This is a genomic window from Gordonia asplenii (genome assembly GCF_012933505.1).
In the GTDB taxonomy this organism is placed as follows: Bacteria; Actinomycetota; Actinomycetes; order Mycobacteriales; family Mycobacteriaceae; genus Gordonia; species Gordonia asplenii.
The window spans coordinates 1-55,913 of sequence record NZ_JABBNB010000010.1 but is presented as its reverse complement, the minus strand read 5'-3'; the positions used below and the strand labels follow the sequence as shown (position 1 = coordinate 55,913).

The following is a 55,913-nucleotide window of genomic DNA, read 5'->3' as shown; positions in this document are numbered from 1 at the left end:
ATCGTTGCGACACCGTTCTCCGAATTCCTCGCCAAGCGCTTCGGACATCGCATCGCCTGCCTCATCGGCGCCGGGTTTCTCACTCTCTCGCTCGTCGGTATGGCGTGGGGTGTGGATCATGGTTACCCGGTCATCGCCGTCTGCATGGTCCTGCTGACCATCGGTCTGCGCACCGTCATGACGATCTGCGCGGTCGCCCTGGTCCGTGCCGTGCCGAGCAATCGGACGTCGATCGGCACCGCTCTCAACGACACCGCGCAGGAAGTCGGCACCAGCATCGGCATCGCGCTGATCGGCACTCTCATCGCCGCATTGGTCACCACGAATCTGCCCAGCGGCATGTGGAGCAGCGAACTCGTCGAGTCGTTCTTCCGCGGTGAGCGCGTCACCTACGCGGTCTTCGCGGTGATCGTCGGAGTGATCGCCACCTGGGGCGCGTTGACGCTCACCAACTCACGGGAGACCGAGGAGCACTGACGTCACACGGAGCAGGCGCACAAGATCCGCGAGTGGCCGGGCGAAAGCCCGGCCACTCGCTGGTTGAGCAGGTACTCACCGGCGGTAGGCCCTATCCGCTGGTTGAGCGCCCGACGCTTCTCTCACGAGTCAGGGGCGATGTCTGCTATCGGTGCGCGAGGGCTTCCTCCACTTGTTCGTGCACCGTACGGCGGAGTTCGTCGTGCACGACGTCGGCCGCCTCGGCCAGCACCTTATGGTCACTCAGGACGATGTAGTAGCCGGTGGTGCCGATCGGTTCGCCTGCGTCAGCCGAGGTGTACCGGCGCATGCGTGCGACCTCGTCGGACCATTCCCAATGATCATCGTCGAACGAGTACCAGAGCTGCCCGACGTCGAACGAGTCTTGCTGAGGTACCTCAGATGTCACGATGGTGCCTCCTTGTGATCGCGGTGCGGTGTGCGCTGTTCGATTCAATCGCGGATGTCGAGCGATGCCAGCCAGATACGTCGGCGTGCAACTGAACTGATCGCATTGACGACTTCCGGCTTGATCGGCGACGGCGGATTGGTTGCCAAGTGCCACAACATGATCGAGAAGAAGCGGATCGGCTCGAGCCCCAGTTGTTCGCGGATGGTTTCGTCCGCTCCGCCGCCGAGCCGGTACCAGCGCAGCGCAAAAGTGATCAACTCGGGGAGTGGTACCGATTCCTCTGTGGCGGATCGCGCTGGGCGTCGATGACGTTCACCGGGCTGGGTGAGTTGTCGCGCAACCGCACTCACCGGGCCGCACAACCCTGCGCGGTAGGTGCGGGCACGGCGGTGAGGCGGCGTTCGCAGAAGCAGCGGAGTCGGGCCCAGGTCAATTCGTCGATGCCCGGAGTCGGTGGGCTCGATAGAAGGTAACGCAAGCCGAGAAGAAAGGTGGGTTCTGTTACTCCGAAATGCATCCTGATGTCTTCGGCGTCACCGCCGCCGTATGATGCCCATCCGAGTGCGAACGTGAGAATCTCGTCGCGGTCACTCTGCCAGTCTGCGGTCGTGCACGGCTGTTCGTCGGTGTGCTCGGTTGCGGGCTGTCCCGGGGCGGGGTGGGTGCTGGCGGTGTGCCAACTCTCGACGGTGATCATCGCTTCGTAGCCCGCCGTGCGGCACGTGGGGCCGGCACGGGCCCCGTCGACGCCCTCTCAGCGTTGAGCATCGTGCTGGTGTCGGTGGCGCGGAGTATGCGTTCAGCGATGTGCAGGGGAAGCTGGCGCCGCGGTCCGCCGAGGACCGGTTCGAGCTCGACGTAGCTGAACGGTGCTCGACGGATCGCTGCGATCCGATAGCGGACACGGCGTCCCGCGGTGAGTGTGTCGAGGTGGGTGCCAATGGTGAGCATTGGGTCTCCTTGATTTCAGAGAAAGTGAAGCCGGGATGGTTTGCAAATGCTTCGAAATAGCTGAAAAGCGGGTTTGATGTGTGAAAGTTGCTCAACCCGCAGCCGAGTTCGGTCCCGGAATCGCAGGAGCAAATCCCGCTGAAGGTAGCGCTCGGGAGCACAGTCGGAATTCTGTTTCCGACTGTCTGCAAGGCAGGCGGGCCGGGCACGATGGCGCGTCAGCCAGGAGCTAGCCGCCGTGGCCGCCGTGGGTCGTGCCGCCAAAATCTTTGTGTGACTTCATAATTGGATCCTCGCACTGTCAGCGAAGGGATCGTTGATGCCTGGCGTTCCCGGCGAGCACGAAAAAGGGGAGACGGCCGAGGCGATCAGTGAGGCTGCCTGTTCAACCACCACGATGGTATGCAGACCCAGACCTGCACGTCAATGGGCTGGCGGAATGCTGGTAGCAACGTGTGGCCACCCGTTTTCATCCGACGCAGTGGAGCCCACGTCCACGCAGCCAACGACTTGGGTCCGGCTTTCGCGTTAGCACACCGCACTTTTGTCAGGCGCCGAAATGTTAGTCGACGTTCGATGTTTGCCGATATCCACCGGCGGGTACCTGATCCTCGTGCTCGTTTTCAAGCACCCAGTATTGCGACAACAAAGGAGCGAAAATCATGGCAGATTCCAGCAATCCCGGCCAATTCGGCAATCGTGACGACACCGAAGAGCAGGCGCGCAAGGGCGGCGAAAGCAGCCCCGGTCAGTTCGGGTCCGAGCGGGGAGCCGACCCGCAGGCGGCCGGCCGTAAAGGCGCCGAGGCTGAACCCCATGAAGCAAAGGTTCGAGGCGGCGAAAACAGCCACTCCAACGGCTGACTAATTCTCTGACAGTCTGGAACGGCCAGCCCACGCCACTAGCGGACTGGCCGCTTCGGGCAGCGTTCAAAGACCGATATCGTGCAGTCTCATACGGTGCTCGACGACTCCGCGTTCATGTGTACGCGCTCGATGTACGCCGCGTCGTCCCTTCGCCGTCGGGCCAGGTCGTTGACGTGCAGGTCGGTATCTGCATACCATCGGGGTGGTTGAATAGGCAGCCTCACTGATCGCCTCACTCCTACGCTCCGGTCGGATATGCCCCGCACGCAGGCCTGGGTCGCGGGCGTCAACGACCCCCTTCGCAAGATCGCGTGGATTCAATTATGCTGCTGCACAGTGACTTCGACCATTGCCTACCGAGTGGTCCGGCGCAGATCGATATTTGCCTGCCACCTCCGTTCAGTTCACATCAGCCGATCCTTATGGTCGTTACAGGCGAAATTGATGCGTCAAATATCGATCTCATCGGCTCTGAAAGTGCGTCGCTGCTGTTAGATCCGGCAGATATTGCGCTCGACCTACGTGCGGTGACATTCATGTCTGCGGGTGGGCTGCAACTACTGATGGAACTGTCAGAGTTCGCGAATTCTCACGGGGTGGAGTGTGCCGTCATCACAAGCCCACCGATTGATCGACTGCTCAACGTCCTCGCTAGTCGACCGTCATGGGCGTTTAGCACCTTTGCCGCTCTGCAGGCACACGAGGTATTCGACAATACCGGGACTGGATAAGCGCAAGACCGCGAAAAGCGTAGTCGACATAGTTGCCCACCTCATCGAGACCAACGCCGCGCTGACGTGGCAACCGCTGTCGGACCGATGTAGTGACCTGACTCCTCCGAAGGGTGAATAATTCTGGTGTTGGACGGTCGGCGACTGCGTATGGGAGATGTGTTGTGGACGTGCATGGGGAGATCGCGCGACTCGCCCGCGTGCTTCACGGGGCAGTGGACCGGGATGTGTCACCCAACCGCGTGCTCGATGAAATCACACGCTCGGCCGTCGATGTGCTGTCGCCGGTCGACCATGCCGGCATCACGTTGGTGCGCAGGCATCATGCGGGCGGTAGAGCCACGCTGCAGACCAGCGCTACCAGCGATCACGTGGCGCGACGCTTCGATGAGCTTCAACACGAAGTCGACGACGGGCCCTGTTTCGAGGCGATCTGGCAGCACCGCACCGTGCAGATCGATGACATGGAGACTGAGGACCGGTGGCCTCGGTTGACCGCGGCGACACTGAAACAGACACCGATCCGCTCAACGCTGTCGATGCAGCTCTACATTGAGAAACTCGACCTCGGAGCGCTCAATCTGCATTCCCATGCCCCACACGCATTCGACGAAGATACCCAGGATCTGGCGCTGGTCCTGGCTACCCACGCCGCGATCGCGCTGAGCACCGCTCGCCGCGGTGAACACTTTCGCAGCGCCCTGGCCAGCCGCGACATCATCGGCCAAGCAAAGGGCATGATCATGGAACGCTTCGGAGTCGACGCCGTCGCAGCCTTCACCATGCTGAGGCAACTCTCCCAAGAATCGAATATCGCCCTCGCCGAGGTCGCCGCGCAAATGGTTAACATCGAGCACCCGCGGGTAACTCAAAGAGACACGTCTACAACCTGAGTCCGGGCCCCCTCCGGTTTCTCTCGCCAGCGAATATGGGGGCAGCCCGGAAGGAGAAACTGTGGTCGACGAGGATTCCGCGCCTCCCACCGACGAGACAGACTCGATCGTCAGAGCGTTCACTCAGGCGCCCGTCGCGGTGGTGGCGCTCTACGGTCCGCAGCATCGGGCGTGGATCGCCAACGACGCATGTCTCGCGGTGTTTCCTCGCTGGCGCATCGGGGTGCCGATCGCCTCGTTCGCACCCGAGATCGACTTCCTCATCGACCTGCTCGACCAGGTGTACGCGACCGGTGAACGCTGCGAGCTCGACGCGTGGCCAGTGCGGTACAGCGTCGGAGACGGCGACTATTACGAGGTGTTCACCGACTATGCGATCAGTGCCGTACGTGGCGACGGTGGGGAGATCCTAGGCGTCGAGGTGACCGCGACGGATGTGAGCGAGCACGTCAAAGCACGGCAGGCGGCCCAAGACGAAGCTGCCGAGCTGGCCGCCCGGTACACCTCGGCTCACGACGGCGTAAACGAAATGCAAGAGGCATTACTTCCCACCGACACCCCGGTGATGCCCGCAGTCGACGTCGCAGCCGCATACCTTGTCGCCACCGAAGACACCGCTGCCGGCGGTGACTGGTTCGACGCCATTCCCGCCAGCGATGGCCGCCTCTTCCTCGTTCTCGGCGACGTGGTCGGCCACGGCGTACGCGCCGCCGCCGTCATGGCACAACTACGTACCGCCGTGCGGATGCAGCTGACCGCCGGGGTACCACTCAGCGACGCGATAGAAGCAGTCGATCGCTTCTCGAGTCACGTTCGAGGGGCACAATCGGCTACGATGTGCATCGGTGAACTGCACTCTGCGACAGGATATTTCGAGTACTGCACCATCGGTCACCCGCCTCCGCTGTTGATCCGTGCCGATGGTCCGCCCCGCTACCTCGAACCCACCGGCAGCGGCCCTCTCAGCGGAGCCATCGACGGCGTCGTGACCAAAACCGATCACCTCGATGCTGGTGAGGCGATCGTGTTATACAGCGATGGGATCATTGAACGGCCCGGCCGGTCGACGTCGCAGAGCAGCGTGGAATTCGCCGACGTTACCGCCAGGATCCTGCACAGCGAAGGCCACCCGATCGATGACGCATACCCGGCACCAGTCGAGCGACTTTGCGCGCGCGCAGTCGAATTGCTGACCCGACAAACGGGGTTCCGCGACGACATCACCCTACTCGCCGCGCAACGCCGCACGCCTGCACCGCCACTGGCTGTGACGGTGCCGGCAGACGAGCATGCCGAACGCACGGTGCGAGAACAACTCCGCTCGTGGCTGCACGACCTTCCGCTCGCTCGATCGGGCGGCAGCCTACTCGTCGAGCATGCCATCGGCGAGTACGTCACCAACACTGTGGAGCACGCCTACGACGCCGCAACCGATCCTGGTGATGTCACCGTGACCGCCGGCCTCCACCCCGGCGGCCGACTCCACGCGGAAGTCACGGACACCGGACGCTGGCGCGACTCCGAAACCATCGACTCGGACCGTGGTCGTGGTCTCGCGATGGCGCAAACCATGATCCCCGACACTGTGATAGACCACGACGGCAACGGCACCACCATTCGACTGTCCTACCGGTTGACACGCCCAGCCCACATCCTCACCGATCCCCAAACCGAATACCAGCAGAGCCCGACCGTGAGCGAACCGCGTATCGACTTCACCGACGAACACACCCTCGTCGTCACCGGTGACATCGATACCGCAGCTGCGGCCGAACTATCCGGCGCCTTGACGAAACACAGCCGCGCCGGCACGATCGCCCTGCGCATCGACCTCACCGCGGCAACCCACATCGGCTCAGCCGCTGTCAGCGCCCTCATCCGACACATGCGTAATTCCCGCCGCCACAACAACATCCCCACCCTTATTGCTCCGCCTGGAACCACTGCCCACCACGTGCTCACCCTCGTCGGACTACCAACCCATCACGACGATAGCCCCGACACCGACCTACCGAGATGAGCCGTACGATCACGGGTGCGGCGGCAGCGCAGTCCCATTCCTGTTACGTGCGGCGGTGAATGCCGGTCGAGCTCCGTTGCGGTTGATGGCTATTTCGACGGGTAGTCGGGATAGCCTGCCCCGGCGAGCAGCTTGGCCAGGTGTGCTGCGTTGCGAGCGGCGGACTCCGTGGCCGTGGCGACCGCTGTCGGTGTGCCGTCGAGGTCGGCGTAGTCGCGGCCGCCCATCGCTTCGTCGTTCCAGTAGGTCGACCCCTGAGCGCCGATGGTGAACCCGATGTCGTTGAGTCCTTGGAAAACGTCGGCGATGATCTTGTGGGCGCCGTCCTCGTTTCCCACGACCGCGCACATCCCGACTTTGCCGACCATCGCCGGACGGTTCGCGTCGTCAGTCTGCGACAACTCGGCGTTGAGTCGTTCCAGCACTCGTTGAGCCACACTCGACATGTGGCCCAGCCACGTCGGCGTGGAGATCAGGAGAATGTCGGCCGCTTCGACGGCGTCGGCGATCCGTGGCCACTCGTCGGCGCCACCCATATCGCGTTCGACACCCGGCGCCACGTCGTGGTCGACGACGCGGATGACGTCACCTGCGACACCGTATCGGTCCAGCGCGCCGAGAACCTGTCGAGCAAGCACGTCGCTGCTCGACGGCGCGGGTGAGGGCTTCAATGTGCATACCAGTGCGAGTGCTTTGGTCATGAAGATCGGTTACCCACCCATCCGCTGGATCAAACGACGTCCGACGCGCGTACGGCGAACCACTCGACGGTGTGACGCAGTCCTTCGTCGGGATCGACCCGCGGCTGCCACCCCAGCTTCGCGCGCACGCGTTGTTTCGACATAGATTGTCGCACAATCGATTCCGGGACGACGACCGGTGAGCTCGGTGATCGGATCGAGGTCTTCGGGCCGCTGCGCGATGGTGACATCGAAGTCGAGTTCGCCTAGCCCGGCGACGTCGACTTCCACGACCTCGGCGGGCCGATCACGCCCAGCTCGTCCAGGGCCGGCTCCGTCATGCGCACCGTTTGTCGGCAATTGCGACGACCGCGGCCTGACGGCGCGTCCAACACCGACGCCGATGTTTGGGCGGGTGTCGGCGGGGGAATGCCCCTCACACGAGACCAGATCACCTGTCATCGCGCGGAAGGAGCAGTCATGCCCAAGACGACACAGAACGGAGCGGCCAAGCAGTCGGAGTTGCCGGCGACGATCGAGCGGTCGCCGGCCAAGGCGCAGCGCACTTTCGCGAAGGCCCACGATGCCGCACTCGAGGAGTACCACGAAGAGGAGCGGGCGCACCGTGTCGCGTACAGCGCACTGAAGCATTCCTTCGCAAAGGTCGGCGACCACTGGGAGCCCAAGGGGCGTGCGGGTCCCTCCGACGAACGTGCGCGCAGCGGAGGCCCGAATGCCACCGGTGAACGCGCCGAGGGCGTCGATGCCGAGGCGACCAAGGACCATCTTTACGGCATCGCTCGCCGACTCGATATCCCGGGGCGATCACGGATGACCAAGTCCGAACTGGTAACCGCCATCGAGACCGCCAACCGCCGCAGCACTGCACGCAGCCGTAGCTGAATTGTGAGAACTCGATGAAGTTTCTAGGCATCAGCCGCAATCTGCCGGGCGCCGTCAAGGCCGCACAGGAGATCGGTATCCGCGCTTGGGCACTGACCGGACCGGCCCCCAACTCGCTGGCCGGGGTCGTCGATGGATATGTGCCCGTCGAAGGAGTCGGCCCCACCGTTCACGAAGTCCATCGAGCGCTGATACATGCCTTGTGCACAGCGCTCGACCATCGATCGGGCGTGGAATGATGTCTGCCCGCGTGTACGTGATCGGCGACGTCATGCTCGACCGTGACATCGTCGGCGAGTCCGATCGCCGATGCCCGGACTCGGTCGGGCCGGTGATCGACACGACCGAAGTGTGTGAAGGGCCGGCAGGCGCCGGCCTCGCGGCGATGATCGCGACGCAGTACGGAGCCGACGTCAGCCTCATCACGGCCCTGGCCGACGATCCGCCGGGCGAGCGGCTCGCCGCGTCGCTCCGCGACCAGGGGATCGACGTCGTCGCGGTACCGCTGTGCGGTTCTACTCCAGAGAGGACGCGCATCAGGTCCGGCGGGCGAACGCTCGCCAGGGTCGACTGCGGCGACGGAATTGCCCCGCACGGGGACATCGGCATCGGCGCGCACCACTTCGACGGCGCCGATGCGATCCTGGTATCGGACTACGGCCGTGGACTCGCTCGCTGCGTGACACTGCGCAGTGCGTTGGCGCGCAGCGCCGCGGCAGGTGTCCCGGTCGTGTGGGATCCGCACCCGCGGGGCGCCGACCCCGTCGACGGAATCATGCTGATGACGCCCAATCTCGTTGAAGCACAACAACAGAACATCGACCGACGGCTCGCCGAAGGCGCTTCGCCCCGCGAGTTCGGGGTACGAGCGGTCGTGGTCACCGGAGGCGAGAACGGCGCAACACTGTTCACCGACGGGCGCGCACCGCAGCGGGTGCCGATCGCCGACAATCAGTTGGTCGAGGCCGACGACGTGGACACCTGCGGTGCAGGTGATGCATTTGCCGCTGCAGTCACCGTAGAACTCGCGCGAGGGACGCCGCTGTCCGAGGCCGTCGCGGTCGCCGTCGAGCGTGCGACGGCGATGATCTCCGAGGGACTGCGCGTCGTTGGCGCGAACCGTCGCGGTCGCGGATTCCCTTGGTGCCCAAGCATTCCCAATCGCGACCAGTGCCTCGCAACCGGATAACGTCGTGCGACGCGGCACTCTCGTCGCTACCGGGGGCTGTTTCGACCTGTTGCATCCCGGCCATCTGTCGCTATTGCAACGCGCTCGTGCACTGGGGGACTCATTGGTGGTTTGCCTGAACTCCGACGCATCCGTCGCGCGGGCGAAAGGTGCTGAACGTCCGGTGATGCCCGCGGCCGACCGGGCACAGTTGCTCAAGGCGCTGGATTGCGTCGATGACGTCGTCATCTTCGACGAGGACACACCCACGAAGGCCATCGAGCGGCTGCGGCCCGACATCTGGGTGAAAGGCTCGGATTACGCGGAGGCGGGCATGCCGGAGACCCCGACGGTCCGAGCCTGCGGCGGCAGGGTGATGATTCTGTCCACCATTGCGGGCTATTCCAGCACGAATCTGATCAAGGCCGCAAAACCCGCAGGTGGCGACGGGACGCGCCGCATCTTCGGTCGCAACCATTCCGGCGCCCACGATCGCCCCGGATCGCCCAGAACCTCCATCTCGCCGTCGATTCAGCGTCCGTCGGCCCGAACAGAACAGGAGAGCTCCTGACCACCGACGACCTCGGCACTGTACTCATCACCGACGGCGCATCGGGCTTGAGCGCCGCCGCCCTGGCCCGCGCGACCATCCCGCGACTACGCCGATGCATGTGTGGTGTTCGGCGGCCGTGCCGACCGGAGCCGACGTCGGTGCGGCGTCATGCGTGATGAGGCTCGATCCGCGGATCGGGATCATCCCTCAGCCGGCCCGGGACGGGGTGAGTAGTGCTACCGGGGCACCCGCGCTGTCGAGCATCGCGGATCATCGGCATCGCCTGCGGTGCTCGTCGTGTCGCAACTTGACGTTCCGAAGGGGCCCGTGGTGTCGGGTCGGACTGCCGGTCGGATGGCGCGGCACCGCCGATCTTTTCGACGCTGATATCGCTGTCGCGGCTACCGGGGAAGCGGGACCACAACCGCAGGAGGACGTGCCGCCGTCGTGCGGATGTTTGAGGCCCGCGCCGATCGGTTACCCCAACCGAGACGGGCAATGGTGCCCGTCGAACACACACCCCGAACTCGAAAGGAGCGGACGCTCATGGCTGACAACAACGGACCCGGCGAGACGATCAAGGGAACGGTCGAGAACGTGAAAGGCAAGGTCAAAGAAACCGTCGGAGACGTGACCGGACGGTCTGATCTCGCCAAGGAAGGTCGTGCCCAACAGGAGAAGGGGCAGGCCGCCAAGGAAGCGGGCAAGGATGAGGTCAAGGCCGACGCCGAGCGCGCCCATGCCGAAGCTGCCGAGAAGCGGCAACAGGCCCATCAGCAGTAGATCTGCCGGATTGCGGGCCCCGCCGAACCGGCGGGGCCCGCACGTTCGGCGGCGGACATCGCGAGCTGGAGACCGAACATGTGGTGGTCGGAAACCACATGTCGCAATTCGTCCGCTCCTTGTTCGAGTTGTTTCAGGTCCGGAAGTGTTCCGGGTCGGCGTTGGCCCAGTCGGTCGCCCAGCTCGCGGGAGGGGCGTCGATGAGTTGGCCGGGGCTTAACCATTCGTAGATTTCGGCGTAGGACGCTTGGGATGTCCGGCTGACTCGTTTGCGCAGCATGGCTGGCGTCAGCTCGTCGGGGTGGCTGACTCCCATCGACGCCATGAGTCGCATCGCTTCGTTCACGGTTGCGGCCTGGTAGCGGCGCACGCGTTCGGCTTTGTCGTCGACGTCGAGTGCGCGTGCTCGTCGTGTGTCTTGGGTGGCGACTCCCACCGGGCACAGGTTGGTATGGCAGCGCTGGGCTTGGATGCACCCGAGTGCCATCATCATGGCACGCGCGGAGTTGGTGAAGTCCGCGCCTTGGATCAGCCGTTTGACGATGTCGGAACCGCTTGCGATCTTGCCACTGGCGCCGACTCTGACACGCTCGCGAATGCCGGCGCCGACGAGCGCGTTGTGGACGATCATGAGACCGTCGGTGAGCGGCAGCCCCACATTGTCCTCATATTCTGGTGGGGCGGCCGCGGTGCCACCTTCGGCGCCGTCGACGATGATGAAGTCGGGGGATATGCAGGTTAAGTTGATCGCTTTGCACAGGGCCAGCACTTCGACGCGTGAGCCGACGCAGAGTTTGAGCCCCACGGGTTTGCCGCGGGCGAGTTCACGTAGTCGGGCGACGAAGTCGAGAAGTTCGGTCGGGGTGGCGAATTCCGGGTGTGCTGCGGGACTCACGCATTTCTTGCCTTGCGGGATGCCGCGGATCCGCGCGATCTCGGCGCTGACTTTCGGCGCGGGCAAGACACACCCACTCCCGGCTTGGCGCCTTGGGACAATTTGACGGATATGCACGAGACATTCTCATTATCAGCTTTGTCGGCGAATTGGCTCGGGTCGAATCGTCCCTCGGCGGTGCGGGTGCCGAAGTAGCCAGATCCGAGTTCCCATACCAGGCTCCCGCCTTGCAGGTGGTACGGAGTGAGACCGCCTTCACCAGTGTCGTGACTGAAGGCACCGTTGCGTGCACCGATGTTGAGAGCGCGGATCGCGTTCGCCGACAGCGCTCCGAAACTCATCGATGAGACGTTGAGTAGCGCCATGTCATGGTGTATTCGGCAATCGTCGCCGCCGATGCGGACTCGCGGTGGCTGGGCCGCGGGCTCGACTGGGACGATGGAGTGGACGAGATATTCGTAGCCGTTCTGGGCGAGATCACGTTCGGTACCGAAGGACAACTCGCCCGAGATGCCTTTAGCGCGTTCGTAGATGAGCGATCGCTGATCGCGGTCGAAAGGCCTGCCGTCGACGTCGCGCTCGATGAAGTATTGCTGAATTTCCGGGCGGATCGATTCCATCAGATACCGCAGATGTCCGATCAGCGGATAGTTTCGCAGTATCGAGTGGCGTCTTTGTAAGAGATCGTAAGCTCCGATGAATGCGATGACCCATAGCAGGACACCGCCGATCAGCCACGGCCACCCCCGGTGTGCAGCGACCACGAAGAGAAGCGTTCCGCAGATCGCGGCGACGCTGAACGGGAGCTGACGGAGGATCATGATCGCGCCCCATCTCGTGCTCTATTCAATTGGACCACGCTCGGTCAGTTTCCCATGTGCGGCATCGCTTCCCGTGCTTTCGCTTTGATGCCGGCTTTGATGAACGCCCACGAGTCGCTGTCACCCTTGAGGACAGCGGCGATCATGTTGGTTGCCTGGTCCATTGTCGCGTGCGGGGGGATCGGTGGCAGGTGCGGACTGGTGTGCACGTCGAGGACGAACGGCCGATCGGCGGCCAATGCGCGTCGACAGGCTTGGGCGAGGTCGTCGGTGCGGTCGACAGTAGCTGCGCCGAGTCCGAGACTTTGCGCGAATCCTGCGTAGTCGACCGCTGGAAGTGTTTGTGAGGCAGCGAATTTCGGCGAGCCACCCATTGCTCTGATCTCCCAGGTGACCTGATTGAGATCCTGGTTGTCGAGCACGACGATCACCAACCGCGGATCAGCCCATTCCTGCCAATAGCGTCGGATCGTGATCAGTTCGGCGAGGCCGTTCATCTGCATCGCGCCATCGCCGGCGAATGCGACGGCGGGCCGATCGGGGTGACCGAACTTCGCGCCGATCGCGTACGGCACGGCCGGACCCATCGTGGCCAGCGTTCCCGACAATGAGCCGCGCATGTCGTCGCGAAACCTGATATTGCGCGCATACCAGTTCGCCGAGGAGCCGGAATCGGCGGTGACGATTGCGTCGCGCGGCAATCGATCGGAGATCTCTTCGAACAACCGCATCGGGTTCACCGGGGGTATGTCGAGTTGCGCTTGCGCATGCACTGTCTGCCACCAGCGGGCGACGCCGGACTCGATGTCTTCGCGCCAGCTTCGGTCGTCCTTGCGGTGCAGGAGTGGCAGCAGCGCACGCAACGTGGATGTGGCGTCGCCGGCGAGGGTAACCTCGTAGGGATAACGCATGCCGATGAAACGTGGATCGAGGTCGACCTCGACGGCGCGCGCCTGGTCGTAGTCGGGAAGAAACTGGCTGTACGGGAAGCTGGAGCCGATGGTCAGCAACGCGTCGCAGCCCTGCATCATGTCGTAGGTCGGGCGGGTTCCGAGGAGGCCGATGGCGCCGGTTACCCATGGCAGTTCGTCGGAGAGCACGTCTTTGCCCAGCAGCGCTTTCGCAACTCCGGCGCCGAGGACGTCGGCAACTGCGGTGACGTCGGCGGCTGCGTCGCGAGCGCCCGAACCGATCAGTATCGCCACCCGTTCGCTGTTGTTGAGAAGGTCAGCGGCCCGGCGGATCTCGGCGTCGGGCGGTACGACGGCCGGGGCGCGGGTGGCTGCGATCGAAGAGGGGACCATCTTGAACTCGTGCGTCGGTGCGGAGTAATCGAGGTCTTGGACGTCGTTGGGGATGATCACCGCCGTCGGCGTCCGCTGAGACAGCGCCGTGCGTATTGCGCGGTCGAGCACATTGGGCAGCTGTTCGGGGACGGTGACCATCTGCACGTACTCGCTGGCGACATCTTTGTAGAGACTCAGCAGGTCGACCTCTTGCTGGTACGACCCGCCCATGGCGCTTCGGTCGGTCTGGCCGACGATCGCCAGCACCGACACATGATCGAGTTTGGCGTCATAGAGGCCGTTGAGAAGGTGGATGGCGCCAGGGCCGGACGTGGCTACACAGACGCCGAGCCGTCCGGTGAACTTGGCGTAGCCGACCGCCTCGAAGGCGGCCATTTCCTCGTGGCGGGCCTGGACGAACCTCGGCGTATCGTCGGCTCGGCCCCACGCGGTCAGCAAGCCGTTGATCCCGTCACCCGGATAGCCGAATGTCACCTCCACATTCCATTCACGCAGACGCTGCAGTACATAGTCGCCGACGGTGCTCTTGCTCATCGAACCTCCCAATGGGCTTGAAGCCCTCATCGCTGGATGACGGTCGCTGGTGACGCGGCGTCGGTCAACTCGTTTCGGATGCCCACGGCAACCGCGGTTCAAACGTTCGTTCTCAGCTGCTTCCCGGCGGCACCGCCGGGACGAACACGCAAAGGGCGGCGGCGAGGATGATTCGAGCCTGGGACATACCTCTCGGGCTCGTTCCTCGCTCGACGGCACAGCGGTGCATCAACCACCGCGATCCGACCCCCGTCAGCCCGGCACGATCTCTCCGCCGACCGGCGCGAGCACCTGGCCCGAGTAATAGGACGACAGCATTTCCGACGCGAAGAACACATACGACGGTGCGATCTCGTCGGGCTGGGCGCTGCGCCCGAAGGGTGCCTGCTCGCCGAATCCGTCAACCGACGCGGAAGGCATCGTCGACGGGATGAGCGGCGTCCAAACTGGTCCTGGCGCAACGCAGTTCACGCGAATGCCGGCGTCGACGAACGCTTGAGCCAGTGAATACGTGAGTGCCGTGACAGCGCCTTTCGTTGCTGAGTAGTCGATGAGCTTGGCATTGCCCCGCAACCCGTTGATCGATCCCGTGTTGATGATCGACGATCCCCGTTCCATATGTGGCACTGCCGCAGCGGTCACGTGGAAGTAGCTGTCGATGTTCACCGCGAAGGTGTGCGACCACTGCTCAGGGGTGATGTCGTCGAACTGTTCGACCGGCGACTGGAAGGCCACGTTATTGACCAGCACATCGAGGCCGCCGAGATCGTGGATCGCCTGGTTGACCGTCGCGGTGCAGTTCGTGGCCTCGGCCAGGTCGGTCCGGTACAGAAAGCACCGCCGACCGCACTCTTCGACGAGCGCCCGGGTCCGGTGGGCGTCGTCGTCTTCGCGTTCGTCGAGATACGCGATGGCGACGTCGGCGCCCTCTTTCGCGAACGCGATTGCGACAGCACGGCCGATGCCGGAGTCACCGCCGGTGACGAGGGCTCGTTTGCTCGGCAGAAGGTCGCGCCCGACGTAGTCGCGCATCTCATCGCGTGGCTGTTCGGGCATCTCCTCGGTGTTACCGGGGAAGGGGGTGATTCCTTGTTGCGGTTGGATCATGCCGTTGCTCGCTTCCGGGTCGGTGTCGATGCGCCCGTTTGATTGCGCATTGTTCTCTCGCGTACCCCCGACGCGGCGTCGCAAAACACTTCGATGATTTGGCGCCTGCTAGCGGATTGTCGCGACTATACGGTCGCAGGCGCCGTTGCCGCTCTTGTCGGGGCGCAATTGGCGAGGGATTCGCGTCTCTTGCGCACCAGTGGTATCAACGAATCGTTCTACCCTTGGCTACCAGCGTGTCGACGCGCGTCTGGACCGCGCCATCGCCGCGTTCGCCCTGCGGTAGCGCGTTCACGCGCCCCAACACTGCCATCGCATCGATCCGGAAAACCAGACGCGACACTAGCCCCAGGGACGCGATGGCATCGTCTCGGTCAATTTCACTCACGCGACTCCCTCATCGGTATGTCTTCGCGAAGTACCGATCGGGGGTCGTGACGAAACATCGTTTGCCTAGCGAACGATCCAACCGATTGCTAGCCTTGAGACACCGGTTGACACAACAGCCGTCCTGGCGGCTCGGCCGCTGCCCAACGGGAGATTTACCGTGTCAAACTTTCTCTCCGCAGAACCCGTACAAAACCGTATTCCTGAACGCGCCGTACCCATCACAGAGGTCCGTGACGGCGAGTGCGAGGCGGTGGTCGCTGATGTCGAAGGGGTCACGCAGGCGACCATTACCGGATCGGTCGATGCCGCCAGCATCGACGATTTCACCGGGCATCTTGCGGCTGCCTGCGCTGCGGGCACCGGGCGACTCGTCCTGGACATGTCCGATGTCGACTTCTTGGGCGTCGACGGTATCGCTGCTTTACACGCGGCGGCACGAACCGTTTCCAACTCCGGGGGAGCGATAGCGGTAGCCGGCGGACGAGCCGTCGCTCGTCCGCTACGACGAACCGGTATCACTCGCTTGGTGCCGGTATTCGACTGGCTGCCAATGGCTTTCGATGCCGTCGGGGGCACCGCGCCAGCCTAGTTGCGAGGTCGGGTCGCGTCGCATGTTTGGCGTGGCCCGACCGTGGCAATTCCTCCTGTGGCGGCTGCGCCGCCCAACAGTCACAGCGTCGAAGACACCCTCCGGCGCCGACGAGAAGGAGAAATGATGACCACTGCCGAGACCGGCGACCTGACCGGCACGCGCGACAAGACATACAACCTCATTCGCTACACCGAGGAGTGTTTGACCAACGCCCTGCGGATGGAAACGTTCATCGCCGATGCTCAGCGGGACGGGGACGGCGAAGTCGTCGAACTCTTCCGGCGAGCGCAATCAGATAGCCGAAAGGGTGACTGCGCGCGTTTGACAAGGGTCGGCTCGCTCGCGCCCAACTGATGGTGCTACGCGACGACATGGTGGGCAATGCGGTCACGGCCTACCTCGGGCAGGATCCTCAGCCGACGCTGGATCGACTGCGAAAGATAGCCGACGAGTGTTCGGCGCCGCGATGACCCGTACGAATCATCAGGCGCAGTCGAGGACGGCTGGACGGTCAAAGACCTGGGCACGGCACGGCTCAACGCGGTTATCCCCCTGCTTATCCTGACCGGAGCCGGGCGTTTACAAGGAAGTCCCGTATCCGGACAAGTCATCAACGGCGAGAGGAGAGTTGGACGTCGAAGTCCGTCCGTGCCGGGCTCAGCCCGGTCGCGCCGCCTGCTCGATCGCCGACATCGACATCGTCTGCGTCGGTCCGCCATCGCATGGTTCCAGTTCGACGAAATCGATGGGGAAGTGCCGGATTGCCCGCACAACGTACGCGATATCGGATCCATCGTGGTCGCTGAGTAGGAGGGTTCCTCCCTGTTCGATGATCATGGCGAGTCCTTTGCTCGTGGATGGTTAGTCCGCGCTGAATACCCGGTGACGACGCGGCCCAAACTCGCGGGCCGAATTCGATGTATGCGCGGTCGGAGGAACAGGCCGGCTGAGTCAGGGTTTTCAGCATCACCTTGACCACGCCGTCGACCTTGCGTTGGAAACGATCGTAAGCCTGCGGCGCTATGTCGAGCGAAAGCTCATGCGAGGCAAACGAATCCACGCCTAGCGGGTCGGCATCGGTGAGTAGTGGCCGGATCTGCGGTACCCATCGTTTCACGTTGGCCTGACCCATCCGCAGCTGAATCTGCTTGTCGAACAGCGTCATCATCGGCGGTGGATCCGCCGCACCGCCGTAGACACCCGAAAGAGAGACCGTTCCGCCCCGGCGGACGATGTCGATGGCCAGCCGGAGCGCCGCCAGCCGATCGACACCGGCCAGCCGGGTCAACCGTTCGGCGAGAGCGTCGGGGAGAAGTCCCGTCGCACGTTGCATCCCGCCGGCGACAGGGGAGCCGTGTGCCTCCATCCCCACGGCGTCGATCACCGCGTCCGTGCCGCGCCCGTAGGTGCGGTCCCGGATCTCCCCGGCGACGTCGCTGACCGCGGATTGATCGATGACCTCGATACCGTGGTCTGCTACTCGTTCGAGGCGCTCGGGTACCCGGTCGACGCCGATGACCCGAAGGCCATGGTGCGCAGCGATTCTCGTCGCCATGTCGCCGATCGGCCCGAGCCCCAGCACGGTGACGCTGCCACCGGGCGGTACCTGTGCGTACTCGACGGCCTGCCACGCGGTCGGCAGCGCATCGGACAGGTAGATGAATCGGCTGTCGGGCGGGCCGTCGGGAACCTTGATATGAGTGAACTGAGCCTGCGGCACGCGAAGGTACTCAGCTTGGCCGCCGGGGATCGAACCGTACAGGCTTGAATAGCCGAAGAGTGCGGCGCCAGTCCCCTGAGCGCGCACCTGAGTGGTCTCGCACTGGGTGTACAGGTGTTGATCGCACATGAAGCAATGCCCGCAGGAGATTGAAACGGCACAACCACTCGGTCGCCGACACTGAGATCGCCCGCATGCGATCCGACCTCTTCGACGAAGCCGATCGCCTCGTGCCCCAGTACATCACCGGGCGACATGAACGGAGTCAGCACCACGTACAGGTGAAGGTCGGAGCCGCAGATGTTGGTCGAGGTGACGCGCACAATCGCGTCGGATGGTTGCTCGATCTTCGGCTCGGGAACGTCGTCGACGCGTACGTCGCGGCGACGGAAGGTGCCGCATCGACAGTGAATCGCAGTAACAGACCGTCGCCCCGGAAATCCTGGAACGGACTGTGCGCCAGCGCATGCAGGTTTCGCGAGTTCGGCCGCTCGGTCACGAGCGATGATCACGACGCCGATCGCTGAGCTCTCGACACCCCGTCGGTCACGAGCTGCGTGCGTCTGTTCGCCAAGGCATCGGGATCGGGCTATCGGGTGAGGGCGACGTGATCGGCCATGATCTGCCCGCGGCCGGTGACACGATCGCGCAGCTTGTCAGTCAAAGCCACAGCTAGACCGATAGAATTCTGTGCAAATCCGCCGGGCGGCAACCAGGCGTGGGGCCGCGTCGGAGCCATGTGCGCGGCGACCCTCATCGCATCGAAGAGTGCATCGAGGTCAGGCGCGGACATCGATGCTCGCACCGCAGGCCATACGACGCTCTCCTCGTACGACATGTGTTCGACGACCGCGTCGGCGAAGCGCGCCATGGCATCGGCGAAACTCGACGTACCCGGCACGGTGTCCGCCACGAGCCCCAGAAGTGTCTTGAGTTCGGTCTCTTGGTCGACAGCGTGGCCGGCGAGAGACTTGCCATGCTCGACGAGCTGCCGAACAACCGGCCAGAACCATTGTTCCTCCACAGCTTCGTGAGCAGAGGTCACCATGACCAGGGCTGTCGCGACATCGGACCGGGTCTCGCCTCCGAACAGATCGTCGGGCAGCGTTTCGATCGTCGACACAAGCGATGAGATGGTTTTGTGCTCCTCCGCGAGCACGGCGAGTGGGTCCATGGTCTGTCCTTTCGGGATGCACAACGGGTACCTCGGCATTGCGCGCACCAAACATGCCGTTGGGGTTTCGACGGCGTTCACGGCGGGTAGTCGGCACGTATGAGTTCTCTCGGAGACAGTCGTGCCCGCACCCGTCGGGTCGACCTGCGCGCGCACCTGTTCGACCGGCAGATCGTCGATGTGGACGGCCAAGCCGTCGGCGTTGTCGATGAGGTGGAGATCGACGGGGAACGCGTCGGCGCGGTTCGACACCGGTCGAGTGGACCGACGTCGTCGACTTCGATCCAGACGCGGGATTCTGAACTTGCGCAACGGATTCCGCCGTCATGACGCCGCACTCGATGGCGCCGCAGGAAAGGAACGTACATGAAGGCACCACGATTACCGCGACCGCGCGGAAGGCTGTCCGAATACGTCGTCGAACGCCTGGCGACGACGCCCGAACGGCCATTGCGCCTTCCGACGCTCATGCCGTCCGACGATCCGTACGGCGACGATCTCCAACTCACGCTCCTGATCTGTTATGAACTCTTCTACCGCGGATTCGCCGGCGTCGATCCCGACTGGGAGTGGCGCCCGCAGATCCTCGGCTTCCGGAGGGGGCTCGAGCAGGCATTCGAGCGAGCTCTACGGGCTGACGTGCCGCAATATCCGCGCGGTGCGATGGACGCGTTGACCGACCTCACCTATTCCGATGCCATCGCCGACGAACCGAGTAGCACGCGACATCTGGAGACCGAGGGAACCTGGCAGCAGTACCGCGAGTACTTCGCTCTGCGCTCGATCTACCAGCTCAAGGAGGCCGACCCGCACGCGTGGGTGATTCCCCGCCTCAGCGGTGCTCCCAAGGCGGCACTGATCGCGGTGGAGTTTGATGAGTACGGCGCTGGGATCGCCGAGCACATGCATCAGAAGCTCTTCGCCGATCTCCTGACCGCGGCGCGTTTACGCTCGGACTATCTCGGCTATCTCGACGTCGCACCGGTCCCCGCGTTGCTGGTGTCGAACGTCATCTCGTATCTGGGGCTTCACCGTCGTCTGCGTGGAGCGGTCGTGGGTCATCTGGCAGCCACCGAGATCACATCCCCGCCCGGGGCCCAGCGGCTGCTCAGTGGTTTGGAGCGTCTCGACGCACCGCAAGCCTGCCGACTGTTCTACCGCGAGCACGTGGAGGCCGATGCTGTTCACGAGCATGTCATGCGCAACGACGTCGTCGGTGCGCTGCTCAAGGACGAACCCGACCTGGAATCGGACGTCTCCTTCGGTATCGGCTGCTTCGAGTTCGCTGAAGACATGTTGGCCGACCATGTGCGTGGAGCGTGGGTGCACGGACGACGCGCAATCACGCTAGACCATCACTAACGGCGTTTCCTGCACCGATGACTCGTGTCGCACAGCGGATATATCCCGCTGCGGCCGCATGCGCATAGGGCGACCTGGAATCTCTCTGACGTCACCGTCGACCCGTCCGCCAACTCGATGGTCACCGGGCCACGCACGAGTACGGGACCGCCGCGTACCATTCGAACGGCTACCGGCTCGCTCATCGCTCGCGCTCCGCGCAGACCACCGCGATCACCTCACGCCGACGCCCGACGTCGAGCAGTCCGGTTTCTTCCAGCCAAGCGGCTCGCGCTGAAAGCACTGGGCCGAACGGGATCTCGGCCTCGGCGACGACGCGGGAGCGCAGCCCCGCGCCCGACAGTGCGTCGAGCGTCGCGGGGATGTCCGCGAACTCCGATTGCACGATCAGCACGCTCCCACCAGGACGCAGCAAGGCCGGCGTCGTCAAGCACACGATGTCGAGTACGTCGCGCCCGCACGGGCCGGCATCCCAGCAGTGGTTCGGCCCGGGAGGATGCAGCGCCGCATCGGCGGTCCCGGGTGTCGGCACGTAGGGCGGGTTGCAGGTGATCAGATCGAACGACTCGCAGCGTCCGAACGTCGCAACGTCGTCGTGCACGACGTCGATGCGACCCTGCAGGCCATGTCGACGGATCAGGTCACACACACTCCTGACCGCGGCTGCCGACGAGTCGACTGCGGTCACCTTCCGTGCGCCGAGCTGTGCCGCATGCACAGCGATCACTCCGGAGCCGGTACACAGGTCAGCCACGTCGCGGCCGATAACCGAGCGCGTGCGCAGCGCGTCGATCAGCAGGTAACTGTCGTCCTGTGGGCGGTAGACCGAATCAGTTGACGCCCAGGATGATTCAGTGGTCAGTGTCATCGTCGCGGATGTGTCGTCCGTGGTAATGAGCTTCGTACTCCGCCGCTTCCTCGTCGGTGACCGCGGGCTGTAGCGGGTCTTGCTCCGGGCGGCTATCCGGATCCTGGTGTACTAGCATCCGCCTACTGGCGGTCAGCGACACCAGGCTGACAATCAGTACGACGGCCGCGGCGGTCCCCGCCCACATCGTATCCGGGTGGTCGCTGGCGGCCATACCGATCCATAACACGACGAGTGCTATGGCCGCGAGGAGTGTGATGTAGCCCCATAGTCCGAGAGCTTTGGCGAAACGCATTGTCATTCACCTCCGATGGGTACGGACGTTCGAGTCGATGACGAGTACCCGTGGCGACGGCGGTCAAACATCGTCGCGGTGCCGACAGCGTCGGCTCAGCGGCACAACTCCCGACAGCCTTCGATCAGCGCCCCGACTACGACCGCACTCGCACGACTAACGCCTGCGCCGACGGTTCGACCGAAACGGTGACCGACGTCGAGCGCGTCGCGGCAAGCGTCTGAACTGTCGCCGAACCGATGTCGAGATAGACCAGATCTGTCAGAAGAGCGTCGGCCGGAAGTGAAATACGCTGCGGCGCCTGAAGTTTCGCCGCCGACGTCGACTCGCCGATGTCCGACAGATCAACCTGCAGAAGGCATGCGCCGACGATGGCCACCTTCTCCGCCGCGACACCCGACGGGCTCGCCACGTACCGGGCGCTCCACGACACCACCCCGTTGCCGCCGAACGTATAGATGAGCGCACCGCGCCCGGCTCGGTATTCGACGTTCGTCAACATCACAGGATCCGACGGGACAGCTGTCGTGGGATCACCGGGCGGCACCGCCACCGTCGGGGGGATGCGCAATCGCGTGTCGGCGGGAACGCCGACGGTGAGCCGCCCCGACTGTTGGACCGGTTGCTCACACGACCGCGACGACGACGTCGCCACCGACGACACCTCGGCCCCGGGCGAACACCCCGACAGCCCCACGGCGACGAGCACGCAAACACACGATCGCATCCAGTGCGTCAACTCGCCCCCAATTCCGTGGTCGAAGCCACGATAATCAATCGATGACCGACACTCTCACCATCGCCTCCGGCGCCACCGCCGTTACCGTCCGACCGTCCACCGGCCGCATCACGTCGCTGCGCATCGCCGACGTCGAACACCTTCACCAGGGCGAGCGTTTCGGCAGCTTCCCGATGGCGCCGTGGTGCGGTCGACTGCGCGACGGTGTACTCGACTTCGCCGGAGAGCGGTACGAGTTTCCGCGCAACGACGCCCCGCACGCCATTCACGGCACCGTGCGCGATCACCCGTGGGACATCGTCGAACGCACCGACGGTTCGTTGACGCTCACTCAAGATCTGCAGCCGCGATGGCCGCTTCCCGGCAGCGTGACACAGAGCTTCACCGTCTCCGACTCCGGACTCTCGTTGGCGATGACCGTCCGCGCCACCGATCAGCCGTTCCCGGCGCAGGTCGGGTGGCATCCGTGGTTCCGGCGCACCCTCGACGACGCGGGCGAACCGCTGCGGATTCACTTCAGCCCCGCCTGGCAGGAGGAGCGCGGCGACGACTATCTGCCCACCGGCCGACGCATCGACCCGCTACCGTCGCCCTGGGACGACTGTTTCGGCATGCCCGACGGCGTCGACGTCACCTGCGAATGGCCCGGTGCACGACGAATCCGGATCCGCAGCGATGCGCGCTGGGTGGTCGCCTACGACATGCGCGACTTCGCGATCTGCGTCGAACCGCAGTCGGGGCCGCCCAACGGGCTCAACACCGACCCGCGAGTCGTGTCACCCGACGACGACCTCGTCGTTACCACCACCTGGACCTGGTGATCACTTCCACGACAGCAGTCGCTCCGCCGACCACGTCGTCACGATTCGGTCGGGATCGATGCCGTGTTCGACGGCCCGCTGTGCGCCGAGGGCCTTGAACTCCAGCTGACCCGGTGCATGGGCGTCGGAGTCGATCGCGAAGAGGCAGCCCAGGTCCATGGCGAGCTCGATGAGATCGTCGGGCGGATCCACCCGCTCCGGGCGGGAATTGATTTCGACGGCGGTGCCGTTATCGGCACATGCGCGAAAGACCGCTTCGGCGTCGAACGTCGACGGCGGCCGATGCCCACGCCCGCTGAGGACGCGCCGGCCGGTGCAGTGACCGAGGACATGGACCCGCGGATCACTGACCGCGGCGACCATCCGCGTGGTCATCGCATCGTGGTCCATCCGCAGCTTCGAATGCACCGACGCCGTGACGATGTCGAGTCGTCGGAGCAGTTCGTCGGATTGATCGAGCGCTCCGTCGTCGAGGATGTCCACTTCGATGCCGGTCAGCAGCCGTAGCGTCGAATTCCGTGAGTTCCAGTCGGCGATCCGGTCGATCTGATCGGACAGGCGCTGCGCCGTCAGGCCGTTGGCGACGGTCAATCGTGGTGAGTGGTCGGTGATCGCCAGCCATTCATGTCCGAGAGCGATTGCCGCACTGGCCATTTCATCGATGGGCGCGCCGCCGTCGCTCCACTCGGTGTGCGCGTGGCAGTCGCCGCGCAGTGCGCCGAGGAGGTCGTCGTCGAACGGGAACGGCTCGGGCTCGCTTTGCAGCGTGTCGAGGTAGGTCGGCATGTCGCCCCGCAATGACTCGGTGATGACGGTGGCCGTGCTCGTGCCGATGACGGAAGGTCGGTCAGGGTGTTCGACGCCGCGCGGCGCGCCAGTTCGCCGGGGGCCGACTTCGCCGCGGCGCGCCCCGCGTTGCGGAACGCCTCGATTCGATGCCGGGAATCGCGTTTGCGTTCCAGCAGCCACGAAATGCGTTGCAGCGCAACGATAGGATCGACGGGCGCCGCGAGTTCCGGGAGGCTGTGCATCTGCGTTCAGCGGCCGAATCGGCCCTGTAGATCCGCGTAACCGATTGCGCCGTCGAGGAATTCGAGGGTGCCCCGCTCGCGGAGTTCCCGTGCGGCACGGTCCAGGAAAGTCAACGAGGCGCGCGCAAGGCTACCGCCGAGGCTGACCCGCACGACGCCCAACGAGTACAGCGTCGGCGCGTCGATGGTGTTCGACAATCCGGCGACGATGTTGAGCGGGCCGGGGATTGCGGCGGCGAGCCGGCGAATCGACTCGGCGTCGACGACGCCGGGCACGAAGACACAATCGGCGCCGGCGTCGAGATAGCGGGTCGCACGGTCGACGGTCTCGGTGAAGGGGTCGTCGACGCCGCCGCTGAAGTAGGTGTCCGTCCGCGCGTTGAGGACGAAGGATCCGCGCGAGGCTGCGGCCCGCGCGGCGGCGATCCGCGCGACAGCGGTGTCGACGTCGAACAGGGTGCCGTGGACGATGTCTTCGATGTTGGCGCCGACCGCTCCGATGTCGACGGCGCGGGCGACGGTGTCCCCGACGTCGTCGGGTGCGTCGCCGTAGCCGGATTCCAGGTCGAGCGACACCGGAAGATCGACCGCGCCGATGATGCGGGCTGCCTCCCCGAGCATGGTGTCGCCGTCGAGGGAACCACCGTCGGGGACGCCCAACGACCAGGCGATTCCGGCACTCGTGGTGGCGATCGCGGGAAACCCGGCTTGGGCGAGGATGCGTGCGGAGCCGGCGTCCCAGGCATTGGGGATGATGAAGCCTTGCCCGTTGTGCAGGGCGAGCAGTGTGGCGGCTTTGTCGGCCGAGTCTCCGGTAGGCATGCTGTGAGCCTATGCCTGCGCGCGCGTCGCCGCGGAACGGACAGCGTTCGCCCGCTGTGCGAGAATCGGGTTGATGACTACACCTCTGAGCGGTATCGACCGCGTGTTCGCGATTCTCGAGGACGGCGTACGCGCGCAAAGGAGTGGGCGACGATGACCGCCGGGCGTCTTGACAAGCAGGAATTCTTCGCCAAAGTCGACGGATTCGACGCCGAGGCGTTACGCAAGATGGTGTGGACGCTGTACTACCGCGGGTCGGCCGCGCAGCGTGAGCGTATCGAGGACATGATCGCGCCGCCGGCCGAAACTCGGGTCAAGCCGAAGAAGCCCGGCGTCGATCTCGGCGGGATCCGCGAGTTCGTCGCACTGGCCCGCGAGGGCGCGTACTTCGGCGGCGACCGTCGGGTCTCGCCGAAGCAACGTACGCGCTGGCGATTCACCTTCAGTGCGCATGCCTCGTCCGCCGTCGGCGGGCTGGGCGGTCCGAATCACGCCGATGCGGCGATCGCAACCGAACTCATGATCGACCTCGCGTGCGCTACGAAGGACTACGAGTACTTTCGGTCAGAGGAGCCGTTGGAGGCAGCGCGGTTCGTCGTGTCCGACGCCGTAGAGGCGTTGTGGTCGACAACGCTGGCACTCGGTGGCTTCGGTGCTCTGTGTGCCACCGCTCCCGACCAGTTGGGCCGCTGGGAGTCGCGCTACGGGTGGACGCGCCGCGGCTTCGGCAAGGTCAGCGAACGTGAGCGGTCTCTCGCAGGGATTGCCGCGGCACTGCTGAACGGTATCGGCGAATGGGGCCCCTTCGCCGATGAGTATCTCTATGAGCTCGAGTCAGGCGGTCGTCATGGGCTCCAGCGCCGCGAAGACCTCGATGAATGGCATGTCCTGCTGATGGATCGGCTGTGGGGCACCGATTACCAGGATCGGCTCGACCGGATCGCGGACAGTCGGGTACTGGACCCAACCGAACGGAAGTTCCTGCGCGCGCGCCTGGCTCACCGGAACGGCGACGACGATCAGGCACGGACGCTTATCGGCGAGTGTCTCGCCAAACTGCCGGGGCACCACGAGTTTCGGGACTTCGCCGACATGATCTCCTGACCGGAGTGAGACGATAGGCCCATGACCGCAACACTCGTCGCCAAGGACCTCTCCGGCGGGTACGCGCATCGCGTCTTGTTCGACCACCTCGACCTCACCGTCGCCCCCGGCGACGTGGTCGGAGTCGTGGGGGCCAACGGAGCCGGCAAGACGACGCTGCTTCGGGTACTGGCCGGCGACTTGGCTCCGCTGCAGGGCACTGTCAGCCGGGCGCCGTCGGACGCCTTCGTGGGCTGGCTGCCGCAGGAACACGAACGGATCGTCGGAGAGACCGTGGGACAGTACGTCGCGCGCCGAACCGGTTGTGCCGCAGCGGCGTCGGCGATGGATGCGGCTGCCGGTGCGCTGGCCGATCCGGATGCGCCCGCCGACGCCGCAGGCGTCTACGCCGCCGCGCTTGATCATTGGCTGGCGACCGGTGCCGCCGACCTCGAGGAGCGACTGCCCGCCGTGCTCGCCGACCTGGGGCTCGTCACCGGGCTCGTCGCGGCCGAATCATCGCTGATGACAGGGCTTTCCGGTGGGCAAGCGGCGCGGGTGGGACTCGCCGCGCTGCTGTGCTCGCGATTCGACGTCGTGCTGCTCGACGAACCGACAAACGATCTCGACCTCGACGGCCTCGCCCGGCTGGAGGACGTCGTGCTTGGCATGCGCGGCGGCGTGGTGCTGGTCAGCCACGATCGAGAGTTCTTGGCGCGCAGCGTGACCCGCGTGTTGGAGCTGGATCTGGCGCAACACACCAATACCGTCTACGGCGGCGGGTACGAGAGCTACCTCGACGAGCGCGAAGTAGCCCGGCGCCACAAGCGCGAAGACTACGAAGAATTCGCGGCGAAGAAGGCGGATCTCGTTGCGCGGGCACGTGTTCAGCGGGAATGGTCGAGCCAGGGCGTCCGCAACGCGATGCGCAAGGCGCCCGACAACGACAAGATTCGCCGCAAGGCGTCGACCGAGTCGAGTGAGAAGCAGGCGCAGAAGGTCCGGCAGATGGAGAGCCGCATCGCGCGACTGGAGGAAGTCGAGGAACCACGCAAGGAGTGGGTCCTCGAATTCACCATCGGATCGGCGCCGCGGTCGAGTTCGGTGGTCGCCACGTTGAACAATGCCGTTGTGCGGCAAGGAGATTTCACGCTCGGTCCAGTGTCGCTGCAGGTGAATGCGGGGGAGCGGATCGGCATCACCGGGCCCAACGGCGCGGGCAAGTCGACGTTGCTGAGGTTGCTGCTGGGCAGAATCGAGCCCGACGAGGGGAGCTCGCAACTCGGTGCCAACGTGGCGATCGGTGAAATCGACCAGGCGCGAGGACAATTCGCCGGTCTGGAGCCGCTCGTCGAACGATTCGAGAGTCTCGTCCCCGACTTCACCACGGCCGACGTACGCACCCTGCTGGCGAAGTTCGGGCTGCGCGCCGACCACGTCGATCGCGCCACCGCGGACCTCTCGCCCGGCGAACGGACCCGCGCGGCCCTCGCGCTGCTGCAGGCGCGTGGCACCAACGTGCTGGTGCTCGACGAGCCGACGAACCACCTCGACCTGCCGGCGATCGAACAGCTGGAATTGGCGCTCGAATCCTACGACGGTGCCGTGCTTTTGGTGACACACGACCGTCGGATGCTGGAGAACGTGCGCGTCGACCGGGGCTGGCACGTCGAGGGTGGGGGAGTGCGGGAGAAGTGAGACGGCTCGGTGAATCCGGCCGGAACCCGTGATCCCGGCGTTACGCTGGCACAATGCGCCCCATCCGGTATTCGATAAACATCACCCTCGACGGCTGTTGCGATCACCGCGAGGGCATCGCCGACCGCGAACTGCACGAGCGCGCCGAGGCGAACATCCGCGAGGCCGATGCGATCATCTTGGGCCGCAAGACGTTTCAGATGATGGAAGAGGCGTGGCGGGTCACCGATGAGCCGTCGCCGCTGCCCGACTGGATGCAGCCGTTCGGCGTCACGATAGACGCCGCGAAGAAGTACGTGGTGTCGAGCACTCTGCCCGACGTCGACTGGAACAACTCCGAACTCCTCCGCGGTGATCTGCGCACCGCGATCGAGGAGCTGAAGGCGCAGCCGGGTGGTTCATTGGCCGTGGGCGGAGTGCAGTTGCCGCTGGCACTTGCGCAGTGGGATCTCATCGACGAGTACGAGTTCGTGGTGCATCCGCGGATCGCGGGTCACGGCCCGACGCTGCTCGCCGGACTTCCCTCGACGATAGATCTACGGCAGATCAGTCGATACGAATACGCTTCCGGCGTGGTCGCGAACCGCTACGAGGTGCGCCGCTGATCGAGCCGGCCGCCGACCTCACCACGTCGCCCACGTCGCCGCCTCATCGGCAGCGTCCGATGCCGCGCGACGAACGCGATCTCCTCGACGACGCGCAAGATGTCGTCACGTTCCTCGGTCTCGATCGCGGGGTGTGAGACATTGGGTGGGTGACCTACCTACTCGCCATAGATTGTTCGATCACGGGAGAGGACTCCGTGTCCCGCCCGCTCGTCGCCGAGTTCAGTCGGGCGTGGCTCGATGCCGCCGACGGTCGGCAGGTGCGCTACCGCGATCTCGCCGCCGACCCCGTGCCGCATCTCACGACCGCCGGGCTCCACTACGCCCCCGCGATGCGGCGGGCGCACGAGGTCGTCGACGATGCCGCGGCGGCACGGCAGCAGGAGCTGATCGACGAAGTAGCTGGTGCGCACGCCGTCGTCATCGGGGCGCCGATGTACAACTGGTCGATTCCGTCGACGCTCAAGGCATGGATCGACCACCTCCACGTCCTCGGCACGACTGTGCCCGCGGATGGCTCGACCGGTGTGTTTCATGGGATTCCGGTGATCGTCGTGTCACCGCGCGGCCTCGCCTACGACAATGCCGATCCCACCGCAGCGGGCGATTACACCGTTCCGCCGATCGAGAAGGTCCTGGGCGAGTCGATGGGGATGAAGGTGACCAGCGTCGTCGTCGACTACACCCTGGCAACCCGGATGCCGCCGCTGGCCGAGCACTCCGGCGCGGCCGACGCGTCATTGGCGGCGGCGTCAGCAGAGCTCGCCCGCCTCGCGTCGACGCTGTGAAAGTCAGTGCGCGGCACCCAGTTCCACGAGCAGCACGCCGGCCGCGATGAGCGCGATGCCGCCGATCATGCGTCGCGTCAAGGGTTCGTCGAACAGGATGCGGGAGGCCACGGCGGTGAGCGCGACACCTGCCGCCGTCCACACGCCGTAGGCGACGCCGAGCGGAATGCCCTGGCGCAGTGCGATCAACAGTCCGGCGAAGCCGCCGAGATAGCCGAGGGTCACGATCGCATAGAACGACGGTCGGCCGGTCGCCGCGACGCGCAATGCCAGGGTGGCGATCAACTCCGACGCAATTGCGCAGGCCAAGAACAGATATGCCACCTCAGTGCTCCGAAACGCGGTGGGTCGCAACGTCGGGGGTGTGGGCGTCGGGCAGTTCGGTTGTGCGCGAACCACTTTGGATCATGATGACGCCTGCGACGATCAGCGCCAGCCCGACGCCCATCATCGCCGTCAGTGCCTCGTCGAAGATCAATGCCGCCGCGATGGCCGTCGCGGCGACGCCGGCCGCGCCCCAGACTCCGTAGGCCACACCCAGTGCCATTCCCCGCTTGAGAACCTGTGCGAGGAGCACGAAACTGCTCACGTAGCCGACGACGACCACCGCATAGAGCGCCGGGGTCGACGCTGATCCCTTGAGCGACAACGACGCCGCGACCTCGCTCGCGATCGCCGTGCCCAGCAACAGCCACGTCACCGATGGTCGTAAAGGACGCAATTCACCCACGTCGCAAGATTACAACCGCTGGTTGAACCGGGCCGGAGCGTGGGGGTGCCCTTCACCCCGTGGTTGAGCCGTGAGGAGCGTGGGGGTGCCCTTCACCCCGCTGGTTGAGCCGGGATTCACCGATGGCGGGCCCTCTCCGCTGGTTGAGCCGTGAGGAGCGTTAGCGACGAGCGTGTCGAAACCACGTAACCCGACGCAAACCAAAACGCCGAGAACAGTCGTGAAACACCCGAGAAAACCGTCGCACGCGGATTTCGACTCGAAAGCCCCTCCAATCAACGGGATTCCGCTCAATCGACAGCAATCAGAGCGACCACAGTCGCGGCAGGTCTCAATCGACAATACGGGCCGTCCGGCTGCTGCCGGACGGCCCGAATGTCACATACTTGAGTTCAGTTAGCTGCTTCGTATGCTTCGACGATATGCAGCGGGATGCGGCCCCGATCGCTGACCGTATGGCCGTTCTCATTGGCCCATTCGCGGATTGCCTGCGTCTGAGCCTTGCTGCGATTGGCTCCGACGACGACGCCGCGTCGCGGTGTGCGAGCGACGGGACGCGATACGTCGAGGTACTTCTGCAGCGAGGAGCGGAACTCGTCGGCGTGCTTAGCGGAGGTGTCGAATTCGTAAGTGCGACCGTCTACCGAGAAGCGAACGGTCTCGTACTCTTCGAGAACCTTGCCGTCGATGTCATCGATAACCTCAACGACCTCACGTTTTGCCATTGACTGCGCTCCTTCTGGGTAGACACCGATATGCGACGGACATTTCCGCGATCAAGATGTAGTGGCGAGGACCCGCCGCGTATTACTTCCTCATGAGAATAACCGAAAAGAGGAAACAATGCACATAGCTGTGCGAACACTGTGTCGACTCTCAGGAAGTTGGTGGGGAACTCGTTGCCGGGGACTGTTGATCGGAGGTGGTCGGCGTGGGCGCGGTGATTCCGAGTAGCGCGGACGGCGCGGCGTCGGCGGCGTTGATTTCGCGATACCCGCCCGAAGTCACCGAGAACCCCTTCCCGGTGGACACTTGCAGGCAGTAGAGACCGCTGATGTGACTCAAGCAGGTGAATCGACTTACCGCGATACTCTGGCCGAAATCGACGATGGTTCCGCGGTGCATCACCGGATATAGATTCGCGCACGCACCGTGAGTGGGCCCAGAGCTATTGAGGATAATGATGTCCGGTGCCCACTGACAGGTCGACGGTGTATTGGCGGGCGGATTCTGGGCGCCTTCCAATCCGGTGGCTTGGCAGGCGAGAGTGTCGCGGCCATTGGTTCCGGTAGAGCAGTTGACCGAACGGCTCGGCGTCGTGAAATTGAAGCCGGTGGTGTCCTCGCGCGGCGAGTCCGAAGTCACCGAGCCCTTGTGATAGTTGCTGTTGTCGACGCGTGGTGCGGCGCTGACCGTCCGCCCGATGGTCCATTTGGGTAGATCGGAGTCGCGCGACGACGGCGGCTCGTCGGCCGCGGCCGACGTGGTGGTGGGTGCTTCGGTTTCCGTGGACAGCGTGTCGGTGGGCGGCACGATTATCTGACCTGGGCCGGAGCCGCCGGTCAGTCCGCATCCGCTCGCCGCGAACAGCGACGTCGCGGCGGCGACCGCCGCAATCGCGCGGACCAGCACCCGCGGTGCGTCGGGCCGAGTGTTGCCGTGCCGCAGAAATCCGTACCCTGGCATCTTGTGTCGACTCCCAAGATCGTCTTGTTCTATGTGTTTGCTCCGCTTGCCGACCCGGAGGCCATTCGGCTGTGGCAGACGGCGGTTTGCGAGTCGCTGGAACTGCGCGGTCGGATCATTGTCTCAGCCGACGGTATCAACGCGACGGTGGGTGGTGATCTCCCGCACGTCAAACGGTACGTGAGAATTACTCGATCGTATGCACCCTTCGCTGATGCGGATGTGAAGTGGTCGATGGGAACGGGCCACGACTTTCCCCGACTCAGCGTGAAGGTTCGGCCCGAAATCGTCAGTTTCGGTGCGCCGGAGCGACTGCGCGTCGACACCGACGGTGTGGTGGGCGGCGGTACCCGTCTCTCGCCCGACGGCGTCAATCAGCTGGTCGCCGAGCGCGGCGACGACGTCGTATTCTTCGACGGCCGCAATCGCCTCGAGGCTCAAATCGGTCGATTCGCCGGGGCCGTGGTGGCCGATGTCGCGACCACCCGAGACTTTATCCCGCTGATCGACGCCGGCGAGTTCGACCACCTCAAAGATCGACCCGTGGTGACCTACTGCACCGGTGGGGTTCGCTGTGAGGTGCTCAGCGCACTATTGCGCGACCGCGGATTCAGCGACGTCTACCAGCTCGAGGGCGGAATTGTCCGGTACGGCGAGCAATTCGGCGACGACGGGCTGTGGGAGGGTTCGCTTTATGTATTCGACGATCGGATGAGTGTCGATTTCTCCGACCACGCAAAGGTGCTCGGTGTCTGTTCGCAATGTGGCGTGCCCACCAAGAATATCGCGAACTACCCCGATCCGAACGGTCGCGAATTGGTGGTCGTGTGCCCGGAATGCCTGACGCACGCCCAACTCGCGGTGACGCGATGACCGGTCGACCCCGGCAAGTTCCGATCATCCTCGTTGCGGGATTCCTCGGTTCGGGCAAGAGTACCTTGCTCAATCATCTTCTCCGGCACAGCGGCGCCACTCGAATCGGATTGATCATCAACGACTTCGGCGCGATCAACGTCGACGCTCTATTGGTGGCCGGACAGGTCGACGGAGTAGTCGGGCTGGGTAATGGATGTATGTGTTGCACCGTCGACGACGATTCACCGGAAGGTTTTGCCGCGGTCGTGGGCCGGCTTCTCGCGCCGCGTGCGGGAATCGACGCCATTGTGATCGAGGCGTCGGGGCTCGCTGAACCGCGGACCTTGATCCGGATGGTCGCGGCGCTGACCGATGCTCGCGCGGTTTACGGCGGTTTGGTCTATCTGGTCGACGGCGCGGAATTCCTGGCGACCAGAGCGCGCCACTCCGAACTCGACGGGCACGTGCGGATCGCCGATCTGGTGATCGTCAACAAGGCGGATCTGCTCGACGGCGCGGAATCATCCAGCGCCGCAACCGATTCCGCCGTCGCGGATCGGGCGGCGGTGCTCGGTGCGGTCGCCGAACTCAATCCGACCGCGCCGGTGGTGCTCACCGTCGAGTCGGTGGTGGATCCGGCGTTGCTGTTCGATCCGGTGCAAGGGCGCGCCGACGTCGACGGCCCCCGGCAGCTGTCGCTCGACGACCTGTTGCGCGCAGAGGAGCGCGCGGGGTCCGAGCTCGGGGACTGCTCGGGGCATCGGCATCGGCATCTGCACGACGAGTATCAGTCGGTGTCCTTCGAATCATCCGCGCCGATGAACCCGCGCCGGCTGGCGGCATTCCTGGAGCGTCCGCCGAACGGCACCTATCGAATCAAGGGATGGGCGCATTTCGGCCTCCTCGATCACCGGGAGAAGTACATCTTCCACGCCGTCGGGGGACGAATCCGGGTGGATGCGGCGGCATGGGCCGGCGAGCCGCCGTCGACGTCGATCGTGGTGATCGGGGCGGGGCTCGTCGAGCAGGAGGTCGTCGACGGTCTTCGTGCCGCCGTCGGGACCCACGTCGACGACGAATTCGGGATTCTGAGCATCACGAGGTATTCGCCTCAGACGCAAGGGAGTCCTTCACTCTAAGGACTCGGTGAGGTCACAGCTGTCTAACGAAAGGCATCGGGCCAGGTCGCAGATTCGTCAAAACTCTCAAGCCCTGATTCACTGTTATCAAAGTGGCCAGTGGGATTGTTGTGACTGGCGTTGGTCTATGGAGGGCGATCTGTGTTTGCACTGAAGAAGACTGTCGTCGGGGCGGCGGTAGCGGCCGCGGCCGTCGTCGTGTCCACAACGACGGTTCCGGTCGCGCAGGCCAGGCCGTCGGCGCCGATCGCACCTGTTCCGGTCGCCGGCTCGACGCTCATGGGCAAGACGATCTTCCTCGACCCCGGCCATCAAGGCGGCGCCGCGGGTCACAGTCTCAGCAAACAGGTTCCCGACGGCCGCGGTGGCACCAAGGACTGCCAGACGACTGGCGCGACAGGCGTCAACGGCGTGACGGAGCATCGGATCAACTGGGATGTCGCGCAGTTGGTGAAGGCCGGTCTGGAGAGCCAGGGCGCCCGGGTGGTGCTGAGCCGCGCGGACGACACCGGCTGGGGCGGATGCGTCGACGAGCGTGCGGCGGCGGCCAGCCGTTCCGGCGCCGCGGTCGCCGTGAGCCTGCATGCCGATTCGACGAGCGCCGGCAGCGATGCGACCAACAGGGGCTTTCACATGATCGTCCCGACGCTGCCGCTGCCCAGTTCAGCCGCGCAGCTCGCGCAGTCGGGCGGCGGCCGCAAGGCGTCGTCGATGATGCGTGACTCGTTCAAGAAGGCGGGTTTCGCACCGGCCAACTACGCGGGCGTCGTCGACGGCATCCAGACCCGCTCAGACATCGCCGCGGTCAACCTCACCACGGTGCCCGCGGTGTTCATCGAGATGGGCAACCTGTCCAATCCAACTGAAGCGGCGGCGTTGTCGGGCAAGGTCGGACAGCTCAAATACGCGACTGCGATCACCGACGGCATCCTCGCGTACGCGGCCGGTGCCGGTGTCAGCGGGTCCCCGCTGCTGTCCACCGGGTCGCTCAGTGCCAACCCGTCCGACTCGCCGACGACGCCCAACACCGACGTCGACGTCGAGGGACTGTCGGGCGTGATCCCGTTCGTGACGAAGGCGGTCGAGACCCGTAATCCGAGCGCACTGCTCGCGCTCATCCTGGGGCCCGGCCAGGATGTCGGGTCGCAGGTCCTCAAGGCCATGCTCTCGGTGATCTATTCGCTGTTCGGCGGCAAGCTGCCCGTCGGCTGACCCGTAGAGTCGAGACATGAGTCTCACAGAGCTGATCGTCATGAAGACGCCGGTACCGTCGCTGCGGGGGCGCAAGGTGCTGATCACCGGCGCGGCCAGCGGTATCGGGCGTGCGACCGCCGAACTCGCGGCGCGTCAGGGCGCGCAATTGGTCCTCACCGATCTACATCTGGCACCGCTCGACGAGGTGGTCGCCGGAATCAACGCCGACGGTGGGTCGGTGGTCTACCACCAGGCGGGCGACGTCTCCGACTACGACTGGGTGCGGGCCTTCGCCAAGCAGGTCGACGCGGAGGTCGGCGTGATGGACGTCGTCATGAACGTCGCGGGCATTTCGGCGTGGGGAACCGTCGAGAATCTCGAACACAAGCATTGGCGGTCACTGGTCGAGGTCAACCTCATGGGCCCCATCCACATCATCGAATCGTTTGTGCCGCAGATGGTTCACCGCGGGCAGGGCGGTCACCTGGTCAACGTGTCGTCGGCCGCGGGGCTGCTGGCCCTGCCGTGGCATGCGGCGTACAGCGCCAGCAAGTTCGGTATCCGCGGAGTCTCGGAGGTGCTGCGCTACGATCTGCGCCGGCACAATATCGGGGTGTCGCTGGTCTGCCCCGGCGGCGTCGCCACACCGCTGGTCGACACCGTGCAGATCGTCGGCGTCGACCGCGAGAATCCCACGGTGCGCAAGGCGATCGACGGGTTTCACAAAGTCGCGGTATCGCCGGAGACCGCGGCGCGCGCAATCGTCAAGGGCGTTCGCAAGAACCGCTATCTGGTGTACACGTCGTTCGACATCCGGTTCGGCTACTGGTGGGCTCGCAAGTTCGCGCTGCCGTACGAGATCGCGATGCGCATCGCCAACGATCGATTCAACAAGCTCGCCCAGATCGCGCCCGCGGTCGACGCCGCCGGTCGAGCCGCGACGTCGGCCGGAGACGTGACCAACGGTCCTGGTTGAACTGTTCGACGCCGGGACCCTGGTGGTCTCGGCGACGCGTGCTGAAGCGGCCCACGTCCCGGCTGGGACACGACTGTTGATCACCGGAATCGGCAAGGTCCGGGCCGCGACCGTTCTCAGTCGTGAACTCAGTGCAGCCGAGAACGGGGCGGCACCCGCAGTGACCGGCGTGGTCAACATCGGTACCGCCGGTGCGCTGCACGTTCGGCATGCCGGCCTGTTCATTCCCTCGACCGTCATCGAACACGACATCTCCAGTGTCGCCCTGCGTTCGATGGGCTACGACATCGTCGACACTTACACGTTCGACGGCGACGGCACCGTCCTGGCCACCGGCGACACCTTCATCGCCGACCCCGCTGTGCGCGACGAACTGGCACAGCGGGCCGACCTGGTCGACATGGAGGGCGCCGCGCTGGCGCACGTCTGCGCCGCCTTCGGTGTCGACCTCACGCTGGTGAAAGTCGTCAGCGACTCGGCCGACGAACAAGCGATGGACTGGCCGTCGCTGGTAGACGCCGCCGCCCGTCAACTGGGACAGTGGCTCGCCGAGCGGGCCGGGTAGGCGGCACTCTGCTGGCAATTCTGCTGGTTGAGCCGTAAGGAGCGATAGCGACGAGCGTGTCGAAACCACGGCGAGACGAATTGCCAACTATCGATGCGGCGTACGTGGTTTCGACACGGGCCTTCGCTAACGCTCCGGCCTGGCTCAACCAGCGGAGTGGATGGCCTTCGCTAACGCTCCGGCCCGGCTCAACCAGCGGAGTGGGGTCGGCTCAACCGGCGGAGTGGGGTCGTCGTGCGACTACGTCGAGACTCGTTCCTCGTTCAGTGCGTAGGTGGCCGGCGACGCACCGACGGGTCATCGCCCAGATCGGCGGTCAGGTCCAGTCCGGCGGCACGCGCCGCGGCGCCGGCCGTGCGGCGCGGTGCCGGACCCTGCTGGGCCTGACGGGGCCGCTGAGGCCGCGACTGATCGTCGAGCGATTCGCCGCCCTGCGGACGGGGACGAGGACGCGGCTGTCGTGGTTCTGCGGGGCGCTGGCGCGGTTCGGCAGGACGAACCGGCTGCCCGGTGCCCTCGGCGCGGTCGGCGCGGCGTCGACCCGTCGCCGGGGCCGCTGGACCGGAAGCCGCTGGAACCGGCGCTACGGCACCCGGTGCCTCGGCCGCGCGACGGCGCCTCGGCACGGTGGTGCGTTCGTCCTCCGACCGCGCCGCGGCTCGGCGCGGCTCACTGGCCCTGGACTGGGCAGTGCGCGATCGCGATCCCGATTTGTGCTCTACCTTTTCGGGTTGCTTGGAGCGCGACCGAGTCGGCTTGGCCGCTGCCTTCGCGGGCTTCCTCGCCGCGGACTGACGACGCGAGATGAACCATCGTGCGGCGACGACGGCCAAGGTCAGCAAGAACGTCACCGCCATCGACGGAAAGCTGCTCGCGATCGGCAGGGCAAGTTTGAAGACCAGTGTCTTCGCCGACATCTGGGCACCAGAATTGAGTGTGTACAGGGTGACGACGCTGACGACGAGAGCGATCAGCGGTGGCTGTACGGCAGTTGTGAACAGGGCCCGGCGTCGAACGAGAAACGCCGCGCCGACGCACCCGACCAAGTACAGGACCTGGTACGTCGTAGCCAGCGCGTCGACGCGCATTGCATCCACGCCCGCACCCACGGCGGTCAGCACCACAGCGAACGCCACAGCGCCCCACCAGGGCAGACCACGGAACTTGGGCAGGGCGGACTGCTCGTCTATGGGCACACTGCTTGCCGCGAATTGGCCGGATAACACATTACGACGGTACCGGTTACACCTGAGAAAATCGGTATCCGGTCCTGCGTGGTGTGGCATACGTCAACAACCAGGGGGCGATTTGGGCGATCCGTCTGCTTAGCGGCGTCACACGCGCCCGCGGTCGCCGACCGCCTGACGCACCACGTCATCGATCAACCCGGGGTCGGGCAGCGGAGCCGTCTGATCGGTGAACGCGTCCAGGTCGGCCAACTTGCGCGCGGTCACCCCCAACCGCGCGTCGATCGCCCCGACCGTCGAGTTGTACGCCTCGACTGTTCTGCGCAGCGACATGCCCATCTTGTCCACATGCCCAAGCACCGTCGTCAACCGTCGATACAGTTCGTAACCCAGATCGTGGATCACCTTCGCGTCCTCGGTCAGCGCATACTGCCGCCAGCCCAACGCAACCGTCCGCAGCAACGCCACCAGCGTCGTCGGCGTTGCCAACACCACCTTCTTGCCGAACGCGTACTCGATCAGATCGGTGTCCACCCGAGCCGCCGACTCCAGAATCGGATCACTTGGAATGAACAGCACCACCATCTCCGGCGTGTTCGCGAACGCGGTCCAATACGCCTTCGACGACAATGCACTCACGTGCGCCCGCAGCGCTCGAGCATGAGCGACTCGAGCCTGTTCCACATGCGACGGATCGTCGGAGTTCACGGCCTCCAGATACGCATGCAACGGCACCTTCGCGTCCACCACGATGTCCCGCCCGCCCGCGAGATGCACCACCATGTCCGGCCGAACCCCCGAACCGTCGGCCGACGACCCGCCGACCTGCGTATCGAAATCGCAATGACGCGTCATACCCGCCAACTCGACCACCCGTTCCAACTGGAACTCGCCCCACCGACCGCGGATGTGCGGCGTGTGCAGTGCATTCGCCAGCGCTCGCGTCTGCGTATTCAACTGTGCCGATAAATGACGCATCCCGTGAACCTGCTCCGTCAGACCGGCGTAGGCGCTCACTCGATCGGTCTCGGTCCGGCGCAACTCCTCCGACAGTCGGCCCAACGTGTCCCGCAGCGGCCCCACGATGTGATGAACCTCCGCCCCGATCGCCGCCGATTGCCGTCGCGCCGCATCCTCACTCGCCGCACTCAACGACCGCGCGGCCAACGCCTCCGATCGCTGATACGCCTCCGCATCGGCCCGCGCTTGCGCTACCCGCGCACCGGTGCGCGCAACCTGCGCAAGCCAACCGAGCGCGAAACCGAGGATCAGGCCGACAGCGAGCGTGATGACGATGGTGGGGGACATGAGGGGGAGGATGCCAGAGGGGTACGACAGTATTGGATTTGCGGCCTTGTCGGGCTTCGCTTAACCGTGCTCGGCGCCTCCTCCCTGCAGAGCACGGGCGCTTCGCCCTGGCCGCGCGGCCAGGTAGCGGGTTGCGCTGCTAGCGGCCCACCCCGCTGGTTGAGCCGGGCCGGAGCGTTAGCGAAGGCCCGTGTCGAAACCACGTAAGCCGACGAGATCAGCGCACCAAACACCCAGTGACAGTTGGTAATTCGTCTCACCGTGGTTTCGACACGGGCGCGTCTCGCTGCGCTCGTCGGGCCCGGCTCAACCGGCGGAGGAGGCGCGTCTCGGGCCCGGCTCAACCAGCGGAGGAGGCGGCTCGTCGGGCCCGGCTCAACGCGGTCGCTCCTCCTCAGCTCGCCTCACGTTCTAGCAGGGACTGTTTGATGTCGACGCCGTAGCGGAAGCCGGTCAGCTTTCCCGTCTTTCCGACCACCCGGTGGCATGGCACGAACAGCGCCGCAGCGTTGCGGGCGCACGCCGACGCAGCCGCCCGGATCGCGGGCGCGTTGCCCGCCAACTGCGCGAAATCGCTGTAGGTCACCACGTCCCCGGCCCCGACCGTGCGTAGCACCTCCCAGGCGTGCATCAGGAATTCGCCGGAATGTTGGCGCACCGGCACTCCCATCGGCAGATCGTGCTCGCCCGCGTAGTACGCCTCGACGGCGTCGGTCAGCGAGGGCAACGGCGACTGTCGAACCGTCTCCGGTTGAATACGCGAATGGATAAGGGCCGCAAGGTAATCGGCGTCGTCGACCCAGCCGGAGGCGAGGACGCGCTCGGTGTCGTCGGCGATGATCGTGAACGGGCCGTCGGGCGTCGAGACGGTGGCCCAGCGAGCGTTGTCAGACATGAAGTGTTCCCTTTCGGATGTCGGCAGCGTCTGCCGATCGGATAATCGAGGATTCCTCGGGCACGCCCAGAATCGCGGCGCGCCACAGATGCATGGACGCGTACGAGCGCCATGGGGCCCACTTGATGTTCTGTGACAAATCGATGTTCAGTTGTTGTGCCGCACGAACGACGACGAGATCGGTGCCCAACAGCACATCCGGATCCGACGCCACCCGCATCGACACATAATTCGCGGTCCAGTCGCCCACCCCGGGCAGGCTGCGCAACAGTCCACGCATATCTGACGCACGCAGACCCGTGTGCAGTTCCATCGAACCGGAAGAAATTTTCTCCGCGGCCCCGACGACGGCGTCGATCCGCCGCCGCGGGCCCCTGAGCACACTCCCACCGCACTCCGCGATCGCTGCGGCGGACGGAAACAGCAGCGTCGGGCCGTCGGCGTCATCCCACGGCGCCCGCGCACCCAGCTCGGTGGCCAGATTCCCCAGATGCGTCCGCGCGGCGGACACGCTGATCTGCTGGCCGATCATCGTTGTAAACAGCGTCTCGACCGGATCCAACGAACCCGGAACGCGTATTCCCGCCGCGGCGGCGACCAACGGTGTCAACGCCGGATCCGACGACAGCCACTCGTCGGCGGCCTGGGCGTCGGCGTCGAGATCGAGGAATCTGCGCACCCGCTGCACAGCGACTCCGAGATCGCGCATGTCGAGGTGACGCAATCGCAAGACGACGCTGCCGGTCTTCACGGCCGGATCATCGTCGACGATCCCGATGGCGATCAGTGCGGGGCCATGCGGTAGCTCCAACGACCGGACGAACTCGTCGTCGATCATCTCCGCCACGCCGGGGATCGTGTGCGCGGACAGGAACCAGCGCAGCCACGCGGCGTCGAACGGTCGTCGATACGGCAGTTTCACCGTGATCGAGCTGCCGTTCGCGCTGGTCGACGCCCCGTGTGCCCGTGACGCGCGCAATTCCCGCAACTGAGTGGGGGACAGCGCGAACACCTCGCGGATCGTGTCGTTGAACTGACGGATACTGGCGAAACCGGCGGCGAAGGCGACGTCGGTCATCGGCATCGTCGTGCATTGGATCAATACCCGTGCGTTGGTCGCCCGATGCGCGCGGGCCAAGGCGAGCGGTCCGGCGCCGAGTTCGGCGGTCAGGACCCGGCTGAGCTGTCGCGTCGAATATCCGAGCCGACTGGCGAGACCGTCGACGCCGGCTCGCTCGACCACACCGTCGGCGATCAGCTTCATGGCTCGCGACGCGAGGTCGGCGGAGGTGTTCCAACGCGGTGAGCCTGGTACGGCGTCGGGCGCGCAGCGTCGGCAGGCGCGGAAACCGCCGCGTTGCGCGGCGGCCGCTGTCAACACGAAACCGACATTGCGGGCGAGCGGTGTCTGCGCGGGACATGAAGGGCGACAATAGATTCCGGTTGACGCGACGGTGACGAAGAACTGCCCGTCGAAGCGCGCGTCGCGGGCTTTGAGTGCGCCGTAGCATCGGTCGAAATCGAGGCTGGGGGCGGTGATCGCGGTGACCATGACACCACTGTGCCAGCGCGCCGAGGCCACAGCTAGCGGAAATCGGCCATCGCCGTCGGCGTTGTCGGTACGGGGACGTTACGTCTCGGCGTCGAACATGTGTAATCCTTGTCACATGAGTTGGAGCAGTGACCGCAATCACAGCGAACGATTGTCGGACCTTCCTCCGTGGGGACTCGAGATCATGATGGGGCTCTACGGCCCGGACACGATCGCCGCCGCGTTGGATGCCGAACGCACCTCGACGCCACAGGCTGTGGATCGGTCGGTGGCCGTTCTGTCGGCGGTGGGATTCGTGCCGGTATATCTGCCGCCCGCTGCGATCGAGCCGCACCCGGCTACGTCGACGCCGCGCAAGGCTGAACCGATCGGGGAGTTCGGGGCCGCCCAGTGTGACCCGGTCCTGGCCGAGTTCGCCGCGATCGACGCCCTGGGGCGCAAGCTGGCTCGGCTGTTCATGCGTCGACGCTGACACCGTCCACGCTTCCTGCACATCCCGTGTTCGGTATGTGAGGATTTACCGGTGAGCGAACCCGCAGACAAGCCTGCGTACCCCACCCGCGGACAGGTCTTCATGTCCGGCATGCGCGCGACGTCGATCGTCGGCCTGCAATTCGTCCTGATCGCACTGGCCATGTGGGTGCTGTTCTGGGTGTTGGCGAAGTTCTGGGTGGTGCTGCTCCCGGTGCTGTTCGCCATCATCCTGTGCACCGTGATGTGGCCGCCGGTCCGCTGGATGAGGGCGAAGGGAATACCACCGGCCGCGGCGTCGGCGGTGATGATGCTCGTCGGCGTGGGTGTGTTGGCCGGCATTCTGACCTGGATCGTGCCGTCCATCGTCCAGCAGGCTCCCGAACTGGCCAACAAGGGCACGCAGGGTGTCGAGAAGCTGCAGTCGTGGATTCAGGGACCGCCGATCAATCTGCGCGACGACCAGATCAACAACATCGTCCATACCGTCACTCAGAAGCTGCAGTCGAGTGCCGCGTCCATCGCGTCGGGCGTGTTCAGCGGGGTAGGTGCGGCGACGTCGGTGTTGATCACGATGTTCACCGCGGTGGTCCTGGTGTTCTTCTTCCTCAAAGACGGCCCGAAATTCGTGCCGTGGCTCAATCGGACGCTCGGGCATCCGTCGGGCACGCACACCGCCGCGGTGCTGACGCGAGTGTGGGCGAGCCTCGGCGGTTTCATCCGGACCCAGGCGATCGTGAGTTTCGTCGACGCCGCGCTGATCGGCGCGGGATTGTTCATCCTGCAGGTTCCGCTGGCATCGGTGCTGGTGGTGATCACGTTCCTCGGCGGATTCGTGCCGATCATCGGTGCCTTCGTTGCGGGAGCACTCGCCGTGCTGATCGCCCTCGTCTCCAACGGCCTGACTCAGGCATTGATCGTGCTGGGCATCATCCTGCTGGTACAGCAGTTGGAGGGCAATGTTCTGCAGCCGTGGCTGCAGTCGAAGTCGATGGATCTGCACGCCGTCATCGTGTTGCTCGCGGTCACCCTGGGCGGCACGCTGTTCGGCATCACCGGCGCATTCCTCGCGGTGCCCGCCACATCGGCCCTCGCGGTGGTGTTCCGCTATGTCAACGAGCAGATCGCCGAGGCCGCGGGTGAGAACGTGCCCGAGGTGATCGACGACGTCGGCGCCGACCCGCCGAGCATCGACGCGCAGGTCGACGGGGCGGATCCGGCTACGCCGTAGCGCGCGCTCAGTGCCCCGACGCGACCGAATTGCCGTGGTACACAGCCGCGATGGCCGGTCCCATCACCTCGGCGAGGTCACTCGCGACGTCGCGGTCGCCCTCCGGGGGCATGGCGACGTAGCTCATCGCCATGCGGGTGACCGCCCGGGCGATCCGCACGGCGTCGACCTCGGCCAATTGCAGCCACGACGTGGTGAACGACGTCGTGAGCGTGTTGCTCGCGGTGGTGATCAGCGGCGCCGCGTCCGTGGTGATCAGTTTGAGCAGGTCGATGTTGGCGTCGCCGGCGAGCAACGACCGGATGATCGGGTCCTCTCCGCTGCGGGCGAAGAAGTCGCTGAAGCCCGCGTACAGGGCTCCGTGGATGTCGTCGACGTTCTCCTCGATCGCAACGCTAACATGCGTGGCGAAGGTGCCCGCGATGCGCAGCGCATAGGCCTGCGCCAACCCGTAGCGCGAACCGAACTCGTTGTAGACGGTCTGCCTGCTGACCCCGGCCGCCTTGGCGACGTGTGTCATCGTGATCGCCGACCAGTCGCGGTCGACGAGCAGATCACGCAGGGCGTCGAGCAGCGAGTTGCGCAGCAGTGCCTTGCTCGCCTGGGCGTAGGTGGGTCGGGACGTCACCCGGCCAAGCTTATCGCCGACGACGGGCGCGAGTCTGGCGACGGGGTCGACGAGGTTTCGACGGGAGACTGGGACTGAGTCAAACATGCGGTGATCTCCTCTCGTGTCTTTCGTCCGTGAGCGGGTCGGCCTACCGCGACGGCGCCGACGAGCAATTCGCCGTCGAATACGCGGATGGTGGCGTCGAGATCGGACAGCGAGCCGTCGACCTCGATGCGGTCGCCCTCGGCGGGCCAGCCGGCGATCTGAATGTTGGTGCCGTACTGCACGGTCCACGCCAGCGGGACCGGGGTGGTGGACGGCTCGGCGTCGTAGCCGAGGTCGGCGAGGATCGTCGACGCCGCTACCTTGCCCTGATCACCCGCGGTGAGCCAGTGTTCGGATCGGTGATGCGTTCCGGTGAGCGGATGCGGGTACTCGGCGACGTCGCCCGCTGCATACACGCCGGGTGCGCTGGTGCGCAGATGCGCGTCGACGACGATGCCGCTCGTTCCGATGCGCAGGCCGGCCTTGGCGGCCAACCCGGTGTTCGGCACCATGCCGAGTGCTGCGACGACGAAACCCGTTGCGGGGGTGTCGAATCCGTCGCCTTCGACGTGGTCGGCAGCGGCTGCGGTGATCGAGACGTCGGTGATCACGTCCACACCGTGCGCCCGGTGTGCGGCCGCGATGACGTCGGAGACGTCGGGCGGGAGCACCCGTCCCATGGGGCGGTCGGCGGCTTCGAGGACGGTCACCGGGACACCGGCGCCGGTTGCCGACGCCGCGAGTTCCATCCCGATCAGGCCGCCGCCGATCACGATCAGCGGTGTGCCCGTTGTCAATTGAGCCTGCACCGCGAGCGCGTCGGCGCGATTGCGCAGGACCGCGACGTCGCGTGTCATCCAACTGAACCGACGGGGTGTGCCGCCGGTCGCGAGCACCAGTGCGGTGTAGGCGATTTCGGTCCTGTCGTCGAAGCTGACCGTCCGGGCCGCGGTGTCGATGCCGACTGCCGTTGTGCCGGTGCGGAATTCGATGCCACGCTCCGCCCAGAACCCGGGCTTGCGCAGCGTGACCTTCGCGGTCGAGAGGTCTGCGGAGACGATGTCCTTGGAGAGTGCGGTACGCCGGTAGGGAAGGTCGGGCTCGTCGCCGACGACGGTGATCCGACCGTCGAATCCGCTGGCCCGCAACGTCTCCGCGGTGGTGATGCCGGCGATGCCGGTCCCCACCACGACGACGTGCGGGGCGTCGGGAGAGCTCATGACCGGGCGACCTCGACCATGTCGAAATCGGCTTTCGAGGCACCGCAGTCGGGGCAGCTCCAGTCGTCGGGGATGTCGTCCCAGCGGGTGCCGGGCTCGATGCCGTCCTCCGGCCAGCCGAGCTCCTCGTCGTACTCGAATCCACACTGTGCGCAGATGAACTTCTTGTAATTCATGCTGAAACTCCTTCGAAATCGATCTTCTCGCGGACACCGCAGTCGGGGCAGGTCCAGTCGTCGGGGATGTCCGTCCAGGCGGTGCCGGCCGGGAAGCCTTCGCGCGGTGCGCCTTTGGCTTCGTCGTAGACGTAGTCACATACGGGGCATCGGTAGGTTGCCATCGGATTTCCTACGCGGTCGCGCCGTAGCGGGCGAGGACTTTCGCGCGCTTGCGGGGTTGGATGTTGACCTTGGTGATGTCGCCGTCGTAGTGGTCGAGGACGCGGTGGTCCATCACCTTGCGCCAGATCGGCGGGAAGTAGGCGATCGTGATCATGCTGGCGTAGCCGGAGGGCAGGTTGGGCGCGCCGTCGAAGCTGCGCAGGGTCTGGTAGCGGCGCGTCGGGTTGGCGTGGTGGTCGCTGTGGCGCTGCAGGTGGTAGAGGAAGATGTTGGTGCAGATGTGGTCGGAGTTCCAGCTGTGCTGCGGGCTGCAGCGCTCGTAGCGGCCACTCGCGGTGGTCTGGCGCAGCAATCCGTAGTGCTCGAGGTAGTTGACGGTCTCCAACAGCGAGAATCCGTACAAAGCCTGAATCACCATGTAGGGCAGGATCTCCCAGCCGAAAATGGCCGTCAGCGCGCCCCACAGGACGATCGACATGGCCCACGCGTTGAGGACGTCGTTGCTCGGATGCCAGAACGACTTGCCGGCACGGTCGAGACGCTTTTTCTCCAGTTCGATCGACGAGGTGAGGCTGCCCCACACGCTGCGCGGCAGGAAGCGCCAGAAGGTCTCACCGAAACGTGACGTCGCGGGATCTTCGGGGGTGGCGACTCGAACGTGGTGACCGCGGTTGTGCTCGATGTAGAAGTGGCCGTACAGGGTCTGTGCCAGGGTGACCTTCGAGAGCCAGCGCTCCAGCTCGTCCTTCTTGTGGCCGAGCTCGTGAGCGGTGTTGATCCCGATGCCGCCCATCACGGCGATGGACAGGGCCAAGCCGATCTTGGAGACGACGCTCAGTCCGCCGTCGACGCCCATCCAGGACAGATTGTCCGCTGTCCACAGGTAGCAGGCGTAGACGAGGCTGGCCATCTGGAACGGGATGAAGGCATAGGTGCAGTAGCGGTAGTACTTGTCGTTCTCCAGCTGTTCCATCAGCTCTTCGGGCGGGTTGTCACCGTCGGGGCCGAAGAAGATGTCCAGGGCCGGGAGCAGGACGAACAGCAGGATGGGGCCGATCCACCACCACACGGGGGACACGTGCTGCAGGCCGTGGCCGATGGCGTTCATCGCGGCGACGAATCCGGTGGCCATGAAGATCGCGGTCGGCGGGATCAGGCCGAGGAGCCACAGGTGGCGCTTCTTGTCGCGCCATTCCGTGGCCGGTAAGGCCGAGTGGGCTTCGAGTGGTGGGGTGCTCATCGGAACCTCCTGGAGTGAGCTGGTTGTGGCTTGTGTCACTAGACATTAGATGATGATTCGTCGTGTGTCTATACAAACACAAAGATTTGTAAATCTCGTTGGCTGAATGGGGTGATTTGTTGGGCGCGAGGCCGGCGGGTCCGTAGGGGGCGCGGATGGCCGTTCGCCGTCGAGTGGGCCGGTGCAGTCGTGAAGCCCGCGGTGGCGCTGCTGCGGTAGTCGTCTGCGACTGCGGTGGTCGACTTCTCGCGGCGGTGATCCGTTGCGGCGGATGTAGTCGCCGTGGCGGGAAACCAGTACCGCAGGGTGTGTTCCACCAGCGCGGCGGTGCGCGGTCAACGCAGTTCGAACCGGTGCTGGTCGGCACCGTGCGGACGGCCCGGCGTCGAACATGCACACCGGGCTGATTCGCGGGCGTCGACGGCCGTCATCGGGTGCGCGACGGCGTTTTTGTACGATGGTCCAAGCCGCAAGCGAGGGAGTGGATGTGGGACTGGCAGACCGGATTGCAGGTCGTGAAGATGGATTGTTGCTGTTCAGCATCACTCCGCCGCGTCGTTCGACGACACCGGAGGACGCGCAGCGCATCGCCGACGTCACCGTCGAACGACTCCATGCGATCGACGTCGACGGCCTGATCCTCTACGACATCGACGACGAGAGCGATCGAAATCCCAGCGAGCGCCCGTTTCCGTACCTGCCGACCAAGGATCCTGCGGAGTTCTATCAGCAGCATCTGACCGGCTGGGACAAGCCCGTCGTCGTATACCGCTGCGTCGGAAAATACGAAGAGGGTCAGTTGTCGGACTGGCTGGCAGCGCAGGATCCGGACAAGGTGCTGACGACCTTCGTCGGGGCGTCGACCGGCGAAAAGGTGCGGCGAACCGATCTGCCGACCGCGCAGAAGTTGTGGCACGAGGTCGCGCCGCAGATGCGGCTCGGCGGTGTCGCCATCCCGGAGCGGCATTCGACCGGGGGCGTGGAGCATTCGCGCCTGGTGCGCAAGCAGCAGGCGGGGACGTCGTTCTTCGTGACTCAGGTGGTCTACGACACCTCGGCTGCCAAGAGCATGGTGTCGGACTACTTCTACGCCTGTGAGGAAGCCGGGCTGGAGCCGGTGCCAGTGATCTTCACGTTGTCGGTGGTCGGGTCGATGAAGACCGTGGAATTTCTCGAGTGGCTCGGTGTCGAGGTTCCCCGATGGGTCCGCAACGACCTCGAGCACTCACCCGACCCGCTGGCCAAGTCGTATGACCAGTGCATTCTCGCCGCGCGCGAGTTGACGTCGTACTGCGAGCAGTTGGGGATTCCGCACGGCTTCAATGTGGAGAGCGTGTCGATCCGCAAAGCGGAGATCGAGGCGTCGGTGCGGTTGGCGAGTCATCTGCGAACGCGTCGACTGCGCTGAGCGACGAAGAAATACCTCATTCACTCGCGCCCACCTCATCGGCCGGGCCAGGTGGATGACAGTAGACGGGGTGGATCCGGGTAGTCGCCGTGGAGCGGAACCGATTGGGGTGTGCGGTGCGTCGAATAGAGCGTGACCCAACTCGAAATTGACGAGAACTGCACGCGCCGCGAACTGCTCGACCGTGGCTACGACGACAGCGCCATCTGGCGTGCGCTCGGTCGTGGCGACATCGATCGCATCGGTCCGGGGCTGTATGCACCGCCGCATGCGACGCTGCCGTCGCGTGAAGCGCTGTACGTCGAGCGGGTGAAGTTGTGGGCCCGCAAGCTCGCCCCGCCGCCGTTGCGCCCGGTCGACCGCGCGCTCGCCGACGTGTCGGCCGCAGCGGTGTTGGGGTTGCCACTCTGGGGCTTGCCGACTCAGCGCGTCGTCGCTTCAGACTTCACTCGACCTCCCGGGACGAGGCAGAGTCGAGTGGTGCGCCTCGTCACCGATCGTCGCCTCAGAGACACGGTCACTGTCGGCGGCGTCGCGCTGCCGGTGACCGCCCCCGCGCGCACCGTCGTCGACATCGCGCGGCGCTACGCGAAGACCCCGGCCGTCGCAGTCGGTGACGCAGCGCTGTTCACGAGACTATGCACCGTCGACGACCTCCACCGTGAGCTCGACCTCGCCAAGGGAATGACCGGGGCCGGCCGAGCGCGTGAGTTCGTCGGCCTGATGGACGGGCGGGCCGAATCGGTACTGGAATCCCGCAGTCGGATCGAAATGCGCGAGCTCCAGCTTCCGACGCCGACGCTCCAGCACGAGTTCTTGACCGCAGCGGGGACGTGTGTCGCGCGCGTCGACTTCTACTGGCCGGAGTTTCGACTGGTGGGTGAGGCCGACGGCACCGTCAAGTACCAAGATCCGTCCGTGCTGAGGCGCGAGAAGGAGCGAACCGACCGGCTGCACGAACTGGGGCTTCGTGTGGTGCGTTGGGGTTGGGCGACACTGAACGATCGGGAAGCGTTCGCGCAGCGGCTGCTCGCCATGATGAATGCACCGTCCACCTCGTTCACTGGCACACACCTCGCTGGATAGGCGAGGTCTATGCGAGCGGACGAGGTGGTTTTCACGGGGTGGTAGCGGCGCGGCCACGTCGAACTGCCACGATAGACTGACTCCCCGTGAGTCTTACCCTCGGAATCGTCGGGCTGCCCAACGTCGGCAAGTCCACCCTGTTCAATGCGTTGACCCGCAACGACGTCTTGGCGGCGAACTATCCGTTCGCCACCATCGAACCCAACGTCGGCGTGGTGGAGCTGCCCGACCCGCGCCTGCAGCGGCTCGCCGAGATCTTCAGTTCCGAGCGCATCCTGCCCGCGACCGTGTCGTTCGTCGACATCGCCGGCATCGTCAAGGGCGCCTCCGAGGGGGAGGGGATGGGCAACAAGTTCCTCGCCAACATCCGGGAAGCCGACGCCATCTGTCAGGTGGTGCGAGTCTTCGACGACGGTGACGTCGTGCACGTCGACGGCCGCGTCGACCCGCTCGCCGACATCGAGGTGATCGAGACCGAGCTGATTCTCGCCGACATGCAGACGCTGGAGAAGGCGATTCCGCGGTTGGAGAAGGAAGCGCGCAAGAACAAAGAACTGGCGGCGTCGCTGGCTGCCGCACAGAAGGCGTCTGAAATCCTCAATGAGGGCAAAACGCTCTTCTCTCAAAAGGATTCGTTCGATCTGAGTGCCGTTCGCGATCTGCATCTGATGACTGCCAAGCCGTTCCTCTACGTGTTCAACGCCGACGAGGGCGTGCTCACCGACGACGCGCGCAAGGCCGAACTGCGCGCTACGGTCGCACCCGCCGACGCCGTGTTCCTCGACGCCAAGGTCGAGAGCGAACTACTCGAACTCGACGAGGAAGATGCGCAGGAACTGCTCGACTCGATCGGGCAGGACGAGCCCGGCCTGCGCTCGCTCGCGCGCGCCGGCTTCCACACGTTGGGCCTGCAGACCTACCTGACCGCCGGGCCGAAAGAGGCGCGCGCGTGGACGATTCACCAGGGCGACGCCGCGCCCAAGGCCGCCGGCGTGATCCACACGGACTTCGAAAAGGGCTTCATCAAGGCCGAGATTGTGTCGTTCGACGATCTCGATTCCAACGGGTCGATGGCGGCGGCGAAGGCGGCCGGCAAGGTCCGGATGGAAGGCAAGGATTATGTGATGGCCGATGGGGATGTGGTGGAGTTCCGGTTTGGATCAACGTCCGGGAGCGCTAAGAAATAGGAGGTCGCAGCCGTGAGCGGTGACGATGCTGCGGCACGCAACACCGGAGCGCCTCAGGGCCTCGACTCGGAATGGGCGGTCGAGCAGTGCAACGAGTGGCTTCGGCTGCATGAGCGCGTCGCAATCCCGGAAGCTGAGCGCGAGCCGCGCGGAGCAAAGCAGCGACTGAAGGGCTCGACCGCGGAGCGAGCAAAGATCACGAACCGTGTTCTCCGCGTAGCCGAGGCTGTATGGGCGGACTGGAATGACCGCTACTTCCGAAACATGAATGCCACCACCGTCCGTGAGTTGATCTTCGAACTGGAAGAGGGCATCGAGGTTCGCGAGCGTTTGGGGTTGTCACATTCTGGACCGGCTCTGGCGGCCGACGCACTTCACCCGTGGGTCTGGGAGGCGGCGAGGCCTCATTGGAATGCGGACAACTATGACGCCGCTGTTTGGGCTGCAGCAATCAACGTCAACTCCCAGTTGAAGGCCAAGGCCAAGCGCCCCGACCTTGGCGAGTCGAACTTGGTCGAGGCCGCGTTTGGCATATCTCCTCCTGATGAGGGGAAAGTGCGCTTGCGTTTGTGCGACGAGACCAACCCCGCTCTATTCAAGGACCGGCACCTGGGTGCGCTGTCGCTGGGGCGAGGTCTCTTCGCGGGGGTTCGGAACCCGCTGAATCATATTGGAGCCGAAGACTTGACCGAACAAGAGGCGCTGGAAACGCTGGCCGCGTGGAGCCTCTTTGCGCGGTGGGTCGATCGGGCAGATGTAGTTACGAACGAGGCGACAGCTTGATGCTGTTCGCGGGACCGGGCCCGTAAACGCTCACCACCTCGCAGGCGCAGGACTAATCTCATTTTCGAGACAGATCGAGGAGTAGCACATTGCCTAGTCCGTTCCCGCCGCTGGAGGCGTCGCGGGTGGAAGCCGAGTCGTCAGTTTGGGCGGCGCAGCGGTACCTGGCGAGTGCATACGACTCGGTTCAGAGCCTTATCGAGGTGACCTATCCAGCGTTACGTGCAACGCGACCAGCTGGCCGTGGCCGTCTGACCCATGCCGAGCATGATCTGTTCCGTGCGGCTGTGGTGTTCGCGGGTGCGGGTGTCGACTCTGTCCTCAAGCAGGCCGTTCGATCTTGCATCCCGATCCAAGTTGAGAAATCGGACGGCGCACGGGAAAAGTACATCGACTTCGCGGCGGCGTACCTGCAAAATCAGGGCACTCTCAACGCCAGGCAGGTCGCGAAACTTCTCGTCACCACTGAACCAGAGCAGACGTTGCGGGCTGCGTACGTCGATAGTCTCACCGGGTCGAGTCTGCAATCACAATCCCAGGTCACGGCTACGCTTGCAGCGCTTGGCCTCGCCGAACAGCGGGAGCTATTCAAGGATGCGAAAGGCCTAAACCCGCTGTTCAAGGCGCGAAATGAGATCGCGCACGAAATGGATATGACTCCATCAGCAGTCAAAGGGCGGGGTAAGCGGACTCGTCACGAGCGAGCCATGAATACCTACGTGACCATGTGCCACACGGGGCTCGACTATTGCCAGCGCGTCCTGAATGCGCTCGCGGACGAGGTGTAACAGTCGCACGTGAAACACTCAGTTATCCACAAGCGTGCTCGATGGTGTCGGGGCTTCCACTTACCATGGTGAACGGCGGATTCATCAGAGTCCGTCGCCAGAGACGCCGAGGCCCTGCCAGAGCGGACTCCGACAGGGCTCGACGCGTATTTGGCGATACCGCTACAGCCTAGAGGGTCCACGTTCCCCGCATCTCGGGGACGCCCATATTCGGAGTCGATCGGGTCTGGTCGCGGCGACGCACCAGGAGGGTTACCCCATTGCCTGACGATGAAGCGCTCGCACCTATGTCAGTGCGCGATTTCCAGAACTACTACGGGGTCAAGCGACGCCGGTTCCTGGAAATTCGCACGAAGGCCAACGTCAAACCGAAGGCCTACACCTCTATGTTGTCGGTCAAGGACCTGAGAGCGCTGCTGCGCTACGTCAGCGCTGATCGGCGGGAAGCCGAGCAGCGTCGAGCGCACGCCCGACAGATGGCGACGATTCCCGTTCGCCCCATCAAACCCGCGACTCCACCTAAGCCTCCCGTCGACTTCGAGGCCCAGATCGAGGAGGCGCTATCGAAGCTGGCCAAGACGAGACGTGCGCTCGTCGAGCTGACCAAGGACCATCTCGACGACGACGGCAGTGGCCGGTGTCGCGAGTGCAATCAGCCCGTTCCGTGCTTGACCAAGCGGGAGATGACGCGCCTCGGTAACGAGCTGCTCGATGAGATCGCGGTGTGGGGATCGGGTGGTGGGTCCGACAGTGAGCTGACGTCGACGCCCGACCCGGAACGTCGTCTGAGGCAGATTTACGCGTCGCGCGACCGATGGCTGGAAGTGCTGGTGATGCTCACCAAGGACCATATGAACGAGGACCACCGCAAGAAGTGCGGCGTCTGCAAGGTCGATGACCCATGTGGGATGAAGGCTGCCTTCCTTCGGATCAACCGTGGTATCGCGTGGCGCGTCGCCAACGAGTTCTACGTCATGGACGACGAGGAGCTGCGCGCCGTGTTCCACCGTCGCCCGCGATACGACTATGCCGACGACTACGAGGAGCGGGACGCGTAATCGGTTCTCTCCCTGCAGAACTACGGCGCTGCTGCGTCGCTGCGCCGGTGCTGTGCACCCTCGACCTTTACCGTGGTGCTCGACGTCAGCGGGAGGTGCCTCGACCCGTTGCGTGTCCACTGACGACGCATGAGATCGAGGAGACGACGCTATGTCCGACTACGACGAGAACGAGGCCGCGATCTTGGCGGCGCTCGCGCACACACCGCCTGGGAAGGAAGCTGGTGCCGTGGTCGCGGGTCCGCGACACACTGCCCGGTGGCTTTTGGCCGCGTCTGAGTGCGCTTGTCGCGCTCGTCGAGCGTGGCGAGGTCGAGACGGTCAAGGTTCGGGGCCGCAACTACATCACGTCTGCTGATTCGTTCAGCCGCGCGGCGCACGCAGCTGCGGGCAGCAACCCGTTGGTGCTCGTATGAGCACGGCGGTCGCCGAGCGCGTGGCGGCGCTGGTGGGTGTGCGAGCACTTCACGGCAGCCGAGAGGGTTATCGTCCGCCGACGCCTGCGGGTTTGGCGCAGCGCATCGTCCCCGGCTATCGGGTGACGCCCGCTTCGCGCTCATCTCTGACGTTCTGCGAGAAGCGATTACACAGCCCGGGGGCCGCTACATCATCACGATGCCCCCGCGTGAGGGGAAATCGACGCTGGTGTCTCAGGTCGGGCCGTTGTGCGCGCTCGCCGACGACCCCGACGCCCGGGTGATCCTCGCGTCCTATGGCGACGACCTCGCTCGGGAGCACAGCCACGAGGCGCGGGCGCTGGTGTCGGAGTTCGCGCAGCTGCTCGGGTTCACGCTGGCCTCTGACAAGACGGCGGTGGGTCGCTGGCGGGTGGAGGGTGCGCGGGGTGGGCTGCTGGCGGCTGGCATCCTGTCGGGCATCACCGGTTTTGGTGCCGACCTGCTGATCGTCGATGACCCGGTGAAGAACGCGCAGGAGGCCGACAGCGCGGCGCACCGACACCGGGTGATTCACGAGTTCCGTTCCACCCTGATGACTCGTCTGTCACCGGATGCGAGTGTGGTGCTGATCCAGACCCGCTGGCACCCCGAGGACTTGGCGGGCACGCTCCTCGCTGAGGAGCCCGACCGCTGGACCCATATCAATATCCCGGCGATAGCGGCTGCTGGCGTGTCCGACGCGCTGAGCCGTGCGCCCGGGGTGGCGATGACGAGTGCTCGCGGACGGACACGGGCGCACTTCGACGACCTGCGCGCCAGTGTGGGTGAACGGACGTGGCACGCGCTGTTCCAGGGCGTCCCCGCACCTCCCGAGGGCGGGTTGGTGCAGCGAGCATGGTTCGACCGCTGGCGACTCGCCCACGCTCCCGAGTCGCCGGTGATGACGGTGATCGGTGTCGACCCGTCTGATAGCGGTCGGGGTGACAGCTGCGGACTCATCGCGGCGTCGATCACGACCGAGGGAGTCGTCGTCGTGATCGCTGACCGTTCGGCACCGATGACGAGCGACGAGTGGGCGAGGGCAGCAACCCAACTCGCGCACGAGGTCGGCGCGTCTGAGATCGCGGTGGAGGGCTTCGCAGCCCGGGAGACCTATACGCGGGTCGTCTCCGACGCGCTCGACCGTCACCAGCGCGCACACCCTCACACAGCACACCGTCCCCGGGTGACGTCGTGGCCCCCTCGTGGGTCGGGTCGTGGTGGTGGGGATGCCATCGCGCGGTCGAGTGCACTGCTGCAGGCGATCGAGACGGGCACGTGCCGGATCGCCGGCCATTTGCACGGCCTGGGCCTGGAAGATGTCGCGGTGTTGTGGCAGGCGGGCCAGCATCAGCCCGACCAGCTCGCCGCGCTCGTCGTCGCTCATGACGTCCTCGTACACACAGCTGGTCGTCCCGTCGAGTTCTCGGTTCCCCGGGGACGGCTGGGAGACCCGGCGCCGGTGACGTCGATGGGTGCGTACTTGCGTCAGCGTGTCGACCGGGGGAGGACCGCGTGAGGCGTCGATCAGAACGTCGGCTCGTGGCGCTTGGCCGCGAGATGCTGGCGCGCGAGATGGCCCAGCCTGTCGCGCCCAACGAGTGCGGGTGCGCCAAGTGCGTTGCCCGCGCAACCCCGTTCAGCGAGAACGAGATTACGGCGACGCTCGCACAGCTCGACGACCGAGACGCAGCCCGGTTCGCGATGGGTGCTCAGCGGCTTCTGGGGTTCCAGTGGTTCGACGACTCGCAGGCGTGGGTCCCGAGCTTTATCAACTCCGTCTGGCTCGACGAGCATGGCGAGGCGGTGGAGGGTGCCCGGGTGCTGCGGATGCCGTTGCCGACCGACGTCGGGAGCGGTGTGTCGGCTGCTGCGCAACTGTTAGCGTGGCGACCGCTCCCGGTCCAGGTGAGTCCTTCGATTGGCCTCTCGGGACTCGGGCGGCGGACCGGGAGCGGCCTTGGGAGTTGAGAAACCCTGAGGTTTCCCGCGCCACTCCGTGACGCGCTCTATGCGCGTCGGCATCGACGGTAGCGGGCAGCGGTGCACGACCGCGCTCGACGAGTCGAAAAGTTTGGTCCGCACATAATCCATGAGCTCTGTGTGCTGTCGGACTCGGTTGATGCCGTGCAGGTCGCGCGGGCGATTATCCACGACCGAGTGCCAGTGGAGGGATACCGCGGGATTGGCGAAGCCGCCCTTGACCGGTTCGAGGACGCGTGGGATGGGTTAGGTTGCACCGTGGAGTTCTTCCATGTGAAAGGGCACGTTGGACATCCACTCAACGAGGCCGCCGATCAGGTCGCGCTGATTGGCCGCCTCGCGACGCATCATCCGCGCGCTGTCGTCGAGCGTGAGCTCAAACAGCGGGCGGACGCGGTGGCGGATGCGGTACGGCGCCTCGGTGATGACGAAGTATCGGTGCCGCAGTACGAGCTCTCGAAGCATGGCAACGAGTCACTATCCTGGACGCTGGGTGAGAGGTTCGGTGCTTCAAACACTTCGGGCACAACGCAGGCGTGATTCAAGCTGAATCTATTCGTATTTGGGATCAATTCGTATTTGGGCCCATTGAGATCGCGATTGTTAGACCAGCGCTTCTGTCGGTGTTCGGGTCAGCCTCGCGAGCACCGTCTCACCGCTTCCAGCGTCGTTTCGGGGGAGTCGTTGAAGCAGAATCGCACTCCTGGTTGCCTGGCTGTGATGGTGTTGACGACTCGTTCGAAGATGGTGGTGTATTCGTGGGAGGTTCGTAGTCCGGATCCGATTTCGACGATATCGAACCTGGTGGCGGCGAAGAATTCGCTGACGGTCGTCTCGGCGTTATCGGCG

62 protein-coding genes and 4 pseudogenes (1 of these 66 running past the window's edge) are annotated in these 55,913 nt (G+C 65.0%); 35 read left to right on the top strand and 31 right to left on the bottom strand.

The annotated features are described in order from the left end of the window. Positions 1-477 carry the 3' portion of an MFS transporter gene (locus tag HH308_RS11495; protein ID WP_170194344.1) on the top strand. The gene continues 975 nt to the left of window position 1, outside the view, so 477 of the gene's 1,452 nt are visible here — the last part of the coding sequence; the start codon falls outside the window, past its left edge; the stop codon is at positions 475-477. 145 nt (positions 478-622) lie between these two features. Here the strand turns inward: HH308_RS11495 and HH308_RS11490 are convergent, their stop codons facing one another. From HH308_RS11490 to HH308_RS11475, 4 genes are all read right to left on the bottom strand, one after another. After that, positions 623-886, bottom strand: coding sequence for a hypothetical protein (locus tag HH308_RS11490; RefSeq protein WP_170194343.1), 264 nt, complete (start codon positions 884-886; stop codon positions 623-625). A 44-nt stretch (positions 887-930) separates the two neighbouring features. Beyond that, on the bottom strand, positions 931-1,146 hold the full coding sequence (locus HH308_RS11485) for a hypothetical protein (protein WP_170194342.1): 216 nt from the start codon (positions 1,144-1,146) through the stop codon (positions 931-933). An 89-nt stretch (positions 1,147-1,235) separates the two neighbouring features. Next, complete coding sequence (locus HH308_RS11480; RefSeq protein WP_211188435.1) at positions 1,236-1,586, bottom strand: hypothetical protein; 351 nt, start codon at positions 1,584-1,586, stop codon at positions 1,236-1,238. Continuing rightward, complete coding sequence (locus tag HH308_RS11475; RefSeq protein ID WP_170194341.1) at positions 1,583-1,840, bottom strand: hypothetical protein; 258 nt, start codon at positions 1,838-1,840, stop codon at positions 1,583-1,585. Before HH308_RS11475 ends, HH308_RS11480 begins: the two co-directional genes overlap by 4 nt. 662 nt (positions 1,841-2,502) lie before the next feature. Between HH308_RS11475 and HH308_RS11470 the strand changes: the two genes are divergently transcribed. The 4 genes from HH308_RS11470 to HH308_RS11455 all read left to right on the top strand — a co-directional run bounded on the left by HH308_RS11470 (position 2,503) and on the right by HH308_RS11455 (position 6,350). After that, entirely contained in the window at positions 2,503-2,703 is a 201-nt protein-coding gene (locus HH308_RS11470; protein WP_170194340.1) for a hypothetical protein, read from the top strand. A gap of 326 nt (positions 2,704-3,029) precedes the next feature. Further along, positions 3,030-3,437, top strand: coding sequence for an STAS domain-containing protein (locus HH308_RS11465; RefSeq protein ID WP_170194339.1), 408 nt, complete (start codon positions 3,030-3,032; stop codon positions 3,435-3,437). Between the two features lie 227 nt (positions 3,438-3,664). Then, entirely contained in the window at positions 3,665-4,330 is a 666-nt protein-coding gene (locus HH308_RS30425) for a GAF and ANTAR domain-containing protein (protein ID WP_312870547.1), read from the top strand. 61 nt (positions 4,331-4,391) lie between these two features. After that, the gene (locus HH308_RS11455) at positions 4,392-6,350 is read left to right on the top strand and encodes a SpoIIE family protein phosphatase (protein WP_170194337.1); all 1,959 of its coding nucleotides are present in this window, start codon (positions 4,392-4,394) and stop codon (positions 6,348-6,350) included. A gap of 89 nt (positions 6,351-6,439) precedes the next feature. On the opposite strand, the gene HH308_RS11450 is transcribed toward HH308_RS11455, so the two are convergent. After that, positions 6,440-7,051 (bottom strand): flavodoxin family protein, encoded by a 612-nt coding sequence (locus HH308_RS11450; RefSeq protein ID WP_170194336.1) that lies wholly within the window; start codon positions 7,049-7,051, stop codon positions 6,440-6,442. A gap of 459 nt (positions 7,052-7,510) precedes the next feature. On the opposite strand from HH308_RS11450, the gene HH308_RS11445 reads away from it, so the two are divergent. From HH308_RS11445 to mbp1, 5 genes are all read left to right on the top strand, one after another. Further along, positions 7,511-7,933, top strand: coding sequence for a ChaB family protein (locus HH308_RS11445; RefSeq protein ID WP_170194335.1), 423 nt, complete (start codon positions 7,511-7,513; stop codon positions 7,931-7,933). Positions 7,934-7,947: 14 nt separating this feature from the next. Continuing rightward, on the top strand, positions 7,948-8,172 hold the full coding sequence (locus HH308_RS11440; protein ID WP_170194334.1) for a phosphoheptose isomerase family protein: 225 nt from the start codon (positions 7,948-7,950) through the stop codon (positions 8,170-8,172). Continuing rightward, on the top strand, positions 8,169-9,122 hold the full coding sequence (locus tag HH308_RS11435; RefSeq protein ID WP_170194333.1) for a bifunctional heptose 7-phosphate kinase/heptose 1-phosphate adenyltransferase: 954 nt from the start codon (positions 8,169-8,171) through the stop codon (positions 9,120-9,122). Before HH308_RS11440 ends, HH308_RS11435 begins: the two co-directional genes overlap by 4 nt. Before the next feature lie 4 nt (positions 9,123-9,126). Then, a complete protein-coding gene (locus HH308_RS11430; protein WP_312870545.1) occupies positions 9,127-9,672 on the top strand; it encodes an adenylyltransferase/cytidyltransferase family protein in 546 nt (181 codons plus the stop codon). A 528-nt stretch (positions 9,673-10,200) separates the two neighbouring features. Then, a complete protein-coding gene (gene mbp1, locus HH308_RS11425; RefSeq protein ID WP_170194331.1) occupies positions 10,201-10,437 on the top strand; it encodes a microaggregate-binding protein 1 in 237 nt (78 codons plus the stop codon). Between the two features lie 133 nt (positions 10,438-10,570). On the opposite strand, the pseudogene HH308_RS11420 reads toward mbp1, so the two are convergent. From HH308_RS11420 to HH308_RS11405, 4 genes and pseudogenes are all read right to left on the bottom strand, one after another. Continuing rightward, a pseudogene (locus tag HH308_RS11420) lies at positions 10,571-12,153 on the bottom strand (FMN-binding glutamate synthase family protein). 44 nt (positions 12,154-12,197) lie between these two features. After that, positions 12,198-13,994, bottom strand: coding sequence for a thiamine pyrophosphate-requiring protein (locus HH308_RS11415; RefSeq protein WP_170194330.1), 1,797 nt, complete (start codon positions 13,992-13,994; stop codon positions 12,198-12,200). 252 nt (positions 13,995-14,246) lie between these two features. Further along, positions 14,247-15,101 (bottom strand): SDR family oxidoreductase, encoded by an 855-nt coding sequence (locus tag HH308_RS11410; RefSeq protein ID WP_170194329.1) that lies wholly within the window; start codon positions 15,099-15,101, stop codon positions 14,247-14,249. Positions 15,102-15,306: 205 nt separating this feature from the next. Next, a complete protein-coding gene (locus tag HH308_RS11405; RefSeq protein WP_170194328.1) occupies positions 15,307-15,489 on the bottom strand; it encodes a hypothetical protein in 183 nt (60 codons plus the stop codon). 252 nt (positions 15,490-15,741) lie between these two features. On the opposite strand from HH308_RS11405, the gene HH308_RS11400 reads away from it, so the two are divergent. Together HH308_RS11400 and HH308_RS11395 are read left to right on the top strand one after the other, a co-directional pair. Further along, positions 15,742-16,080: an STAS domain-containing protein gene (locus HH308_RS11400; RefSeq protein ID WP_312870543.1), complete on the top strand. Its 339-nt coding sequence runs from the start codon at positions 15,742-15,744 to the stop codon at positions 16,078-16,080. A 126-nt stretch (positions 16,081-16,206) separates the two neighbouring features. Continuing rightward, positions 16,207-16,437, top strand: coding sequence for a hypothetical protein (locus HH308_RS11395; protein ID WP_376767213.1), 231 nt, complete (start codon positions 16,207-16,209; stop codon positions 16,435-16,437). A 604-nt stretch (positions 16,438-17,041) separates the two neighbouring features. Here the strand turns inward: HH308_RS11395 and HH308_RS11390 are convergent. Continuing rightward, positions 17,042-18,216: pseudogene (locus HH308_RS11390) on the bottom strand (alcohol dehydrogenase catalytic domain-containing protein); the annotation flags it as partial. 176 nt (positions 18,217-18,392) lie between these two features. Continuing rightward, a complete protein-coding gene (locus HH308_RS11385) occupies positions 18,393-19,229 on the bottom strand; it encodes a hemerythrin domain-containing protein (protein WP_170194325.1) in 837 nt (278 codons plus the stop codon). A gap of 114 nt (positions 19,230-19,343) precedes the next feature. Between HH308_RS11385 and HH308_RS11380 the strand changes: the two genes are divergently transcribed. Continuing rightward, the gene (locus HH308_RS11380) at positions 19,344-20,339 is read left to right on the top strand and encodes an iron-containing redox enzyme family protein (protein WP_170194324.1); all 996 of its coding nucleotides are present in this window, start codon (positions 19,344-19,346) and stop codon (positions 20,337-20,339) included. Here HH308_RS11380 and HH308_RS11375 read toward each other — a convergent pair. The 4 genes from HH308_RS11375 to HH308_RS11360 form a co-directional block, all read right to left on the bottom strand. Next, entirely contained in the window at positions 20,336-20,524 is a 189-nt protein-coding gene (locus HH308_RS11375) for a CDGSH iron-sulfur domain-containing protein (protein ID WP_170194323.1), read from the bottom strand. The genes HH308_RS11380 and HH308_RS11375 overlap by 4 nt on opposite strands. Continuing rightward, positions 20,521-21,207: a HemK2/MTQ2 family protein methyltransferase gene (locus HH308_RS11370; RefSeq protein WP_170194322.1), complete on the bottom strand. Its 687-nt coding sequence runs from the start codon at positions 21,205-21,207 to the stop codon at positions 20,521-20,523. Before HH308_RS11370 ends, HH308_RS11375 begins: the two co-directional genes overlap by 4 nt. Further along, positions 21,191-21,502 (bottom strand): hypothetical protein, encoded by a 312-nt coding sequence (locus HH308_RS11365; RefSeq protein WP_246284534.1) that lies wholly within the window; start codon positions 21,500-21,502, stop codon positions 21,191-21,193. The genes HH308_RS11370 and HH308_RS11365 overlap by 17 nt, the downstream gene beginning before the upstream one ends. Positions 21,503-21,638: 136 nt before the next feature. Continuing rightward, complete coding sequence (locus HH308_RS11360) at positions 21,639-22,211, bottom strand: hypothetical protein (RefSeq protein WP_170194320.1); 573 nt, start codon at positions 22,209-22,211, stop codon at positions 21,639-21,641. A gap of 71 nt (positions 22,212-22,282) precedes the next feature. Here HH308_RS11360 and HH308_RS11355 point away from each other — a divergent pair, with 71 nt between their 5' ends. Then, on the top strand, positions 22,283-23,062 hold the full coding sequence (locus HH308_RS11355) for an aldose epimerase family protein (RefSeq protein ID WP_170194319.1): 780 nt from the start codon (positions 22,283-22,285) through the stop codon (positions 23,060-23,062). On the opposite strand, the pseudogene HH308_RS11350 reads toward HH308_RS11355, so the two are convergent. Both HH308_RS11350 and HH308_RS11345 read right to left on the bottom strand, forming a co-directional pair. Then, positions 23,063-24,093 (bottom strand): annotated as a pseudogene (locus tag HH308_RS11350) (PHP domain-containing protein). Positions 24,094-24,099: 6 nt separating this feature from the next. Further along, positions 24,100-24,915 (bottom strand): isocitrate lyase/PEP mutase family protein, encoded by an 816-nt coding sequence (locus HH308_RS11345; protein WP_170194318.1) that lies wholly within the window; start codon positions 24,913-24,915, stop codon positions 24,100-24,102. A 153-nt stretch (positions 24,916-25,068) separates the two neighbouring features. On the opposite strand from HH308_RS11345, the gene HH308_RS11340 reads away from it, so the two are divergent. From HH308_RS11340 to HH308_RS11325, 4 genes are all read left to right on the top strand, one after another. Then, positions 25,069-26,019 carry a hypothetical protein gene (locus HH308_RS11340; protein WP_170194317.1) on the top strand — a complete coding sequence of 317 codons (951 nt, stop codon included), beginning with the start codon at positions 25,069-25,071 and terminating at the stop codon, positions 26,017-26,019. Between the two features lie 21 nt (positions 26,020-26,040). Continuing rightward, positions 26,041-27,696, top strand: a complete 1,656-nt coding sequence (locus HH308_RS11335) for an ABC-F family ATP-binding cassette domain-containing protein (RefSeq protein ID WP_170194316.1) — start codon at positions 26,041-26,043, stop codon at positions 27,694-27,696. A gap of 53 nt (positions 27,697-27,749) precedes the next feature. Then, on the top strand, positions 27,750-28,301 hold the full coding sequence (locus HH308_RS11330; protein WP_170194315.1) for a dihydrofolate reductase family protein: 552 nt from the start codon (positions 27,750-27,752) through the stop codon (positions 28,299-28,301). A 149-nt stretch (positions 28,302-28,450) separates the two neighbouring features. Beyond that, complete coding sequence (locus HH308_RS11325; RefSeq protein WP_170194314.1) at positions 28,451-29,089, top strand: FMN-dependent NADH-azoreductase; 639 nt, start codon at positions 28,451-28,453, stop codon at positions 29,087-29,089. Between the two features lie 3 nt (positions 29,090-29,092). On the opposite strand, the gene HH308_RS11320 is transcribed toward HH308_RS11325, so the two are convergent. The 4 genes from HH308_RS11320 to HH308_RS11305 all read right to left on the bottom strand — a co-directional run bounded on the left by HH308_RS11320 (position 29,093) and on the right by HH308_RS11305 (position 31,505). Further along, entirely contained in the window at positions 29,093-29,413 is a 321-nt protein-coding gene (locus tag HH308_RS11320; protein ID WP_170194313.1) for a DMT family transporter, read from the bottom strand. A gap of 1 nt (position 29,414) precedes the next feature. After that, entirely contained in the window at positions 29,415-29,819 is a 405-nt protein-coding gene (locus tag HH308_RS11315) for a DMT family transporter (protein ID WP_446684915.1), read from the bottom strand. 392 nt (positions 29,820-30,211) lie between these two features. Continuing rightward, entirely contained in the window at positions 30,212-30,544 is a 333-nt protein-coding gene (locus HH308_RS11310; protein WP_170194312.1) for a histone-like nucleoid-structuring protein Lsr2, read from the bottom strand. 151 nt (positions 30,545-30,695) lie between these two features. Further along, positions 30,696-31,505: a hypothetical protein gene (locus HH308_RS11305; RefSeq protein WP_246284532.1), complete on the bottom strand. Its 810-nt coding sequence runs from the start codon at positions 31,503-31,505 to the stop codon at positions 30,696-30,698. A gap of 3 nt (positions 31,506-31,508) precedes the next feature. Here HH308_RS11305 and trhO point away from each other — a divergent pair, with 3 nt between their 5' ends. The 5 genes from trhO to HH308_RS11280 all read left to right on the top strand — a co-directional run bounded on the left by trhO (position 31,509) and on the right by HH308_RS11280 (position 36,234). After that, the gene (trhO, locus tag HH308_RS11300; RefSeq protein ID WP_170194311.1) at positions 31,509-32,378 is read left to right on the top strand and encodes an oxygen-dependent tRNA uridine(34) hydroxylase TrhO; all 870 of its coding nucleotides are present in this window, start codon (positions 31,509-31,511) and stop codon (positions 32,376-32,378) included. Then, on the top strand, positions 32,375-33,499 hold the full coding sequence (locus HH308_RS11295) for a CobW family GTP-binding protein (protein WP_170194310.1): 1,125 nt from the start codon (positions 32,375-32,377) through the stop codon (positions 33,497-33,499). The genes trhO and HH308_RS11295 overlap by 4 nt, the downstream gene beginning before the upstream one ends. 141 nt (positions 33,500-33,640) lie before the next feature. Next, the gene (locus HH308_RS11290) at positions 33,641-34,711 is read left to right on the top strand and encodes an N-acetylmuramoyl-L-alanine amidase (RefSeq protein ID WP_312870539.1); all 1,071 of its coding nucleotides are present in this window, start codon (positions 33,641-33,643) and stop codon (positions 34,709-34,711) included. 16 nt (positions 34,712-34,727) lie between these two features. Further along, positions 34,728-35,669: an SDR family oxidoreductase gene (locus tag HH308_RS11285; protein WP_170194309.1), complete on the top strand. Its 942-nt coding sequence runs from the start codon at positions 34,728-34,730 to the stop codon at positions 35,667-35,669. Next, positions 35,662-36,234 carry a nucleosidase gene (locus tag HH308_RS11280; RefSeq protein ID WP_170194452.1) on the top strand — a complete coding sequence of 191 codons (573 nt, stop codon included), beginning with the start codon at positions 35,662-35,664 and terminating at the stop codon, positions 36,232-36,234. Before HH308_RS11285 ends, HH308_RS11280 begins: the two co-directional genes overlap by 8 nt. 263 nt (positions 36,235-36,497) lie before the next feature. Here the strand turns inward: HH308_RS11280 and HH308_RS11275 are convergent, their stop codons facing one another. From HH308_RS11275 to HH308_RS11260, 4 genes are all read right to left on the bottom strand, one after another. Beyond that, entirely contained in the window at positions 36,498-37,460 is a 963-nt protein-coding gene (locus HH308_RS11275; protein WP_170194308.1) for a DUF6542 domain-containing protein, read from the bottom strand. Positions 37,461-37,568: 108 nt separating this feature from the next. Then, on the bottom strand, positions 37,569-38,729 hold the full coding sequence (locus HH308_RS11270; RefSeq protein WP_170194307.1) for a DNA recombination protein RmuC: 1,161 nt from the start codon (positions 38,727-38,729) through the stop codon (positions 37,569-37,571). A 394-nt stretch (positions 38,730-39,123) separates the two neighbouring features. Then, on the bottom strand, positions 39,124-39,624 hold the full coding sequence (locus HH308_RS11265) for a methylated-DNA--[protein]-cysteine S-methyltransferase (protein WP_170194306.1): 501 nt from the start codon (positions 39,622-39,624) through the stop codon (positions 39,124-39,126). Continuing rightward, positions 39,617-41,176, bottom strand: a complete 1,560-nt coding sequence (locus tag HH308_RS11260; RefSeq protein WP_170194305.1) for an AlkA N-terminal domain-containing protein — start codon at positions 41,174-41,176, stop codon at positions 39,617-39,619. Before HH308_RS11260 ends, HH308_RS11265 begins: the two co-directional genes overlap by 8 nt. Positions 41,177-41,291: 115 nt before the next feature. Here HH308_RS11260 and HH308_RS11255 point away from each other — a divergent pair, with 115 nt between their 5' ends. After that, positions 41,292-41,648, top strand: a complete 357-nt coding sequence (locus HH308_RS11255) for a hypothetical protein (RefSeq protein ID WP_170194304.1) — start codon at positions 41,292-41,294, stop codon at positions 41,646-41,648. Positions 41,649-41,750: 102 nt separating this feature from the next. Continuing rightward, a complete protein-coding gene (locus HH308_RS11250) occupies positions 41,751-42,878 on the top strand; it encodes an AI-2E family transporter (RefSeq protein WP_170194451.1) in 1,128 nt (375 codons plus the stop codon). 7 nt (positions 42,879-42,885) lie between these two features. Here the strand turns inward: HH308_RS11250 and HH308_RS11245 are convergent, their stop codons facing one another. The 5 genes from HH308_RS11245 to HH308_RS11225 are packed head-to-tail and all read right to left on the bottom strand — an operon-like array spanning position 42,886 to position 46,334. Further along, positions 42,886-43,506: a TetR/AcrR family transcriptional regulator gene (locus tag HH308_RS11245; RefSeq protein ID WP_170194303.1), complete on the bottom strand. Its 621-nt coding sequence runs from the start codon at positions 43,504-43,506 to the stop codon at positions 42,886-42,888. Further along, on the bottom strand, positions 43,503-44,753 hold the full coding sequence (locus HH308_RS11240) for an NAD(P)/FAD-dependent oxidoreductase (RefSeq protein ID WP_170194302.1): 1,251 nt from the start codon (positions 44,751-44,753) through the stop codon (positions 43,503-43,505). Before HH308_RS11240 ends, HH308_RS11245 begins: the two co-directional genes overlap by 4 nt. Further along, on the bottom strand, positions 44,750-44,929 hold the full coding sequence (locus tag HH308_RS11235) for a rubredoxin (RefSeq protein ID WP_170194301.1): 180 nt from the start codon (positions 44,927-44,929) through the stop codon (positions 44,750-44,752). The genes HH308_RS11240 and HH308_RS11235 overlap by 4 nt, the downstream gene beginning before the upstream one ends. Next, the gene (locus HH308_RS11230; protein ID WP_170194300.1) at positions 44,926-45,093 is read right to left on the bottom strand and encodes a rubredoxin; all 168 of its coding nucleotides are present in this window, start codon (positions 45,091-45,093) and stop codon (positions 44,926-44,928) included. Before HH308_RS11230 ends, HH308_RS11235 begins: the two co-directional genes overlap by 4 nt. 8 nt (positions 45,094-45,101) lie before the next feature. Then, positions 45,102-46,334, bottom strand: a complete 1,233-nt coding sequence (locus tag HH308_RS11225) for an alkane 1-monooxygenase (protein WP_170194299.1) — start codon at positions 46,332-46,334, stop codon at positions 45,102-45,104. Positions 46,335-46,821: 487 nt separating this feature from the next. Here HH308_RS11225 and HH308_RS11220 point away from each other — a divergent pair, with 487 nt between their 5' ends. The 10 genes from HH308_RS11220 (at position 46,822) to HH308_RS11175 (ending at position 55,604) form a co-directional block, all read left to right on the top strand. Continuing rightward, positions 46,822-47,742, top strand: coding sequence for a methylenetetrahydrofolate reductase (locus HH308_RS11220; protein ID WP_312870538.1), 921 nt, complete (start codon positions 46,822-46,824; stop codon positions 47,740-47,742). A 132-nt stretch (positions 47,743-47,874) separates the two neighbouring features. Continuing rightward, positions 47,875-48,828 carry a type IV toxin-antitoxin system AbiEi family antitoxin domain-containing protein gene (locus HH308_RS11215; RefSeq protein WP_170194297.1) on the top strand — a complete coding sequence of 318 codons (954 nt, stop codon included), beginning with the start codon at positions 47,875-47,877 and terminating at the stop codon, positions 48,826-48,828. Positions 48,829-48,914: 86 nt separating this feature from the next. Continuing rightward, a complete protein-coding gene (gene ychF, locus HH308_RS11210; RefSeq protein ID WP_170194296.1) occupies positions 48,915-50,015 on the top strand; it encodes a redox-regulated ATPase YchF in 1,101 nt (366 codons plus the stop codon). A gap of 12 nt (positions 50,016-50,027) precedes the next feature. After that, positions 50,028-50,798, top strand: a complete 771-nt coding sequence (locus tag HH308_RS11205) for a TIGR02391 family protein (RefSeq protein WP_170194295.1) — start codon at positions 50,028-50,030, stop codon at positions 50,796-50,798. 203 nt (positions 50,799-51,001) lie between these two features. Next, positions 51,002-51,586: a hypothetical protein gene (locus HH308_RS11200; RefSeq protein ID WP_170194294.1), complete on the top strand. Its 585-nt coding sequence runs from the start codon at positions 51,002-51,004 to the stop codon at positions 51,584-51,586. Positions 51,587-51,873: 287 nt separating this feature from the next. Further along, entirely contained in the window at positions 51,874-52,644 is a 771-nt protein-coding gene (locus HH308_RS11195) for a hypothetical protein (protein WP_170194293.1), read from the top strand. Between the two features lie 224 nt (positions 52,645-52,868). After that, entirely contained in the window at positions 52,869-53,060 is a 192-nt protein-coding gene (locus HH308_RS11190) for a hypothetical protein (protein WP_170194292.1), read from the top strand. Positions 53,061-53,259: 199 nt separating this feature from the next. Next, positions 53,260-54,600 (top strand): terminase large subunit domain-containing protein, encoded by a 1,341-nt coding sequence (locus tag HH308_RS11185; protein WP_246284530.1) that lies wholly within the window; start codon positions 53,260-53,262, stop codon positions 54,598-54,600. A 23-nt stretch (positions 54,601-54,623) separates the two neighbouring features. Beyond that, positions 54,624-55,052, top strand: a complete 429-nt coding sequence (locus tag HH308_RS11180) for a hypothetical protein (RefSeq protein WP_170194291.1) — start codon at positions 54,624-54,626, stop codon at positions 55,050-55,052. Between the two features lie 132 nt (positions 55,053-55,184). After that, entirely contained in the window at positions 55,185-55,604 is a 420-nt protein-coding gene (locus HH308_RS11175; protein WP_170194290.1) for a hypothetical protein, read from the top strand. Positions 55,605-55,696: 92 nt separating this feature from the next. Here HH308_RS11175 and HH308_RS29540 read toward each other — a convergent pair. Beyond that, a pseudogene (locus tag HH308_RS29540) lies at positions 55,697-55,913 on the bottom strand (hypothetical protein); the annotation flags it as partial.

What these genes read in the sequence shown, in the direction of transcription:
- HH308_RS11480 (WP_211188435.1), bottom strand. Translation starts at nt 1,586, where the DNA reads ATGATCACCGTCGAGAGTTGGCACACCGCCAGCACCCACCCCGCCCCG.
- HH308_RS11475 (WP_170194341.1), bottom strand. Translation starts at nt 1,840, where the DNA reads ATGCTCACCATTGGCACCCACCTCGACACACTCACCGCGGGACGCCGT.
- HH308_RS11470 (WP_170194340.1), top strand. Translation starts at nt 2,503, where the DNA reads ATGGCAGATTCCAGCAATCCCGGCCAATTCGGCAATCGTGACGACACC.
- HH308_RS11465 (WP_170194339.1), top strand. Translation starts at nt 3,030, where the DNA reads ATGCTGCTGCACAGTGACTTCGACCATTGCCTACCGAGTGGTCCGGCG.
- HH308_RS11450 (WP_170194336.1), bottom strand. Translation starts at nt 7,051, where the DNA reads ATGACCAAAGCACTCGCACTGGTATGCACATTGAAGCCCTCACCCGCG.
- HH308_RS11445 (WP_170194335.1), top strand. Translation starts at nt 7,511, where the DNA reads ATGCCCAAGACGACACAGAACGGAGCGGCCAAGCAGTCGGAGTTGCCG.
- HH308_RS11440 (WP_170194334.1), top strand. Translation starts at nt 7,948, where the DNA reads ATGAAGTTTCTAGGCATCAGCCGCAATCTGCCGGGCGCCGTCAAGGCC.
- HH308_RS11435 (WP_170194333.1), top strand. Translation starts at nt 8,169, where the DNA reads ATGATGTCTGCCCGCGTGTACGTGATCGGCGACGTCATGCTCGACCGT.
- mbp1 (WP_170194331.1), top strand. Translation starts at nt 10,201, where the DNA reads ATGGCTGACAACAACGGACCCGGCGAGACGATCAAGGGAACGGTCGAG.
- HH308_RS11415 (WP_170194330.1), bottom strand. Translation starts at nt 13,994, where the DNA reads ATGAGCAAGAGCACCGTCGGCGACTATGTACTGCAGCGTCTGCGTGAA.
- HH308_RS11410 (WP_170194329.1), bottom strand. Translation starts at nt 15,101, where the DNA reads ATGATCCAACCGCAACAAGGAATCACCCCCTTCCCCGGTAACACCGAG.
- HH308_RS11395 (WP_376767213.1), top strand. Translation starts at nt 16,207, where the DNA reads ATGACCACTGCCGAGACCGGCGACCTGACCGGCACGCGCGACAAGACA.
- HH308_RS11380 (WP_170194324.1), top strand. Translation starts at nt 19,344, where the DNA reads ATGAAGGCACCACGATTACCGCGACCGCGCGGAAGGCTGTCCGAATAC.
- HH308_RS11375 (WP_170194323.1), bottom strand. Translation starts at nt 20,524, where the DNA reads ATGAGCGAGCCGGTAGCCGTTCGAATGGTACGCGGCGGTCCCGTACTC.
- HH308_RS11370 (WP_170194322.1), bottom strand. Translation starts at nt 21,207, where the DNA reads ATGACACTGACCACTGAATCATCCTGGGCGTCAACTGATTCGGTCTAC.
- HH308_RS11365 (WP_246284534.1), bottom strand. Translation starts at nt 21,502, where the DNA reads ATGCGTTTCGCCAAAGCTCTCGGACTATGGGGCTACATCACACTCCTC.
- HH308_RS11355 (WP_170194319.1), top strand. Translation starts at nt 22,283, where the DNA reads ATGACCGACACTCTCACCATCGCCTCCGGCGCCACCGCCGTTACCGTC.
- HH308_RS11345 (WP_170194318.1), bottom strand. Translation starts at nt 24,915, where the DNA reads ATGCCTACCGGAGACTCGGCCGACAAAGCCGCCACACTGCTCGCCCTG.
- HH308_RS11340 (WP_170194317.1), top strand. Translation starts at nt 25,069, where the DNA reads ATGACCGCCGGGCGTCTTGACAAGCAGGAATTCTTCGCCAAAGTCGAC.
- HH308_RS11335 (WP_170194316.1), top strand. Translation starts at nt 26,041, where the DNA reads ATGACCGCAACACTCGTCGCCAAGGACCTCTCCGGCGGGTACGCGCAT.
- HH308_RS11330 (WP_170194315.1), top strand. Translation starts at nt 27,750, where the DNA reads ATGCGCCCCATCCGGTATTCGATAAACATCACCCTCGACGGCTGTTGC.
- HH308_RS11310 (WP_170194312.1), bottom strand. Translation starts at nt 30,544, where the DNA reads ATGGCAAAACGTGAGGTCGTTGAGGTTATCGATGACATCGACGGCAAG.
- HH308_RS11305 (WP_246284532.1), bottom strand. Translation starts at nt 31,505, where the DNA reads ATGCCAGGGTACGGATTTCTGCGGCACGGCAACACTCGGCCCGACGCA.
- HH308_RS11295 (WP_170194310.1), top strand. Translation starts at nt 32,375, where the DNA reads ATGACCGGTCGACCCCGGCAAGTTCCGATCATCCTCGTTGCGGGATTC.
- HH308_RS11285 (WP_170194309.1), top strand. Translation starts at nt 34,728, where the DNA reads ATGAGTCTCACAGAGCTGATCGTCATGAAGACGCCGGTACCGTCGCTG.
- HH308_RS11270 (WP_170194307.1), bottom strand. Translation starts at nt 38,729, where the DNA reads ATGTCCCCCACCATCGTCATCACGCTCGCTGTCGGCCTGATCCTCGGT.
- HH308_RS11265 (WP_170194306.1), bottom strand. Translation starts at nt 39,624, where the DNA reads ATGTCTGACAACGCTCGCTGGGCCACCGTCTCGACGCCCGACGGCCCG.
- HH308_RS11260 (WP_170194305.1), bottom strand. Translation starts at nt 41,176, where the DNA reads ATGGTCACCGCGATCACCGCCCCCAGCCTCGATTTCGACCGATGCTAC.
- HH308_RS11255 (WP_170194304.1), top strand. Translation starts at nt 41,292, where the DNA reads ATGAGTTGGAGCAGTGACCGCAATCACAGCGAACGATTGTCGGACCTT.
- HH308_RS11250 (WP_170194451.1), top strand. Translation starts at nt 41,751, where the DNA reads ATGTCCGGCATGCGCGCGACGTCGATCGTCGGCCTGCAATTCGTCCTG.
- HH308_RS11240 (WP_170194302.1), bottom strand. Translation starts at nt 44,753, where the DNA reads ATGAGCTCTCCCGACGCCCCGCACGTCGTCGTGGTGGGGACCGGCATC.
- HH308_RS11235 (WP_170194301.1), bottom strand. Translation starts at nt 44,929, where the DNA reads ATGAATTACAAGAAGTTCATCTGCGCACAGTGTGGATTCGAGTACGAC.
- HH308_RS11230 (WP_170194300.1), bottom strand. Translation starts at nt 45,093, where the DNA reads ATGGCAACCTACCGATGCCCCGTATGTGACTACGTCTACGACGAAGCC.
- HH308_RS11225 (WP_170194299.1), bottom strand. Translation starts at nt 46,334, where the DNA reads ATGAGCACCCCACCACTCGAAGCCCACTCGGCCTTACCGGCCACGGAA.
- HH308_RS11195 (WP_170194293.1), top strand. Translation starts at nt 51,874, where the DNA reads ATGTCAGTGCGCGATTTCCAGAACTACTACGGGGTCAAGCGACGCCGG.
- HH308_RS11185 (WP_246284530.1), top strand. Translation starts at nt 53,260, where the DNA reads ATGCCCCCGCGTGAGGGGAAATCGACGCTGGTGTCTCAGGTCGGGCCG.